The organism is Winogradskyella sp. (assembly GCF_013213975.1).
Lineage (GTDB): Bacteria > Bacteroidota > Bacteroidia > Flavobacteriales > Flavobacteriaceae > Winogradskyella.
Genome location: NZ_JABSST010000012.1, coordinates 1 through 49299 on the forward strand (window position 1 = coordinate 1; position 49299 = coordinate 49299).

Annotated in this window: 44 protein-coding genes, 1 tRNA gene and 1 pseudogene; 24 read left to right on the forward strand and 22 right to left on the reverse strand. The window is 35.1% G+C overall.

The genetic code is table 11. The features are described 5' to 3' along the window. From HRU49_RS02660 to HRU49_RS02710, 11 genes and pseudogenes are all read left to right on the forward strand, one after another. Nucleotides 1-1109 (forward strand): annotated as a pseudogene (locus HRU49_RS02660) (hypothetical protein); the annotation flags it as partial. After that, nucleotides 1109-2113 carry a VWA domain-containing protein gene (locus HRU49_RS02665; RefSeq protein ID WP_296353884.1) on the forward strand — a complete coding sequence of 335 codons (1005 nt, stop codon included), beginning with the start codon at nucleotides 1109-1111 and terminating at the stop codon, nucleotides 2111-2113. The pseudogene HRU49_RS02660 and the gene HRU49_RS02665, both read left to right, overlap by 1 nt. Continuing rightward, nucleotides 2106-3143, forward strand: a complete 1038-nt coding sequence (locus HRU49_RS02670) for a VWA domain-containing protein (RefSeq protein WP_296353886.1) — start codon at nucleotides 2106-2108, stop codon at nucleotides 3141-3143. Before HRU49_RS02665 ends, HRU49_RS02670 begins: the two co-directional genes overlap by 8 nt. A 46-nt stretch (nucleotides 3144-3189) precedes the next feature. Then, nucleotides 3190-3588 (forward strand): hypothetical protein, encoded by a 399-nt coding sequence (locus HRU49_RS02675; RefSeq protein WP_296353888.1) that lies wholly within the window; start codon nucleotides 3190-3192, stop codon nucleotides 3586-3588. Nucleotides 3589-3688: 100 nt separating this feature from the next. Further along, nucleotides 3689-4528: an aerotolerance regulator BatC gene (locus tag HRU49_RS02680; RefSeq protein WP_363146179.1), complete on the forward strand. Its 840-nt coding sequence runs from the start codon at nucleotides 3689-3691 to the stop codon at nucleotides 4526-4528. Nucleotides 4529-4570: 42 nt separating this feature from the next. Beyond that, the gene (locus HRU49_RS02685; protein ID WP_296353890.1) at nucleotides 4571-5377 is read left to right on the forward strand and encodes a BatD family protein; all 807 of its coding nucleotides are present in this window, start codon (nucleotides 4571-4573) and stop codon (nucleotides 5375-5377) included. A gap of 1 nt (nucleotide 5378) precedes the next feature. Beyond that, on the forward strand, nucleotides 5379-7148 hold the full coding sequence (locus HRU49_RS02690; protein WP_296353892.1) for a BatD family protein: 1770 nt from the start codon (nucleotides 5379-5381) through the stop codon (nucleotides 7146-7148). Nucleotide 7149: 1 nt separating this feature from the next. Beyond that, entirely contained in the window at nucleotides 7150-7911 is a 762-nt protein-coding gene (locus tag HRU49_RS02695) for a tetratricopeptide repeat protein (protein ID WP_296353894.1), read from the forward strand. A gap of 88 nt (nucleotides 7912-7999) precedes the next feature. Next, nucleotides 8000-8260, forward strand: coding sequence for a hypothetical protein (locus HRU49_RS02700; protein ID WP_296353896.1), 261 nt, complete (start codon nucleotides 8000-8002; stop codon nucleotides 8258-8260). 85 nt (nucleotides 8261-8345) lie between these two features. Further along, nucleotides 8346-9911 (forward strand): SulP family inorganic anion transporter, encoded by a 1566-nt coding sequence (locus tag HRU49_RS02705; protein WP_296353898.1) that lies wholly within the window; start codon nucleotides 8346-8348, stop codon nucleotides 9909-9911. A gap of 38 nt (nucleotides 9912-9949) precedes the next feature. Beyond that, a complete protein-coding gene (locus tag HRU49_RS02710) occupies nucleotides 9950-10423 on the forward strand; it encodes a phosphoribosyl-AMP cyclohydrolase (protein WP_296353900.1) in 474 nt (157 codons plus the stop codon). A gap of 52 nt (nucleotides 10424-10475) precedes the next feature. Here the strand turns inward: HRU49_RS02710 and HRU49_RS02715 are convergent, their stop codons facing one another. Beyond that, nucleotides 10476-10973 carry a CvpA family protein gene (locus tag HRU49_RS02715; RefSeq protein ID WP_296353902.1) on the reverse strand — a complete coding sequence of 166 codons (498 nt, stop codon included), beginning with the start codon at nucleotides 10971-10973 and terminating at the stop codon, nucleotides 10476-10478. 116 nt (nucleotides 10974-11089) lie between these two features. Here HRU49_RS02715 and HRU49_RS02720 point away from each other — a divergent pair, with 116 nt between their 5' ends. The 3 genes from HRU49_RS02720 to HRU49_RS02730 all read left to right on the forward strand — a co-directional run bounded on the left by HRU49_RS02720 (nucleotide 11090) and on the right by HRU49_RS02730 (nucleotide 13347). Then, nucleotides 11090-11446, forward strand: a complete 357-nt coding sequence (locus HRU49_RS02720; protein WP_296353904.1) for a hypothetical protein — start codon at nucleotides 11090-11092, stop codon at nucleotides 11444-11446. 35 nt (nucleotides 11447-11481) lie between these two features. Next, the gene (gene pheS / locus HRU49_RS02725; protein ID WP_296353906.1) at nucleotides 11482-12501 is read left to right on the forward strand and encodes a phenylalanine--tRNA ligase subunit alpha; all 1020 of its coding nucleotides are present in this window, start codon (nucleotides 11482-11484) and stop codon (nucleotides 12499-12501) included. 450 nt (nucleotides 12502-12951) lie between these two features. Beyond that, entirely contained in the window at nucleotides 12952-13347 is a 396-nt protein-coding gene (locus HRU49_RS02730; protein WP_296353908.1) for a hypothetical protein, read from the forward strand. Nucleotides 13348-13634: 287 nt separating this feature from the next. Here the strand turns inward: HRU49_RS02730 and HRU49_RS02735 are convergent, their stop codons facing one another. Beyond that, nucleotides 13635-14636, reverse strand: a complete 1002-nt coding sequence (locus tag HRU49_RS02735; RefSeq protein WP_296353910.1) for an NAD(P)H-dependent glycerol-3-phosphate dehydrogenase — start codon at nucleotides 14634-14636, stop codon at nucleotides 13635-13637. Nucleotides 14637-14769: 133 nt separating this feature from the next. On the opposite strand from HRU49_RS02735, the gene HRU49_RS02740 reads away from it, so the two are divergent. Further along, complete coding sequence (locus HRU49_RS02740; RefSeq protein ID WP_296353912.1) at nucleotides 14770-15723, forward strand: nicotinic acid mononucleotide adenyltransferase; 954 nt, start codon at nucleotides 14770-14772, stop codon at nucleotides 15721-15723. A 145-nt stretch (nucleotides 15724-15868) separates the two neighbouring features. Here HRU49_RS02740 and HRU49_RS02745 read toward each other — a convergent pair whose 3' ends face one another. The 4 genes from HRU49_RS02745 to mfd are packed head-to-tail and all read right to left on the reverse strand — an operon-like array spanning nucleotide 15869 to nucleotide 22242. Further along, nucleotides 15869-16696 (reverse strand): hypothetical protein, encoded by an 828-nt coding sequence (locus tag HRU49_RS02745; RefSeq protein ID WP_296353914.1) that lies wholly within the window; start codon nucleotides 16694-16696, stop codon nucleotides 15869-15871. A gap of 10 nt (nucleotides 16697-16706) precedes the next feature. Next, the gene (locus HRU49_RS02750) at nucleotides 16707-18008 is read right to left on the reverse strand and encodes a TlpA disulfide reductase family protein (RefSeq protein WP_296353916.1); all 1302 of its coding nucleotides are present in this window, start codon (nucleotides 18006-18008) and stop codon (nucleotides 16707-16709) included. A 42-nt stretch (nucleotides 18009-18050) separates the two neighbouring features. Beyond that, complete coding sequence (locus HRU49_RS02755) at nucleotides 18051-18914, reverse strand: DMT family transporter (RefSeq protein WP_296353917.1); 864 nt, start codon at nucleotides 18912-18914, stop codon at nucleotides 18051-18053. Continuing rightward, on the reverse strand, nucleotides 18904-22242 hold the full coding sequence (gene mfd / locus HRU49_RS02760; RefSeq protein WP_296353919.1) for a transcription-repair coupling factor: 3339 nt from the start codon (nucleotides 22240-22242) through the stop codon (nucleotides 18904-18906). Before mfd ends, HRU49_RS02755 begins: the two co-directional genes overlap by 11 nt. 100 nt (nucleotides 22243-22342) lie before the next feature. Here mfd and HRU49_RS02765 point away from each other — a divergent pair, with 100 nt between their 5' ends. Then, nucleotides 22343-22774 (forward strand): TerB family tellurite resistance protein, encoded by a 432-nt coding sequence (locus tag HRU49_RS02765; protein WP_296353921.1) that lies wholly within the window; start codon nucleotides 22343-22345, stop codon nucleotides 22772-22774. 47 nt (nucleotides 22775-22821) lie between these two features. Here the strand turns inward: HRU49_RS02765 and fbp are convergent, their stop codons facing one another. Continuing rightward, the gene (fbp, locus tag HRU49_RS02770) at nucleotides 22822-23826 is read right to left on the reverse strand and encodes a class 1 fructose-bisphosphatase (protein WP_296353922.1); all 1005 of its coding nucleotides are present in this window, start codon (nucleotides 23824-23826) and stop codon (nucleotides 22822-22824) included. A 126-nt stretch (nucleotides 23827-23952) separates the two neighbouring features. Between fbp and HRU49_RS02775 the strand changes: the two genes are divergently transcribed. Genes HRU49_RS02775 through HRU49_RS02790 form a run of 4 tightly spaced genes read left to right on the forward strand, consistent with a single transcriptional unit; the run spans nucleotide 23953 to nucleotide 28528 of the window. Continuing rightward, the gene (locus HRU49_RS02775) at nucleotides 23953-24429 is read left to right on the forward strand and encodes a GNAT family N-acetyltransferase (protein ID WP_296353924.1); all 477 of its coding nucleotides are present in this window, start codon (nucleotides 23953-23955) and stop codon (nucleotides 24427-24429) included. Next, nucleotides 24429-25679 carry an aspartate kinase gene (locus HRU49_RS02780; RefSeq protein WP_296353926.1) on the forward strand — a complete coding sequence of 417 codons (1251 nt, stop codon included), beginning with the start codon at nucleotides 24429-24431 and terminating at the stop codon, nucleotides 25677-25679. Before HRU49_RS02775 ends, HRU49_RS02780 begins: the two co-directional genes overlap by 1 nt. 19 nt (nucleotides 25680-25698) lie before the next feature. Further along, nucleotides 25699-27528, forward strand: a complete 1830-nt coding sequence (locus HRU49_RS02785; RefSeq protein WP_296353928.1) for a lysophospholipid acyltransferase family protein — start codon at nucleotides 25699-25701, stop codon at nucleotides 27526-27528. Further along, nucleotides 27518-28528, forward strand: coding sequence for a carboxypeptidase-like regulatory domain-containing protein (locus tag HRU49_RS02790; RefSeq protein WP_296353930.1), 1011 nt, complete (start codon nucleotides 27518-27520; stop codon nucleotides 28526-28528). Before HRU49_RS02785 ends, HRU49_RS02790 begins: the two co-directional genes overlap by 11 nt. Before the next feature lie 53 nt (nucleotides 28529-28581). Here the strand turns inward: HRU49_RS02790 and HRU49_RS02795 are convergent, their stop codons facing one another. The 12 genes from HRU49_RS02795 to HRU49_RS02850 form a co-directional block, all read right to left on the reverse strand. After that, nucleotides 28582-29061 (reverse strand): YtxH domain-containing protein, encoded by a 480-nt coding sequence (locus HRU49_RS02795; protein ID WP_296353932.1) that lies wholly within the window; start codon nucleotides 29059-29061, stop codon nucleotides 28582-28584. Nucleotides 29062-29107: 46 nt separating this feature from the next. Beyond that, nucleotides 29108-29605: a hypothetical protein gene (locus HRU49_RS02800; RefSeq protein WP_296353934.1), complete on the reverse strand. Its 498-nt coding sequence runs from the start codon at nucleotides 29603-29605 to the stop codon at nucleotides 29108-29110. A 377-nt stretch (nucleotides 29606-29982) separates the two neighbouring features. Beyond that, the gene (locus HRU49_RS02805; protein ID WP_296353936.1) at nucleotides 29983-30924 is read right to left on the reverse strand and encodes a 2-hydroxyacid dehydrogenase; all 942 of its coding nucleotides are present in this window, start codon (nucleotides 30922-30924) and stop codon (nucleotides 29983-29985) included. Continuing rightward, nucleotides 30921-31286, reverse strand: a complete 366-nt coding sequence (locus HRU49_RS02810; RefSeq protein WP_296353938.1) for a cupin domain-containing protein — start codon at nucleotides 31284-31286, stop codon at nucleotides 30921-30923. The genes HRU49_RS02805 and HRU49_RS02810 overlap by 4 nt, the downstream gene beginning before the upstream one ends. 25 nt (nucleotides 31287-31311) lie before the next feature. Then, a complete protein-coding gene (gene mgtE / locus HRU49_RS02815) occupies nucleotides 31312-32685 on the reverse strand; it encodes a magnesium transporter (RefSeq protein WP_296353940.1) in 1374 nt (457 codons plus the stop codon). A 44-nt stretch (nucleotides 32686-32729) separates the two neighbouring features. Then, a complete protein-coding gene (gene rsmA, locus HRU49_RS02820) occupies nucleotides 32730-33518 on the reverse strand; it encodes a 16S rRNA (adenine(1518)-N(6)/adenine(1519)-N(6))-dimethyltransferase RsmA (RefSeq protein ID WP_296353943.1) in 789 nt (262 codons plus the stop codon). Between the two features lie 3 nt (nucleotides 33519-33521). After that, the gene (locus HRU49_RS02825) at nucleotides 33522-33713 is read right to left on the reverse strand and encodes a hypothetical protein (RefSeq protein ID WP_296353945.1); all 192 of its coding nucleotides are present in this window, start codon (nucleotides 33711-33713) and stop codon (nucleotides 33522-33524) included. A gap of 8 nt (nucleotides 33714-33721) precedes the next feature. After that, complete coding sequence (locus HRU49_RS02830; protein WP_296353946.1) at nucleotides 33722-34045, reverse strand: DUF4286 family protein; 324 nt, start codon at nucleotides 34043-34045, stop codon at nucleotides 33722-33724. A 40-nt stretch (nucleotides 34046-34085) separates the two neighbouring features. After that, the gene (locus HRU49_RS02835) at nucleotides 34086-35873 is read right to left on the reverse strand and encodes a hypothetical protein (RefSeq protein ID WP_296353948.1); all 1788 of its coding nucleotides are present in this window, start codon (nucleotides 35871-35873) and stop codon (nucleotides 34086-34088) included. Between the two features lie 393 nt (nucleotides 35874-36266). Further along, a complete protein-coding gene (gene serS, locus HRU49_RS02840) occupies nucleotides 36267-37538 on the reverse strand; it encodes a serine--tRNA ligase (protein WP_296353951.1) in 1272 nt (423 codons plus the stop codon). A gap of 77 nt (nucleotides 37539-37615) precedes the next feature. Beyond that, nucleotides 37616-38923, reverse strand: coding sequence for an HTTM domain-containing protein (locus HRU49_RS02845; RefSeq protein ID WP_296353953.1), 1308 nt, complete (start codon nucleotides 38921-38923; stop codon nucleotides 37616-37618). Continuing rightward, entirely contained in the window at nucleotides 38916-39824 is a 909-nt protein-coding gene (locus HRU49_RS02850; protein ID WP_296353955.1) for a bifunctional riboflavin kinase/FAD synthetase, read from the reverse strand. The genes HRU49_RS02845 and HRU49_RS02850 overlap by 8 nt, the downstream gene beginning before the upstream one ends. Before the next feature lie 103 nt (nucleotides 39825-39927). On the opposite strand from HRU49_RS02850, the gene HRU49_RS02855 reads away from it, so the two are divergent. Both HRU49_RS02855 and HRU49_RS02860 read left to right on the forward strand, forming a co-directional pair. Next, entirely contained in the window at nucleotides 39928-44871 is a 4944-nt protein-coding gene (locus HRU49_RS02855) for a thrombospondin type 3 repeat-containing protein (protein ID WP_296353957.1), read from the forward strand. A gap of 29 nt (nucleotides 44872-44900) precedes the next feature. Beyond that, nucleotides 44901-45803: a type IX secretion system membrane protein PorP/SprF gene (locus HRU49_RS02860; protein WP_296353959.1), complete on the forward strand. Its 903-nt coding sequence runs from the start codon at nucleotides 44901-44903 to the stop codon at nucleotides 45801-45803. Between the two features lie 51 nt (nucleotides 45804-45854). Here the strand turns inward: HRU49_RS02860 and pth are convergent, their stop codons facing one another. From pth to HRU49_RS02875, 3 genes are all read right to left on the reverse strand, one after another. Next, a complete protein-coding gene (gene pth, locus HRU49_RS02865) occupies nucleotides 45855-46421 on the reverse strand; it encodes an aminoacyl-tRNA hydrolase (protein ID WP_296353961.1) in 567 nt (188 codons plus the stop codon). Between the two features lie 132 nt (nucleotides 46422-46553). Further along, a complete protein-coding gene (locus tag HRU49_RS02870; RefSeq protein ID WP_296353963.1) occupies nucleotides 46554-47183 on the reverse strand; it encodes a 50S ribosomal protein L25/general stress protein Ctc in 630 nt (209 codons plus the stop codon). Between the two features lie 166 nt (nucleotides 47184-47349). Continuing rightward, nucleotides 47350-48291, reverse strand: a complete 942-nt coding sequence (locus HRU49_RS02875; RefSeq protein WP_296353965.1) for a ribose-phosphate pyrophosphokinase — start codon at nucleotides 48289-48291, stop codon at nucleotides 47350-47352. A gap of 142 nt (nucleotides 48292-48433) precedes the next feature. Between HRU49_RS02875 and HRU49_RS02880 the strand changes: the two genes are divergently transcribed. Both HRU49_RS02880 and HRU49_RS02885 read left to right on the forward strand, forming a co-directional pair. Then, nucleotides 48434-48515 (forward strand) — tRNA-Leu (locus tag HRU49_RS02880). Nucleotides 48516-48693: 178 nt separating this feature from the next. Beyond that, complete coding sequence (locus HRU49_RS02885; protein WP_296353967.1) at nucleotides 48694-49053, forward strand: hypothetical protein; 360 nt, start codon at nucleotides 48694-48696, stop codon at nucleotides 49051-49053. Nucleotides 49054-49299 lie beyond the last annotated feature (246 nt).

Below are 49299 nucleotides of genomic sequence, written 5' to 3' on the forward strand. Positions count from 1 at the left end.
CTTATGTCCGTGCTAAATTAGCATTAAAGAAGTTAGATGAGAGCCAGTATTTAATTCGTGACGAAATCAAGGAGTACTATTCTGAGTTAACCCTTGTAATTAGAAAATATTTGGATGAGAAGGTGTATGAGCGTTCTCTTGAAAGTACAACGGACGAACTTATGTCTAGACTTCAACTCTTAAAAGCGGGTAATCAATTTGCCTTTTCAAAAGAGACCTTAACCAATCTTGAAACAATCCTTAAGCGTGCCGATTTGGTAAAGTTTGCTAAGTCAGCACCAGAAACTGCACTTATCGAAATGGATAGAGCAACGATTGAAAAGGAGATTGAACAAGTCAAAGCCGTTCTGCCAGAACCTTCTGAAGAAGAAAAACTTTTAGATCAACAATACAAAGAAGCGCAAGAGCGAAAGAAAAAAAGAAATAAAATTATCCTTACAGTAGCCATTTCCGTGTTCTTGATTATTGCCACGTTTGTAGGCTTTGGTTTAAAATATGGTTTTGAGTATGTCAAGGATACAATAATAGGGCATGAAAGCAAAGCATTACTTGAAGGAGAATGGGTAGAGAGCGCTTATGGATTTCCACCAGTATGGATAGAAACTCCAAGAGTTCTTAAACGTATTAATCCACCAATTCCAGACGAGGTTAAAGACCAGTTAGAAATGACCACCTTTGTGTATGGAACTATGTTAGACGTGTTTAGTATTGGAGTTAATACAACAACATTAAAGGTGCCAACACAGCAAACTAAGTCCGACGAAAATTCTGAGAATCCAAATTTTGACTTATTGCAAGTGTCTGAGGAGAGTCTTAAAGGATTCGAGCAACAAGGTGCAACAGATATCACGGTCAAGAGAGATCAGTTTATAACACCAAATGCAGCAGAAGGCTTAAAAACCTATGGGACACTAAACATCAAGATTCCTAATACGTCTAAAGTTGTTAATGCAGAATATATGTTGCTTTCATTCAGTAATCAAAAAAATGTGTTGCAACAGATTATTTTAACATGGCCAGATAATGATGATTATGCAGATGAAATGGTTGAGCGCATCGTAGATTCCATTGAGTTAAATCCTGATGAACCTGAAGAAGACGAAGAATAATGTTTGAAAATATAGAGTTTTTTAATAAAGAATTATTTTGGTTTCTATTGCTTTTACCAATAGCGCTGCTTTGGTATGTCTTCCGGTATAACAGACAGACTGCAGAACTTAAAATGTCAAGTACCAAGGGTTTTAAAACGACGTCTTCGTTTTGGGCAAAGTTTAGACATCTTCTCGTTGCTTTACGCTTGATTGCTTTGGGATTATTAATTACTGCATTAGCAAGACCGAGAACTGTTGATGTTTCAACGAAGACCAAAACAACAAGAGGTATTGATATTGTAATGTCTATAGACGTATCTGCTAGTATGTTGGCTAAAGATCTTAAGCCAAACCGATTAGAGGCATTAAAGGAGGTGGCTTCAGATTTTATTGATGGAAGACCAAACGACAGAATAGGATTGGTCGAATATGCTGGTGAAGCCTATACAAAGACACCAATAACGAGCGACAAGTCCATTGTTCAACGTTCATTAAGAGACATAAAGTATAATACCATTATTGAAGGTGGTACAGCTATTGGTATGGGATTGGCGACTTCTGTCAATCGATTAAAGGACAGTCGGGCAAAATCAAAGGTTATTATTCTTCTTACAGACGGTGTTAATAATTCTGGATTCATTGATCCCAAAATAGCGAGTGAGTTGGCTGTAGAGTACGGTATTAAAGTCTATACCATTGGTTTAGGGACCAACGGAATGGCATTGTCTCCAGTGTCAATTAATCCAAATGGAACATTTAGGTATGGTAGACAGCAGGTCGAAATTGATGAGGAGCTTCTTGAAGAGATTGCCGAGGTAACGAGCGGGAAATATTTTAGAGCAACAAACAACAAAAAACTTGCTGAGATTTATAAGGAGATTAACAAACTCGAAAAAACAGAAATCGAAGAGAAGAAGTATTATAACTACGAAGAAAAATACAGACCATTGGTATTATTGGCAGGATTTCTTTTGTTAATAGAATTACTTCTCAGAAATACAATTTTTAGAAGCTTTGTTTAGATTAGACGAAAAAATATGGTTTTGGACGTTACTGGCTATTCCAGTAATTATACTCTTGTTTGTATTCTTACAATTTTGGAGACGTTCTGCGCAAAAAAAATTTGCGGACAGCAACTTGTTAAAAAGGTTGAGTCCAAACCAATCGGTATTTAAAGGGGTGTTAAAAACGCTCGTGCTTTGTGCAGCATTCGCATGTTTGTCCTTAGCTCTAGTGAATCCTAAAATTGGAACAAAACTAGAAACCGTACGCAGTCAGGGTGTAGATATTGTTTTTGCGGTAGATGTTTCAAAAAGTATGTTAGCTGAGGATATTGCGCCAAATCGATTGGAAAAATCCAAACAATTAGTAAGAGAGATCATAAATAGTTTGGCCAGTGATAGGGTGGGTATAATTGCCTATGCAGGCAAAGCCTTCCCACAATTGCCAATAACGACAGACTACGCTTCTGCAAAAATGTTTTTACAAAACATGAATACAGATATGTTATCCTCACAAGGAACAGCAATTCATGAAGCTATTCAGTTAGCTAAGACCTATTATGACGATGAAGAGCAAACCAATAGAATTTTAATCATTATTTCAGATGGTGAAGACCATGGTGGTGAAGCTGTAGATATTGCCGAGGAAGCAATGGAAGAAGGTATTAGAATTATAACGGTTGGCGTTGGAGATGCTAAGGGTGGTCCAATTCCAATAAAACGAAATGGAATTGTACTCAATTATAAAAAAGACAATAAAGGAGAAACGGTTATCACACGTTTAGATGAAACCACATTAAACGAAATTGCGAAAGAGACTAATGGAGTCTATGTCAATGGCAGTAACACTGGAGAAGTGGTTGATACCATAAAAGAAGTTTTAGACCAAATGGACAAAAAGGAGTTTGAATCCAAGCAAATTGCCGATTTTAAGGATCAATTTCAGTGGTTTTTAGGACTCGGAATATTACTCTTGTTCCTAGATATTTTATTTTTAGAGCGTAAAACAGCATGGTTAAAGCGATTGAATTTATTTAATGAGAATTTTTAAAACTTCTTTAACTATAAGTAAAACAGTCGTTTCCTAAATTTAAAGTATGATAAGAATAGCAGCAGTTGTGATTTTATTTGTATTGATACCCATTGTAGCTTGGGGTCAAGAGCCTAAGTTACAAGGCTTCGATAATCTTATACATAAGACTAGGACTGCAGAAGGTGAATGTCCTGATAGTTCACTGTTTAGGCAAGGAGTCGCATTGAGTTATGGTCCTAATAAAACTATAGTTATAGCTAATTCAAAAGGTTTTACCAACAAAGATCAGACGCAATATGGCAATGGCAATCATGCAATAAGACCCGATAACGGAGTAAAAAGCAAGGGTGAATACTGGGAATTTGATATTTTTGGTGGATTTATAACTGGTGATGTAGTAGTTAGTGAAAAGGATATACATGGTCAATGTATCTCTGGTGACAATATATTTACCGACGATTGATAACATATTAATGATACTACCTATAAGTATGCAGTTGGAAGTTATAAAGATGGTCAATGGGAGGTAATCTATCTCGAGACTGAATTTAAAAAATTAGAAAATGAGTAAGATGAAATTTTACATATTGCTATTAGCTGGAATTTTAGGATTTTCTGGTTTTGCCCAAGAAGATGATAAAGCCCAACTTAAAGCCGAAAGAAAAGCAACAGATTTGGTATATGATGCCAATACCTTACTTGGTGAAGAAAATTATGTTGAGGCAGAAATGGAATACCGTAAAGCCATTTCAAAAGCTCCAAATAAAGCAGTAGGATCTTATAATTTAGCGCATTCTTATTATAAAAAAGGCAGTTTAAAAGAGGCCTTATATCGAAGTGAAGAAGCCGCTAAAAACGCAATTACAAAAGATGAAAAACACAGAGCCTATCATAACATAGGTAATATTCTCATGAAGAATGAATTGTGTAAAGAGGCCGTAGAAGCCTTTAAAAATGCCTTACGAAATAATCCTAATGATGACGAAACACGCTATAATTATGCCTTAGCAAAGGAATGCGCAGAGCAGCAAAAAGACGGTGGAGGAGAAGATAATAAAGAAGACGAAAATAAGGAGGAAGAAAAGGATAAGGAAAAGGACGAAAAAAAGGAGAACGACAAAAACGAGGATCAAGATAAAAAGGACGAAGGCGACAAGGATAAAAAAGATGGAGATAAAGAGGAAGATGAAAATGGCAAACCTAAGGATGATCAAAAAGATGGCAAAGGAGATAAAGATGAAAAGGATAAAAACCAAAAGCCAAAGCCTAAACCAGGTCAAATGTCTCCGCAACAGATAAAGAATATTCTGGAGGCGATGCAAAACCAAGAACAAAAGGTGCAACAAAAGATAAACGCTGAAAAACAGAAAGGTGCCAAAGTAAAAACGGAAAAAGACTGGTAAAGCCACATAACTCCTGTATGGTATTTAATAACCTATTTTAAAATGAACGCAATAAAACAGATATCACTTTTAGTTTTTTTAATGGGCACTGTTGTTACTACCGCACAGGTGGTATTTAATGCAGATGCTAGTAAAACAGAAATAGGCTTAAATGAAAAGGTACAAGTTTCCTTTACAATGAATAAAGATAATGGTGAATTTACGCCTCCAGACTTTACGAATTTTGAAGTTGTCAGTGGCCCTTTAACTTCAACCAATACATCGTTTAAGGATGGTAGACCTAGTTATGAAAAATCCATTGCTTTTACTTTAAAGCCAAAGAAAAGAGGTACATTAATTATAGAAGGGGGCACCTTAGAAATTAGCGGTAACACTTACAGCTCTAATAGCGTTAGCATAGAGGTGGTACGAAAAAGAAAAAAGAACTACCTCATTGATAAAGATTCTTTAGCGAACAAAATATTTTTAAAATTGGAGTATCCAAAAGGGACATTATTTGTAAGAGATTCTATAGTCGTACAATATAAGTTATACGTTGCACAAGATATTTCTGTTAATAGTTGGAAATTACTCGAAGACAGTAAAATTAAAAACGCAGAGGTAATTGATATGTCTCCAAAGGAAATTAGTGTGGTACAGGAGGATGTAGATGGCACCATATACAGATCCGTTATTTTAAAATCATTACGACTTAAACCAAGTAAACAAGGTAAGCTGATTATTTCACCATTAGAACTAGAGGTGTCAGTAGGTATACCGTCAGGTAGAAGGTCATTTAATGTTAAGAATATTCAAGACCCAAAGGTCATTGTTGTATCGTCAGAAAAGGTAAAAGTTGAGGTGAACTAAAATGAGATTGATTAAAAATATATCTATTTTGATGCTTTTGTTCACTCTAACAAGTGTTTCAGCTCAGGTAAAATTTGAAGCCAAAGTGAGCAAAAAGAAACTTGGAGTTAATGAACGCTTACGCATAGACTTTGAAATGAACAAGGATGGGGACAATTTTGTACCACCTAACTTTAAGGATTTTACTGTAGTTGGTGGTCCTAACACCTCGGTTAGTAATTCCTGGGTAAACGGTAAACGCACCTACTCTAAAACTTATAGCTATTTTTTAGCACCTAAAAAACGAGGAACATTTACCATAAAGCAAGCCACAATAGAAATAGAAGGTGAAATCTATAAAACCTTCCCCGTTACTATTAATGTTACTGCTGCAGTAAATAGGCCAAATGCACCACCTGAAGCCTCAGATATAGCCGCTGAGAATATACATTTAGTTGCCGAAGTATCTAAAACGAATCCTTATTTAAATGAAGGCTTCACGGTTGTATATAAATTATACGTGTCTCCTGAAACTGGTGTGAGTAATTGGAGGGAGAAAGACAACCCCAGATATAATGATTTTTGGAGTCAGAATATTGAAATAAAAGGCCTCAATATTCAAAAAGGACTATACAAAGGTGAGGAATACCGCTATGTTGTTTTAAGAAAAACAGTTCTATATCCGCAAAAAACAGGAAAACTTAAAATAGAACCACTAGTATTAGATATAACTGTTGAGGTCCCTACTGGTCGTACTGATATTTTTGGAAGGCAAATCATGACCAAAGTCCCAAAAATAGTAACTGCAGGAAGTCGAACTATAAATGTGAAAGCACTTCCAGAACAAGATAAACCAGCTGACTTTAAGGGTGCTGTTGGGGATTTTACTTTTAAACTCACAACGAGTAAAACACAATTAAATGCAACCGAGTCTTTACAGGCAAAAATTGAAGTTTCCGGAAAAGGAAATTTGAAATTGTTTGAATTACCAAAACTTAATACACCAAGTTCCCTGGAGGTTTACGAACCAGAACATAAAGAAAGTGTCAGAACCAATTTAACTGGTATGCAAGGTAGTATCTCTGACATCTATACCATAGTACCGCAATTTAGAGGAAAGTATCCAATACCGTCAGTATCGTTCTCCTATTTTGATCTGGCTACTGAGTCCTATAAACGTATTACAACAGACGAAGTGGTTATTGACGTTCTTGAAGGACCTACAGCCGTAACAGCAACCACAGAAAATAATACACCTAGTACAAAACAAGCGGTAAGACCAAATCCCAATTCCTTTGCATTTATTAAAACCAATTCAAATTGGATAAGTATTAAAAGTGAGCCATTTTTTAAGTCTTCAGGATTTTGGGCATTGTTATTATTGCCTTTTTTAGCTATTCCGTTAGCTATTGCGGTGAGAAATCAAAGAGACAAACGCATTGCAGATATTCAAGGAAATCGCATTAGGAAAGCAGACAGGCTGGCTAAAAAATATCTGAGTGAGGCTAAGAAAAATCTTGATCAAAAGGAGACATTTTATGAGTCTTTAGAGCGAGCACTTCATAATTATCTAAAGGCCAAGCTGAATATTGAAACGATTGATTTTAATAAAGAACGCATAGATGCTTTATTAAGTGAAAGCAAGGTTCAACAACCAGTTATTTCGGATTTTATCTCCATTCTAGAAAATTGCGAGTTGGCAAGGTATACGCCAATCACTCAACTTACTATGGAAAATGATTACGAGAAAGCGGCAAAGACCATTTCATTAATTGATAAACAGATGCGATAGTATGAAACGAACATTAAAACTAATTTTCTGCTGTATTAGTCTTCTAGGATTATCTCAAAATGATATTGTTTTCGAAGAGGCCAATGTGCTTTATAATGATGGTAAATTCGCTGAGGCAATTGATAAGTATGAGTCTATTTTAGAAAGAGGGGAACACTCTGCTGAATTGTATTATAATCTTGGAAATGCAAATTACAAGCTCAATAATATTGCCCCGAGCATCTATTATTATGAAAAAGCTTTGCTCTTAAATCCAACAGATGAAGATATTAAAAATAATCTAAAGGGATATGCTGAAAACATGACTATAGATGCCATAGATGAGGTGCCTCAAGTAGGGTTTTCGAGGATTATTAATAATCTAGTCAATACCTATTCCGCAGATACTTGGTCCAAGCTGGCAATTGGTGGAGTTTTACTGTTTGTCATTTTATTTTTGGTGTATCACTTCTCTTACGCGAGTACTCGAAAACGTATAGCCTTTATTTTTAGTACACTTGGATTGCTATTGGCTTGTTTTTCAGTGGCTATGGCTTTTCAAAAACAGCACTTAGATGAAAAGGATAATCCAGCGATTGTATTTGCTCAAGAAGCTAGAGCAAGATCAGAGGCTAATAGATCCTCTGAAGAAGTTTTTAGATTACATGAGGGGACTAAGGTTCAAGTATTGGAAAATTATGAGGATTGGTACAAAATTCAAATAACTGATAATTCTACTGGCTGGATACCTAACTCAGACGTAAAACTATTAAAGACCTTTTAGTTTATATTTAACAAAATCGTATAATGTTAATGTTATCTTTGCTATTGTGTAACTTATGATTTTGAAAAGAAACTTAGCACTTTTTTTCATGATGTTTTTCATCTTTATAATTAGTGCACCAACCATTATTGTATCAATGGATAAGTCATTTGATACTGAAATCTTCTTTGATGTTAACGAAGAAGAAGAAAAAGGTGGTTTGAAGTTACTTTTTGAAATCACCTCTCAGGATATTGAGTCTTTTGATCTAGATGTTTTAAATGCTGATAGAGATGAATACAACTTTAAAAAGTATTCAAACCCCCATATTAACTTAATTTTCCCTCCACCGGATTCTACGCTTACTTAAATAAGATCCTAAATCTAGACCAACCATTGGTCAAATTAATAATTCAATGAAGAGTGATACACTCTTACCCTATATAAATTACATTATGATTAAATATTTAAAAAATGATTTACCGGCAAGTATTGTCGTATTCTTTGTAGCCTTACCACTCTGTTTAGGTATAGCTGTTGCCAGTGATGCACCACCTTTTGCTGGATTAATTGCAGGTATCATCGGTGGTATTGTTGTTGGATTGATTTCTGGCTCTCAGGTTGGTGTTAGTGGCCCTGCAGCAGGACTAGCAGCAATTGTTTTGGCTGCTATTGCTTCTCTTGGTTATGAAGCTTTTCTTGTAGCCGTAGTTCTTGGTGGAGTGATCCAAATTTTATTTGGAGTCTTAAAGCTTGGAATAATTGGATACTATTTTCCGTCCTCTGTTATAAAAGGAATGCTAACTGGAATTGGAATCATCATTATCTTAAAACAGATTCCGCATTTCTTCGGAATTGATAAAGATCCAGAAGGTAATTTTGTTTTGTTTGGTGGTGATAACAACGTATTTATGGATATTATTAGTATTCCACAAAATCTTGGATTAGGGTCTACGATTATCGCTGTTGTAGCTATGGGAATTTTAATTCTTTGGTCACAGGTGCTTACAAATAAACATAACATATTTAAGCTTGTTCAAGGGCCACTTGTCGCAGTTGTTGCAGGTGTTATCTTCTTTATTTTGGCCAAGGATTCATCATTAGATATTGCCCAAAGTCATTTAGTACAAGTTCCTGTACCAGACGGAATAGATAGTTTTCTTGGACAATTTACACTTCCAGATTTCAGTGTTATAGGTTCAACAGAAGTTTGGGTAACCGCTTTTACCATAGCTCTGGTAGCGAGTTTAGAAACGCTTTTATGTGTTGAGGCTACGGATAAATTAGATCCTCAAAAACGAGTTACTCCAACAAATCGTGAGCTTTTAGCGCAAGGCTCGGGTAATATTCTTTCAGGTTTAATAGGTGGTATTCCAATTACACAGGTAATTGTTCGTAGTTCTGCTAATATTCAATCGGGTAACAAAACCAAAGCGAGTGCTATAATCCATGGTTTCTTTTTATTAATTTCTGTGATCATAATACCTAATGTGCTTAATATGATTCCATTATCGGTATTAGCAGCGGTATTATTCATTGTAGGATATAAACTTGCAAAACCAGCAACATTTAAAGCGATGTGGAAGTCTGGATGGAAACAGTTCTTGCCATTCATCGTAACAGTTTTAATTATTGTTTTCAAAGATTTACTTTGGGGAATTGGAATAGGTTTAGCCATTGGAATTATGGTTACCCTATGGCACAGTTATAAAAATTCTCATTTCTTGCACATTGAAGGCGAAGATGTTGATGATGGAAAAGTTAAGATGACTTTAGCTGAAGAAGTGACCTTTTTTAATAAGGCGGCGATTTTAAAAGAATTAGATAGTATTCCGGAAAATTCAAAATTAGAACTCGATGTTAGAAAAACGCGATTCTTGGATAATGATATTATTGAAATTTTAGAAGATTTTGCGTTCAAAGCAAAAGAACGAAATATTGATATCAAACTTTATTCAGAACGCGGAATTGTTGAGAATCCAGATAGTTTTATAGAATTTTTTAAATTAGAAAAATTGTAATAATTGAAACGAATTAAACATTAATAAATAAAAATCAGATGATAACAGAACAAGAAATTTTAGACGCACAGAAAGCTTGGGGAGAAGGCATAGTGAAAATTGGTAAAGTATTCCTAGATAATGGAGATTATATTGATACTGCTAGAAAGCATATCGAAGAATTTTATAATTACGCAGAAGGTGAAGTATTGTTTAAGCCTACTTTAGCCTCTGAGAAACAATTTCGAACTGATTTTGAAGGGGCATTGTCTTACTTCGTTGGTAGTAATGATAACTATCCAGAAGATCATGGATTTGCAATTAAACCTTGGTCTCATGTACGTTGGGAAAGCATAGGAACCAAAATTATTGGTAATATGGCAATAGCTATGGGTAATTATTACTTCACAATGGTAGATGGTGGTGATGTAGTAAAAGTAGAGTATTCATTCTCCTATACTAAGAATAATGATGGTGAACTTAAGATTATTCTCCATGGCTCCCATATGCCTTATAATCCTTTAGCATCATAATACAAGCTTTAATAAATTAAAAGCCGCTATAATTAGCGGCTTTTTTTTATACTTAATCATCATCTATCTCACTCTTTATAAGTGTAGGAAAGATCATAGGAGCTAAAGATTTTACAGGTTCATATAGTACACTTTCTTTCAAATCTTCTTTTTCCATAAAAGGTAGTGTGTTATTTAACGTGTTAAATACAATTAATAAAATACTAAGAATAAGTCCAATTTTTAATCCGCCAAAGACACCTCCAGCAAGTTTATTAATAATGCCTAGTGAAGCAAAATCTGCTAATTTGGTAAGTGCTTTACCCGCTATACTTATAGCTAATACAATAATAACGAATGTAACGGCAAAGGCTACAATATTGATGGTCTTTGTTGTCCAATCGACTTTAGATTCCAATAAGTCAGCAGCGAAGTAACTAAAGTGAATGGCTCCATATACTCCTAGGACTAAGGCAACAAGAGATGCGATTTCTACAAAAAGTCCTTTAAAAAGCCCTCTAATAAATCCAAATAGTAATAGAGCAGCTAATACAATATCGATTATATTCATAGTTAGTAGCGGTTTAGACAAAAATAATTTAATTTCTATCATTTAGAACTTATAACGTAAATCAAGACCGTTTAGTTTACTAACTTTGAAACTTGAATTAAGAATTACAATTCATAATGGCTAGAGACGAACAGTTAAAAGAACGATGGGGTTTGGTGGTAGAAAAATTGTCTAAGCAATTTGCAGATGGTGATACCTTAGATTTAGATTCTATTATTTATTTGATTGGAGTGCAGGAACTGGGTCAGATACACCGTGACTATAAAAAGGACCACAAGCTCGATTTAATGCATATCGCTATTTGTAAACTGCTAGAACCTTATGGGTTCTACGAGTTTGATTATGTCGATGAGGATGGTTGGCCGCATTACAAGGTTAAAGAACAGTTGCCATTTTTAAAAGCAGGTGAGCAAAGTGTCTTAATGAAGGAAGCTATAGTCAACTATTTTGTTGAAACTGAGTATATCGACTAAGATTTTTTAAATTTGCGGTCTGAAAAAATGATATCATGATAGATAAGCTAAAAGAACTTATTGAAGAAGCCGAAGCGTTTACAGCACAATCTAAGGATGAAGTTGAAGCATTCAGAATTAAATACCTTGGCTCTAAAGGGTTATTGAAGCAATACTTTGCCGAATTTAAAAACGTTGCTAACGAGCAAAAAAAGGAATTTGGGCAAACGATTAATCAGCTTAAGAAAACAGCAGAGGATAAGGTTAATGCCTTAAAGGAAGCACTTGAAAGTCAAGAAGAGGATAAAGGCATTTATGGTGATTTATCGCGTCCTGGCGAACCTATTACTATTGGTGCACGTCATCCAATTTCAATTGTAAAAAATCAGATTATTGATATCTTTTCTCGTATTGGTTTTAATGTAAGTGAAGGCCCAGAGATTGAAGACGACTGGCATAACTTTACAGCATTAAACTTACCAGAATATCATCCAGCAAGAGACATGCAGGATACCTTCTTTATTCAGACTAACCCAGATATCTTGTTACGCACGCATACGAGTTCTGTGCAAGTGCGTTATATGGAAAGTAATAAGCCACCAATTCGTACTATTTCACCAGGTCGCGTATATCGTAATGAAGCCATTTCAGCGCGTTCGCATTGCTTTTTTCACCAGGTAGAGGGCTTATACATTGATAAAGATGTGAGTTTCGCAGATTTAAAACAAACCCTTCAGTATTTCACTACCGAAATGTTTGGGAAGTCTAAGATTAGATTACGTCCATCGTACTTCCCATTTACAGAACCTAGCGCTGAGGTAGATGTGTATTGGGGCCTTGAGACCGAAACGGATTATAAAATTACTAAAGGCACTGGTTGGTTAGAAATTATGGGTTGCGGAATGGTAGATCCTAACGTTCTAGAAAACTGTGGTATAGATTCTAAGGAGTACTCAGGTTTTGCCTTTGGAATGGGAATTGACCGTATTGCCATGTTGCTCAACCAAATTAGTGATATTCGCTTATTAAGTGAGAACGATGTGCGATTCTTAGAGCAGTTTAAATCGGCATTGTAACATTTATTCGAGGTGTTTAGCACTTCACACAGCAAAAACAGATTTTCTAAATTCGGCAGGCGTTTTCTTATTTAAGAGTTTTAAACCAACACTTGCTTTTATGAGTTCAGTAAAGTACGTTTCTCTATCATCAAATAGCTCTTGATTAGCAAAGGTGTAATGAAGACCATATGAAATGGCTTTTTCTCGTGGTTTTTCCAGTTATTTTGAAAGTCATAGAACGGTTCATCTGCACTATCACTTGAAATTTTAATCGTTTTAATGCTTGTTGTTTTTTCATGGGATTGGTTGTAACTAAATGCAGTAAGATTTTGAGTGAGGACGAGGATTATTAGTCTTATGACGAATTGTATTTATGAGGCATTCGAAGAGTATAAAATCCCCTTTTTAATATCTTTACATTTAAATTATAATTAACATTACAAGGAGGCTATATTTGTCTGACACATTATGAAAAAAGATATTGAAATCCCTAAAGTTAAGGGCGTGCATATAGCTGTTGTTCAAGAAGAGCATTTAGAATATAAAACGCTCGATTGGAATGCCTATATCATTAATAACAGCGATACAGATTTAGATACAGTGCTTATTGTGTCTCAAGGCAAATCAGAAACAAAAATGACACCTCCAATGCGTCATACCATTGCAAAACTTCCGGCGCGAAGTTATGCGAAGATTGAGTATATGCAAGAACAGGTTTTAGCACTAAACAATACTTTTAAGGTTACCTTTTTTGAGGGTAATCAAATGTTTGATAAAACATATCTTTTTAGAAAAAACACCATTAATGCAAAGGCCTTGCAACCTTTACCCTTAATGCAATTAAAAGGAATTCTGGTAAAGTAAATTGCCATGGAAGATTAAAACAAGAATTTCAAAAATTATCTGAGGACATAAGCTTAAAGAAACAGAAAATTAGTGTTGTACTTTATAAGAACACTAATAGCCATTGCTATCCTATATTTTTATAGGATTACGATTGGATCAATTGGGTAATTTACATTTATATTCCAATTAATTTAATATCCCTTATTTCCATTTTTGGATGGAATATATCCTTGAATGAGGGCATTACAACTACGCAGCAAAAATTAGATGATCTTATTGCCAATATGGATGAAGAGGAATAGAAATTAATCTAACTTCTCAGTCAACTTCTTAAATACCTTTTTCGGATTCTTATTTTCATAAAGAATGCTATACACCGCATTAATAATAGGCAATCGGGTTTTCTTTACATTCTTTTCATTTAATAAATAGGCATTTTTGGTGGCATAATAACCTTCTGCAATCATGTTCATTTCCATTTGGGCAGATTTTACAGTATATCCTTTGCCAATCATATTACCAAACATTCTATTTCTAGAAAATACAGAATAACCGGTTACTAATAAATCACCCAAATAGGCCGAATTATTAATGTTACGTTTCATTTTGTGCATCTTTTTAATAAAACGCTTCATTTCACGGATGGCATTGCTCATTAATACACTTTGAAAGTTATCACCATAACCCAAACCATGTGCCATTCCTGCAGCGATGGCATAAATGTTTTTAAGCATGACCGCATATTCAACACCAATGATATCATCACTGATTTTAGTTTTAATATAATTACTAGATAAATTATCAGCAATGCTCTGTGCTTTTTCTTGATCGGCGCAAGAAATGGTGAGGTAAGATAAACGTTCTAAGGCTACCTCCTCAGCGTGGCAAGGTCCAGCGATAACCGCAATATTTTCGAACGGAATTTTGTAAACATCATGAAAATGCTCACCTACCAACAAACCAGATTCTGGGATAATGCCTTTTACAGCCGAAACCACCACTTTTTCACTAATATCGCCTTTGAGTTTTTCCAACTCAGCATGCATAAAAGCCGATGGAATAACAAAAACAAGCACGTCTGCCCAGTCTGCTATTTCATTAATATCATTACTTAGTTTTAATTGCTCTAAATGGAATTCAACCGAACTTAAGTAACTCGGGTTATGCTGCTCTTTTATTATGTGTTCTTTAGTGTAAGCACTGCGCATGTACCAACCCACTTCATCAAGATTTTCACATAGCATTTTTACAATGGCAGTTGCCCAACTACCTCCGCCAAATACAGCATATTTTTTATGGTCACTCATACAATAGCATCTGTTTTGATATCCAAAAATACATAAAATAAAAATGCCTCAAACAGCTAGTGAAGACGTAGGTTTTTCAATTTGGCATGAGATTTGAAATTATAATTATAGCAACCTTAAAAACCGTTGAATTATGAAGACATTGAAATTACTATTCGGATTTGCATTAAGTGCCACGCTTTTAACGTCGTGTTACACAGAAGAAATTAATATTAACGATAATGGTCCAACCATTTCACTAAATCAGTTATTACAATCTTATGATTTGTGGTATGTTGATATTAATAGCACACAAGGTTTCGGTGAAACCCCATTTTTACAAATTGCATTTACCCTAACGTTCGATAATGGTCGTATGTATGCTAATAATAACTTGGTTGGCTTTGGTTCTCAAGGTGGAGGTTTTGGTGTACAAATAGGAACTTATGATGCTTATAATATGATTTTAGATGTCAATCATGTTATCGATGGATTTGATAGTTTTGATGTCTATCAAATCGATAATAATACCATAGAGTTGTATAATCCGTTTAATGATACCTCTTACTTTTTAGATGGCTATCAAAGAGCAAATTTTGATTACGACTTTATATTCTATGATAATATCCATTATTTCTTGCAGGAGTATGATGCTTGGGAAAAGGTATATACGAGTGAGTTTGGAGCTTTAAATGAGTTTGATAATGTAAATTACTTACAGTTTTTGTCTGGAGGCAATGACTCAACATTTAGAAGCTCTCAGGATGTTAATGTAAGTAACACAAACAATATATTCTGGGATTATACAGGGGTCTATGGAGTAGGCAATGTTACAGGAAATATGTACCTAAAAACTTTAACGTTAGATTATGATTTCTTCGACAATGAATTCTTTGAATTGAGCGTTATTAATGATGCAACGATAGAGTTATTACACCCAAGTTCGGGTACTGTATATGAGTTTGAAGGACGAGGATATATTCCTTACTATAGAAATTCTGATACAGAAGGAAAGGTGACAAAACACGAAAATACGCCTAAGAAACGTAAGCAAAAATCACTTAAGGTAGATAATCCTAGAGAGAATACAAGAAACACTCAAGCTTAAACTTGAAGGTTTCTATTCTATACAAATTTGAGTGTTCCGTGTGACCTCAAAAGAAATTAGAACACACACGAAACTAAATTTTGGTTGGTTATTTAGTTTCAAAGCGCTCGGTCGATGCTAGTTGACTGGGCGCTTTTCTATGGTCCTAAAACTCAAAATGCCAAGAATGTGATTTTTTATCAAATTCAATTGAAATGTGTTGAATATAACTAACCGGAGTATTGGTTTTTATATGCTTTTTTATTCTCCATTTTTTTATTTCGGATAATAATCGAATAGCATCTTTTTCAAATTCACTTAAAGCAGTTTTATTTGTATTCTCAACTTCTCTTGTCAGACCATTCGTTTTATCCTTTATCTGCTTTAGATTATTAGGATGAATAATATCTATTAAATTTCCTTCTGAGTCAATCAATAGTTTGAGCCATGCGAATGATTTTTTATAATCCTTTACATTTTCTACTTTAATAATTGAATCCAAATTTATTATAGTTTCAGTGAAACTAAAATTAAGCTCATTAGAATAAATATAGTTTTCCAATTTGAATTGGTTAGCTTTTTTTAATGTTTCCTTATCCCAATCTGAAAGAGGCCTTTTATCCAATAGTCTTGAATTTGAGCATATGCCGCTAAATGTCAAATTACCTGAATCATCTTTTTTAGCAAAGACTAACCAAGTTTGATCTTTATGTACTGACCAATCACATGAAGTCCATGTTCCAGTATATACACTTTCTGATTTGAGTTTAAAACTTATTTTTTTTGGATTACTGACATTTTCTTTGAAATGTTCTAATATTTTGAACGTTACTTCATAAGTCAAAGAGTCTTTTGCATATTTTTTTGAACCGACAAATCCCTTAAACACATATTCGGACTCATAAAATTCTAGAGTAGTATTCGATGTAAAACAAGTACATGCATAGATTTTAAATGAAAATAAAATTATGGCATAGAAATTAATAGCTCGCATAAATTAACTATTACAAGTCCTTTAATACCACTTCCAAATCCTTATAGGCATAAGGCTTTGCCATAATAATCTTTGAGTCGCTTAATAAAAAGTACATTGGTGTTGCAGTGACACCATAAGTTTTTACAATAGGATTATCCCATTTCCCTAAACCAATATTATGTATAAAATTAGGATATTTTTTTATTTCTTCAGTCCATTTGCTTGGATCATTTTCTAAGCCAAATGCCACCACTTGAAGATTCTTTTTATCGGCAACCAATTCCTTAACTTTTGGTAATTCGTTTAAACAATGGCCACAACCACTGCTCCAAAATATGATTAAGTAATATGGTGAGCCTTCCAAATCATATAAACTCGTTGTACGATCACTTGAAACAATTTCAAAGTTTGGTGCCTTTGTACCAATCGATGTGTTTTTGTAAGAAGTCAGCATTTCAGCCAACACCTTGTTATCAGATCTGTTAGCTAATTCTAATAAATAAGTATCCGTGATGTAATTAGCGAGCTCATGGTTTTCTAATGTCACAAAGCGTTGCCATAATATTTCTAATAAATTAGTCTTTATTTCAAGGTTCTTATCGCTTATGGCTTTAGCAACTCCGTCCACTTGTTTTTTATAAGAAGAATCGCTTGGATTTGCTATCATATCAAACACATAACCTGTTACACGATCCACTAAAAACGATGAGCTCTGTAGCAAGTAATTACTAAAATCTACTTGAGATAAAAAGCTGTTATTTAAATTATTGGAATAGGTCTTAAGATCTTCGTATTCTTTTGGAATATAAGGTCTGTTGGCCGTTATAAATCCTGAAACAAGTTTACCATTTGCTGAGGTCTCGTAAGCCAATTGTGTGTCTTTTGCCACCTTAAAAATAGAATTAAAACCTGTTTTATCTGTGCCTCCCTTTGAGTAATAATTATTAATGGTTTGGTTAACCATCTCCATACTGTTGAGGTAAGAACTCCAAAGTTTATTTTCTTCAGATTCTGTAAACTCGACTCCTTTTTCATAACTAAAATTAAAGGCTACAGTCTCCTTACCATCATAGATAAAATCAAAGTTGTTTTCTTCTGGTGGAATGGCATAAACAATCTTATAAATTCCAGGAGCTACTGTAGAATCTAATGGAATTTCAAAGTTGCCTTCATTGTCTAGTTGTCCACGATTTATATAGTTAGCACCTTCTGGAGTGGCTTGATACAAAAAGGCATATGAAAAATCTTCGGCCGGAGAAAAAGTACCCTTAACACTTTGTCCAAAAGCCATTAGTGGTAGGAGTAATAAAAGGAGAATGAGTCGTTTCATCTTTAAGTTTTTAACGCAGTAGTCGCTTCAATAATCAAGCCATTATTTGTTTTTTGATCTAATACTTTCAATCACCACAGTAGAGAGTATTAAAGCTCCTCCAGCAAATGTATGTATAGTTGGTATTTCGTTCAAGAAAAAATAGGCAATAATAATCCCAAAAATAGGTTGACTGCTTCCAATGATACTTGCGGTACTTGCCTTGAAATATTTCAAACTATTTATAAATAAAGTGTGTCCAATAGCTGTAGTTAATAAGGCTAATAACAGCACATAAGGATATTGTGTTTTAATATTTTCAGTGTCCATCAGGAATAATGCTGGCACTAGAAGTATGGTTAGTATCACAACCTGATAAAACATAAGCATGGTACCATTGTATTTTACCACCTTATTTTTGAGAATTAAAATTCGCAGTGCATAACAGAGAGCGGATAATAATCCTAAAAGTATGCCTTGCAATTGACTACTTTGTAAATCAAAATCAGGTGCCAGGATATATATTCCAATGAGTACAATAATGCCAAGTACAATATGAATTGGATCAAATTTCACCTTAGTAAATAAAGGTTCTAACAAAGCAATAAGAACTGGAAATGTAAATAAGGATAACATGCCTAAGGCCACATTAGATAATTTAAGTGCATAGAAATAGGTGATCCAATGTGCTCCCATAAAAATAGAAGCCAATACAAAAGTCCAGCAATCTTTGTTGTTTTCTATTTTAAGATTGATGCCTTTGTAATAGCAAAAAAGCAGCAAGAAGACAGCAGCTAATGTAGAACGCCACCAAATTATAACAGGTGTTGGCATGTCTATATATCTCCCTAGAGCTCCAGAGGTGCTGATAAAAATGGTGGCCACCGTAAGCCACAATAAATGATTAAGATGACTCTTATTGCTCATTGACTTTAGAAAGTGCTTTGAGTGCCTGTTTCGTAGAGGTCATGTGTTCAAAAGTGATAAGAAGACGTAAGCCATTTCGCGTCTGCTTTTCTTTCATTTTACATTTATCAGAATTCCGTTGTACAAATTGCAATACCTTGGTAAATGCAGGACTTTGGTAAAATTTGCTTTGCTGATCTTGAATAAAGTAACCAATGAGTTTCCCTTTCTTCATGATGATTTTTTCGATACCCATTTCTATGGCTATCCATTTTAATCTCACACTGTCAAAAAGATCAATAACCTGAGTTGGTAATTCTCCAAAGCGATCAACAATTTCAGACTCAAATTTATCGAGTTCTTCTTCGGTCTTTATACCATTTAATTTGGTATAAAGATTAAGACGTTCGGTAATGTTATTGACATAGTCATCAGGGAAAAGCAATTCAAAATCAGTGTCTATGGTAATATCTTTGACATACTGTTTTGGTTTACCATCGTCTTTGTACAAGTCGGCAAATTCTGCCTCTTTAAGTTCTTCAATAGCTTCATTTAAGATTTTCTGGTAAGTATCAAAACCAATGTCATTAATAAATCCACTTTGTTCTCCTCCTAATAAATCTCCAGCACCACGAATTTCTAAATCCTTCATGGCAATATTAAAACCACTTCCTAGCTCGGTAAATTGCTCTAAAGCTTGAATACGTTTTCTGGCATCTGTGGTCATAGCAGAATACTCTGGTGTAATAAAATAACAGAAGGCTTTTTTGTTGCTACGACCAACACGACCGCGCATTTGGTGTAAATCACTAAGTCCAAAATTATTGGCATTATTAATAAAAATGGTGTTGGCATTCGGCACATCCAAACCACTTTCAATAATGGTTGTACTCACTAAGACATCAAATTCACCATTCATGAAAGCGAGCATTAACTGTTCTAGTTTTTTACCATCGAGTTGCCCATGACCAATGGCAATTTTAGCATCTGGCACCAAACGTTGAATCATACCAGCCACTTCCTTAATATTTTCAATACGGTTATGAACAAAAAAGACTTGTCCACCACGTTCAATTTCATAGCTAACGGCATCTCTAATCGTAGTTTCACTAAAACGAATCACATGACTCTCTATTGGATATCGGTTTGGTGGAGGAGTATTAATGACGGATAAATCTCTTGCGGCCATTAAACTAAATTGCAATGTTCTGGGTATTGGAGTTGCAGTTAAGGTTAATACATCAACATTTTCCTTAATGGTTTTTAGTTTCTCTTTGACGGCCACACCAAATTTTTGTTCCTCATCAACAATGAGTAAGCCTAAATCTTTAAACTTTATATTTTTATTTGCTAATTGATGAGTTCCAATGATGATATCTACACTGCCTTTTTCTAAACCTTCTAGTGTTAGCCGCTTCTCTTTAGCCGTTCTAAAACGGTTGACATAATCAATAGTAACCGGAAAGTCCTTTAAGCGCTTTTGAAAGGTGCGATAGTGTTGATAGGCCAAGATGGTAGTTGGTACTAACACTGCAACTTGCTTCCCGTTGTCTACAGCTTTAAATGCCGCTCTAATGGCCACTTCTGTTTTACCAAATCCTACATCACCACAAACCAAACGATCCATTGGCCGCTCACTTTCCATATCAGCCTTAATATCGGCTGTGGATGCCATCTGATCTGGCGTATCTTCATAAATAAAAGAGGCTTCAAGCTCGTGTTGCATGTAGCTGTCTGGTGCGTATTGAAAGCCCTTTTTTAATTTACGCTTGGCATATAGCTTTATAAGGTTAAACGCTATTTCTTTGACACGAGATTTTGTCTTTTGCTTTAGCGTTTTCCAGGCTTTGCTTCCTAATTTGTAGATTTTTGGAGGCTTACCATCCTTACCATTAAACTTGGTAATCTTATGTAAAGCGTGAATGCTTAGATACAGCACATCGCGTTCTCCATAGACCAATTTTATGGCTTCCTGCTTTTTACCTTCGACATCAATTTTTTGCAGTCCTCCAAACTTACCGATTCCATGATCGATGTGAGTAACATAATCTCCAATTTCTAGATTGGTGAGTTCTTTAAGTGTTATGGCTTGCTTTTTAGCATAGCCATTCTTTAAATGAAATTTATGATAACGATCAAATATTTGATGGTCTGTGTAAACGGCAATGTTATGTTCTGCATCAATAAACCCTTGGTATAGAGAAAGTACAACGGTTTTATAGTTTACAGTAGCCTCATGGTCTTCAAAAATATCATGAAAACGTTTGGCTTGTTGCTCACTGACACAAGCAATATAGTTGCTAATGCCATTGCTATGATTTTCATTAAGGTCCTCGATGAGCAAGTTGAATTGCTTATTAAAGGAAGGCTGCGGTTTGGTATTATAGTCAATGCTGTTTTGACTTAAAACTGCTGTTGATCCGAATTCTACTAGATTGTATTCTAAAAACTGACGCTTGAGTAATTCTGAATTACAAAACAACGCGTTTGGAGACTCGTGTTTCAATTCTGTAGAAAGATTTTTAAATGCCGCTTCTGCTTTGATGAAAAATTCATCAATCTTTGAAAATATGAGCGAAGCATTTTTACTAAAAACCACGGTTTTATTAGAGATATACTTTAAAAAACTCTCACGCTTTTCGGCTATGGTTTTATTGGCCACATTAGGAATAATACTCACCTTCTTTATACGCTCTGTAGATAATTGTGTTTCTACATCAAAGGTTCTAATACTATCTACGTCATCACCAAAAAATTCAATACGATAAGGCTCATCATGTGAGAATGAAAAGACATCAATAATTCCACCTCTCACAGAGAATTCGCCTGGTTCTGTAACAAAATCAACACGTTTAAACTTGTACTCAAATAAGACCTCATTCACAAAGTCGATACTTAGCTCGTTACCAACAGAGATTTTTAAAGTATTACGTTCCAGTTCGCGTTTAGTCACCACTTTTTCAAATAGTGCATCTGGATAAGTGACTATTACAGCTGGTTTTTTACGAGAGTTAATTCTATTTAAAACCTCTGCTCTAAGTAGAACATTCGCGTTATTGGTTTCCTCTATTTGATAAGGTCTTCTATAGCTTCCAGGGTAGAATAAAACGTCCTTATCATTAATGAGTTGTTCTAAATCATTCAGGTAATAAGCCGCTTCTTCTTTATCATCAAATACAAGAAGAAATGGTTTTTCTGCTGTTTTAAATGCTTCGGCAACAACGATTGAAAATGACGACCCTACAAGACCTTTGAGATGGGTTTTAGTTTCGGTTTTGGCAATAGCAATCTGCAGATTTTGCAGTTGCAAAGTCTGTGAAAATGACTGAGAGATGGATGCTTTACTCAAGTTCCAATATTTTGAGGTGCAAATATATAATTTTGAATGTTTAATTGTTGAAATAAGTATTAATAGAATTATATTTGCAGCACTTAAAAAAACAATATTTATGTCAACTTCAGATTTTTTTGAAAGCGGATTTTTAAAACGTAATAGAGGTCATTTTGCATCGATAGTAAGAGTGGCTATGAGTGATGGGGTTATTAATGATGATGAGCAAGCATTCTTAGATCGTTTAGCAACAAAATTGGATATAGATGCAGCCGAATATAAAGCAATTCTTAAAGACTATACGAGCCATGCGATTAATCCTCCAACCTCTTACGATGCGCGTTTAGAACGTCTTTACGATTTAGCAAGAATGGTAAGAGCTGATGATATTGAAGGCCCAAATCAAGTGTCCCTTGTAGAAAAACTATGTGTAGGTCTTGGCTTTAATCATGAAAATGTAAAATACATTGCCGATAAAGCATTAAGTTTAGTCTATTATGGAGCTGATGAAGATGAGTTTATAGAAAAGATGAAAAAAATGAATCAATAATACGATTCGTATTAATAGAGAAAAGCGAACTTTATTGTTCGCTTTTTTTATGCTTTTAGCATAAAATCTTCTGCTTTTTCCACCATATTTTTGCTTCCACAAATAAAAGGCACGCGTTGATGTAGTTCAGTTGGTTCTATATCCATTATACGATTAAACCCATCACTGGCTTTACCATTGGCCTGTTCTGCAAGATATGCCATGGGATTACATTCGTATAACAATCGTAATTTTCCATTACTGGCTTTAGAACTTTTGGGGTACATATAGATGCCACCTTTTATCATATTTCTATGAAAATCAGATACTAAAGAGCCAATATACCTTGAGGTGTACGGACGGTCGCCCTCTTCTTTCTGGCAATACTTAATGTAGTTTTTTATGCCTTGAGGAAAATGAATATAATTCCCTTCATTTACAGAATAGATTCTACCATCTTCTGGGAATTGCATGTTTGGATGCGATAAGTAGAAGGTGCCAATTGCAGGGTTTAAGGTAAAACCGTTAACTCCATCACCTGTGGTATACACCAACATGGTAGAAGTACCATAAATTATGTAACCAGCAGCGACTTGTTGATTACCTTTTTGTAAAAAATCTTCGAGCTGTACTGGTGTTCCTACTGGGGTAACTCGTCTGTAAACTGAAAAGATTGTTCCAACAGAAACATTGACATCGATATTAGAAGAGCCATCTAGGGGATCAATTAAGACCACATACTTGTTTTGATGATTTTCATCTTGACTGTTAATGGTAATAAAATCATCCTCTTCCTCACTCGCAATACCACAAACAATATTTCTGTTGGTCATGGTTTGGATAAACTTATCATTAGCATAAACATCTAACTTCTGTTGATCCTCACCTTGGATATTGGTGTCACCTGCTGCACCAATAATATCCACAAGTCCAGCTTTATTTACTTCGTGATTAACAACTTTAGCTGCTAATCGAATCGAATTAATAAGTCTTGAAAGTTCGCCAGAAGTATATTTAAATGATGATTGGTTTTCAATGATAAACTCACCAAGAGTTTGATTGCGTTGCGACATGAAGTTTTATATTGTTTAGATGCGACAAATATCGCATTTTTTAACAAACTATAACGTTTTCGTAGTGTAAATAAATTGTTTTGTCAATTGAGTTTGGAGTATATTTGAGTTCTTTTTTTAAATCATATGTACCAGCCAAGATTAGCCACTATAAAAGATATGCCAAGAGTATTAGAACTCATCAATGAATTGGCCATTTTTGAAAAGGAGCCAGATGCTGTTGAGGTGACTTTAGAACTCTTAGAATCTGACGGTTTTGGTGAGCATCCAAAATTCACTTGTTTCGTGATCGAGGTTAATGGTAAAGTGGAAGGTATGGCATTAGTATACCCAAGATATTCTACTTGGAAGGGCACTGTTTTACATCTAGAAGATCTTATTGTTAGTGAGGTATGTAGAGGATTAGGTCTAGGAACTAAACTATTGGATGCTGTTGTGCGTTATGGTAAAGGTCTAGGTGTGAAGCGCATTAGCTGGGAAGTATTGGATTGGAATGAACCTGCTATTAAGTTTTATGAAAGCAAAGGCGCCAATGTTATGCGCGACTGGGATGTGGTTCAACTGGATGAAAATGGAATTAAAAATTATTTAAAAAACATATAATGCGCGTTTTTAAATTTGGAGGTGCATCGGTTAAGGATGCTAATGGAGTAAAGAATTTGGCTTCGGTTTTAAAAGCCATAGGCCATGAAAACACATTGGTTGTAATCTCTGCAATGGGTAAAACAACAAATGCTATGGAACTTGTTATTAAGAATTATTTTGAACATAAAGACGAATTACAAAGTTCTATTCACGAAGTCATTAAGTATCATAATGAGATTCTTTTAGACTTATTTGAGAACGAACGTCATTTAGTTTTTGAGGCAGTTAAAACCCTGTTTGATGAGATGTCACTGTTCTTTAAAAGTAACAAGTCTCCTGATTACAATTACGTGTATGATCAGACCATTGGTTTTGGTGAGTTGATTTCTACCACTATTATGAGTCATTACTTAAATGAAATTGGATTAGAAAATCGTTGGTTGGATGTAAGAGAGTTTATTAAAACAGATAATTATTACAGACGCGCCAATGTCGATTGGGAACAAACTCAGGAAAATATTGTTTCTAAGGTAAACACTTCAGTTTTAAATATAACACAAGGATTTCTTGGTAGTGATGCTAATAATTTCACAACCACGTTAGGAAGAGAGGGTAGTGATTATACTGCTGCAATTTTTGCTTATTGCCTAAATGCCAATAGTGTTACCATTTGGAAAGATGTACCTGGCGTATTAAATGCAGATCCACGTTATTTTGAAAATGCTCAATTACTGCACCAAATATCTTATAGAGAAGCTATAGAACTTGCTTTTTATGGTGCTTCTGTTATTCACCCAAAAACACTTCAGCCACTGCAGCAAAAAGAGATACCACTGTTTGTAAAGTCATTTCTTAATCCAAAAGCAGATGGTACTTGCGTAAGTAAAGGAAAGGCTATAGAACCACATGTGCCATGTTTTATTGTTAAGAAGAATCAGATTTTAATTTCTTTATCATCACTTGATTTTTCTTATATCGTTGAAGAAAATATAAGTGAAATATTTAGTCTGCTGCATTTGTATAAAATGAAGGTAGATGTTATACAAAACTCAGCAATTAGTTTTTCTGTATGTGTTGATAATATATATGACAATCGCGATAAGTTACTTCAGCATTTAAAGGCAAAGTTTAATGTAACATGCCACGATAATGTGAGTCTATATACCATTAGACATTATAATGATATTGCTATCAAGGAACTAGAAAAAGATAAAACTGTTTTATTAAAGCAATTAACGCAAGGAACAGTTCAAATTGTAACTAAATAACATTTATTACATTTGTTTCATGGGTAAATCGTCTGATACTGGATTGGTCACAGCTAGGGAAGTTGCAAAAGTAATTCATGCAGATAAATATGGATTTCTTGGAACGTTTTGTGGTTGGGTCTTGATGAAGGTTTTAAAGATTTCAACCATTAATAAAATCTACAAGCGCAATAAGCATTTATCTGAACTTCATTTTTTAAATGCTCTATTGGATGATTTTCAAATCAAGTTCGAAATTCCAGAGGAAGACTTAAAGCGTTTACCTAAAGATGGAGCTTATATAACAATCTCAAATCATCCACTCGGCGGTATTGATGGGATTCTGCTTTTAAAGTTAATGTTAGAGCAACGCGAAGACTTTAAAATCATTGCAAACTTCTTGTTACACAGAATAGAACCATTGAAACCTTATATTATGCCAGTAAATCCTTTTGAAGACCGAAAGGATGTAAAAAGTAGTATAACAGGGTTTAAAAATGCTATTATGCATTTAAGAGATGGCCATCCGCTTGGAGTATTTCCGGCTGGAGAAGTATCAACTTATAGAGATGGAAAATTAGTGGTTGATAAGCCTTGGGAAGAAGCTGCAATGAAGCTTATCAAGAAGGCCGAGGTTCCTGTTGTGCCTATTTATTTCCATGCAAAAAATAGCCGATTGTTTTACAGGCTATCTAAGTTAAGCGACACTTTAAGAACGGCCAAATTACCATCTGAATTACTAACGCAGAAACGCAGAATTATTAAAGTAAGAATTGGTAAGCCAATTTCTGTAAAAGACCAAAAAGAGCATGAAACGCTTCCTGATTTTTCAGATTTCTTGAGACGAAAAACTTATATGTTGTCTAAAACTTTTGAGGACAAGCCAAAGATATTGGACAATATTCAATCGCAATTAAAAGTTCCAAAGCCACCAAAACGCATCGTTACACCAATCGACACGGAGGTGATGGTGAAAGAAGTTGAAAATCTAAGACAAAAGGACTGTCGTTTACTCATAAGTAAAAATTACGAGGTATTTTTGGTCTTAGCCGAGGACATGCCTAATATATTGAGGGAAGTTGGGCGCCTGAGAGAAATTACATTTAGAGAAGTAGGTGAGGGAACTAATGAAGCAATTGATTTAGATACCTTCGACACCTATTACCACCACATGTTTCTTTGGGATAATGAAAAACAAGTTGTTGCTGGTGCCTACAGAATGGGCTTAGGGTCCCAGATTTTTGAGCGTTTTGGTATCGACGGTTTTTATTTACAAGATCTATTTCGTTTTGAGACTGAGCTTTATAAAATGATGAGTGAGTCTATTGAAATGGGACGTGCCTTCATTATTAAAGAATACCAACAAAAACCAATGCCATTATTCCTTTTGTGGAAAGGCATTGTACACACAACTTTACGCCATCCTGAGCATAAATATTTGATTGGTGGTGTGAGTATAAGTAATCAATTTTCAAACTTTTCTAAGAGTTTAATGATTGAGTTTATGAAGTCTCATTACTACGATCCTTATGTAGCACAATACGTGCATCCGAAAAAAGAATTCAAGGTAAAACTTAAGGATGCCGATAAAGACTTTGTTTTTGATGCCACTGAGGCCGATTTAAATAAATTTGATAAAATTATTGATGAGGTAGAACCAGGAGCTTTACGCTTACCTGTGCTCCTTAAAAAGTACATTAAACAAAATGCCAAATTGGTCGCATTTAATGTAGATCCATTATTTAATAATGCAGTCGACGGTTTAATGTATATTAAAATTGCCGATCTTCCAGAAAGCACAGTTAGGCCAGTTATGGAAGAATTCCAGGCAGAATTAGAACGCAAATTCATGGATAACCATGATAAATAGGATTTGTATTCTAGCATTTCTTCTTCCTTTTTTCTGTTTGTCTCAAACGCTCACTGGAAAAATTATTGATAAGGAGACTCAACAGCCTTTAGAGACCGTTTCCGTGTATTTTGATAATACAACAGTAGGAACAACAACTAATAGCAATGGTGATTTTTCAATAGATTATACAGATGCTATTCGATCACCATTAGTCATTTCTTATCTAGGTTATGATCGTGTAATTATAACTGATTACAGAAGTAAAAAAAATATCACTGTTGCGTTAGAACCTGTATCGGTTTTGCTTGATGCTGTACATGTTGATAATGCTGATGGTTTAAGTCGCAGACAGAAATTAAATTTATTCAGAAGGGAATTTTTGGGGACCTCAAAATTTGGCAAATCCTGTAAAATATTAAATGAAGATGCTCTTATCCTTAAATATGATCGGCAAAGTAAAAGCTTATATGCAAGTGCATCTGTACCAATTGTCGTTGAAAATAATGACTTACAATATCAGATCTCTTATGACATCATAGATTTTGAGATTAACTTTAGCTATGTAAATATTAGAACTAGAGAATTTCTAACCAATACGGCAACCTATATAGGTACTTCCTTTTATAAAAACCTAAAGAAATCTCATCGCAAATTTGCTATTAAGAATCGTGAGAAGGCTTACAAAGGGTCGGTGCAACATTTTATGCGTTCACTTTTTGATAAACGCTTGGACCAAGAAGGCTATTGGGTGTTTAAGAAAGGATTTAGAATTAATGCCTATGAGGCATTTACAGTTCTAGACTTAAAAGATAATCAAGATTTTAAAAGTGTAAAACTAAATACAAAGGTGTCTATTCTATTTGACAATAATGCGCAGTCTGAAATGTTTATTGATGTTAAAGAATTTTATGTAGACCGTTATGGAAACTACACGCCAATAAAAGGAATATTCTTCAGTGGGGCCATGGGAAATCAAAGGGTTGGTGATGCTTTGCCATTGGATTATGGATTAGAATAAACTAAAAAACCCAGAAAACGAGTTCTGGGTTAATCATTTTAAAATGAGATGTTTTAAAGTCCTTTAAACCAATCTTGGAATTGATTACCAAGTAAGAATACTGGTTTTTTCTTACCACTTAAAGCACCAATTAAACTCATAATCCACATGACAACTGGCAAAATCCAGGCGATTAAATTAATAACTGGTATTAAACCACAGACAACACCAACTAAGACAATACCTAGCATTTGTCTAATATAAAAAGAACCTAGTTCTGTTTTATTGCTACCATTCATAATTACGGCAATAATCCAACCAATGATAGTAATATGAGCAATAATTGCTACATTTTTTCCTTCACTTAAAACCTCTTTAGCGTCATCTGCGAATTCCGAGGCCTTTTCTTTGGCATCTCTAGCAAACTCTTTAGCTTCATCGGCTAATTCACCTGTTTTTTGACTTATTTTTTCACCAGCTCTTTTAGCGCTATCCTTAGCATCGCCGATCATATCGTCTAAGTCTTCTCCTAAACTTTTTTTATCGTCAGACATATTTTATTTGATTTTTAGTTAGAACATAAAGTTAATAAAAATGCAATTATGTCTTACCAAAAAATTTATTCAATAATCCTTTGGTATTTTCCTTGGCTTTTGATAGTGATTCCTTTGCATCTTCAGCAAATACATCTAATTTATTTTCTGCAGTATCGGCAAATTCACTTAATTTTTCACTAGCCTCATTAGCAAATTCTTTCGCTTTTATCTTAGCGTCCTCATACGTTTCTTTGGCAACCTCTTTTACCTCATCAAGTTTCTCACTGGCTTCACCAGAAAGCTCCCTGACGTTTTGCTTAGCATTGGCGTACATTTCTTTGGCGTCCTCATTAATAAATTCTGTGGTCTTTTCTTTTACATTATCAAACACTTCCTTGGCTTCGTTTGCCAATTCATTAGCTTTTATTTTGGCAGCTTCCATTGCTTCTGAAGCGTTGTTTTTAAGTGCTTCCGCTTTGTCTGTAATACTATCTGCTTGCTCTTTAGATTGCTCTAAAGTTTGGTTTAGATCCTCTTCAGAGTTTTTGTTTTCTTCCATCATAGTGTTGCATTAAAGTTCTATTTATATGTAGAAGAAACTTAAAATAAGTTACAGTGTTATTTAAAGGATTGACCTACATACTGGCAAAGTTCAGTTTTGTTGCTGTCATTCTCTCATATCCAAACAAACTGTCTGTAATTTCTTTATGAGATAAGCCTTCTGAAATCTTTGCCAAACTTCATACTCACAATTACTTATGTCTAACCCTTTTTTATTGATATAAATACCAACAAAGAAAAATACGATAGCGATGCTATTATGGTAACCATCAACTCACCTTTTAAATCACCAGAAATAACAGTGTATTTATAAAATTGAACTAACAGAAGTAATGCAAGGATGCGCAATCCAAAAACGAGAATAGTTTTCTTAATAACTTAAATTGGACAAAATTTTGCCTTGATTTTATCCACAATAGTTTGGGCTAATTTTTCTTTACTCTCAACAGTCCAACCGGCTACATGCGGAGTCAACAAAACATTATTTGCATTGGTAAGGTATTCGAAGGCTTCAGGTAAGCCAGAATTAAAAAGCGATTCAAATGATGCTTTTTCATATTCTAATACATCGAGGCCAGCACCTAAAATCTTACCAGACTTTAAGGCACTCACTAAGTCCTCAGTCACAACGCTTTTACCTCGTGCCGTATTGATAAGCCAAAATGGTTTTCTAAAGTTATTTATGAATTCTGAGTTTACCATGTTTATGGTTAAATCTGTTTGTGGTGTGTGTAAGCTTAAAACATCTGACTTGTCTTGGAGTACTTCCAAAGATACTTGCTTACAGTTTTCATTTCCGACATGAGCTTTAATATCATAACACAATACTTCAACCTCAAATCCTCGTAGTTTTTTTGCAAAGGCCTTTCCCATATTTCCATAACCGATGAGACCAACAGTTTTACCGTCCAGTTCTAAGCCGCGATTGGCCTCGCGTAGCCATTTTCCTTGGCGTACCTCATTGTCTGCTTTGTTGAGTTTGTTGAATAGTGATAGTAGCATACCTAAGCTATGCTCGCCAACAGCATTGCGGTTACCTTCTGGAGCTGAAATTAAATACACTCCTTTTTTTTCAGCATAATCACAATCAATATTCTCTAATCCTGCACCAACACGACCAATAAATTTTAGCTGTTTTGCAGCGTCCAAAAACTGTGGATCAATAGCAAATCGACTTCTTATAATGATTCCATCATAATCTGAAATCTTGGTTTCAATCTCTTGTTTGGAAGCTGTATAATCTTGGTGATTAGTAAAGCCTAAATCATTGAGTTGATTTAATAAGAGCTTATGATTACTATCTATGTGTAGTATTTTCATATCCAAGGATATTCGGATTGCGTACGTTCATGTTTAACATCTCCGGTGTGTGCGGTATCCAGTTTTTCGAACAGTAAAAGATGCACTTCTTCATCATTTTTAGTGCATGGATTGTGTTCTACACCTTTTGGCACCACAATTAACTCACCTTCTTTAACGATTTCTGTACGGTCTCTAAACTGCATGTATAAGGTGCCTTTTATCACTTGAAAAAGTTCGTCTTCATCTTCATGACTATGCCACACAAATTCGCCTTTTATTTTTGCAAGTATCACTTGCATATCATCTACTGTGGCAATACGATGTGGATGCCATTGTTTGGAGAATAAGGAGTGCTTATCCTTAATATTGATTGCTTTCATGCACTAAAGTTACAAAAGCAATTAATTAAATCCCGAGAATTAGTTTAGCGATGAGTAAATAAATGACTATACCAAAAATATCATTACTTGTAGTAATAAATGGACCAGTGGCAATGGCAGGATCAATACCGCGTTTGTCTAAAAAAAGCGGGATAAACGTACCTACGAGACCAGCTACAATAATTACGGCAATGAGTGATACAGAGATGGCCAATGATAATTCAAATTTTTCGGTCCAAAGCCACAAAAACAAGAATAAGAATATTGCTAGTATCACACCATTAAGTGTGGCTAAAAGCATTTCTTTAATAAGTCTATTATTAATACTGCCCTTAACATCGTCATTAGCTAAACCTTGCACAATAATAGCACTAGATTGCACACCGACATTTCCTGCCATAGCAGCAATTAATGGCGCGAATAAGAAAAGTACTTTAAATTCTTCAGGCAGACCATTTTCAAAATTCTCAATGATAATGTAAGCTCCAACACCCCCAAGGAGACCTAAGAATAACCAAGGTAAGCGCGCCCTTGTGAGTTCAATTATACTATCGTCAGAATCTACATCTTGAGTAATACCTGCAGCTAATTGATAATCTTTATCGGCCTCTTCTTTCAATACATCAACAATGTCATCAATGGTGATTCTACCAAGGAGGGTTTGGTCTTCATCAACTACAGGGATGGCTTCCAAATCGTATTTTGCCATGACTTTAGCCACATCTTCCGCATCATCTTTAACATTGACATAGTCAACATTTTCTTTCGCGATATCTGCTATTTTTTGATCACTTTTGGAAATGATTAAATCTTTAAGTGATAAACGACCTATGAGTTTTTCTTGCTTGTCAACGACATAAATAGAATGTACTCGCGTAACATCTTTGGCTTGCCCTCTTATACGTCTTAAGCATCCAGCAACAGTCCATGTAGCATAAACCTTAACCAATTCTTTTGCCATCAAACCACCAGCTGTATCTTCGTCATAAGTCAGTAGCTCTTTAATTTCGGCTTTATGCTCTTCATCTTCAATTTGGGAGATAACCGCCTCTTGACGCTCTTCTGGTAATTCTGCAATGATATCTGCAGCATCATCCGTATCTAATTCCTCAACCTCTTCAGCAATTTCTTTAACCGATAAGTTCTGAAGTACCTTTTCACGATTATCTTCATCGAGCTCCATTAAGATGTCCGATGTGGTCTCAGAATCTAATAGTTTAATAACGTAAATGGCATCGTCTAGGTCTAGTTCATCAAGAATATCGGCAATATCCGCGTAATGATACTCATTTAAAAGGTCTTTAAGTTCGTTGTCGTTTTGGTCTTCGACAAGGACTTCAACCTTTTCAATTAGCTTATCGGTTAACTGAAATTGTATATTATCTTGAAGTTCTTCCACGCGACGGTTGTTTGATGTATAGCAACCAAAGGTGTTAACAAAATTTATTTTTTGTCTTGTTCCATTAAGCTTGTTAATTCAATAAATTGAGTTACAGTTAATTGCTCTGGTCGCTGCCCAAAGATAGTATTTGCTTTTAAATTATTAGATAGATTAAAAGTTTTTAAACTATTACGGAGCGTTTTTCGTCGCTGCTGAAACGCTGTTTTAACCACCTTAAAGAATAACACTTCATCACATGCTAAGCTATAGTTGGGTTTTCTTTTAAGTAGTAATACACCCGAATCTACTTTTGGTGGTGGATTAAATACCGATGGCGGTACTGTAAATAGATAGTTTGCATCGTAAAAGGCTTGAGTTAGTACAGATAGAATACCATACACTTTAGAACCTTCTTTAGAACAAATACGTTGCGCAACTTCCTTTTGAAACATCCCAGAAAATTCAGGAATTTGATCTCTCATTTCTAAAGTTTTAAAAACGATTTGTGACGATATGTTATACGGGAAATTACCAATTATAGCAAAAGGCTTTGTTTTAAAAATCTCAATGAGATCATATTTTAAAAAATCCTTTTCATAAATTCTACTAGCTAAATTAAGGTAATTGTTTTTGAGGTATTCAACCGATTCTGTATCAATTTCAATAACATGCGTGGTGATTTCTTTTTTTAGTAAGTATTTAGTCAACACTCCCATGCCTGGGCCAATTTCTAAGACATCTTTATAGCCGTCAAGAGACAGGGTGTCTGCAATTTTTTGAGCAATATTTTCGTCTCTCAGGAAGTGTTGTCCTAAGTGTTTTTTGGCTCTAACTTGGTTCTGATTTGACACGCTTTAATTAGATTTTTTTATTGCAACACTAATTAATAGTACGCTTAAGCCAAGACCACAGAGAAACCCTCCAATGGTTTCTTGCGGTTCTATGCCATAATAGAAATACGCTAATATAATACCACTTAGAAGTAATAATAAGCCTATGCTTCTAATCTTAATGCGATGTTTATAAATACGGTTATTATGCTCCATGCTTATTCCTAATTAAAATTAACAGCATACTCATCAATGACTTCCAATTCTGTTCTAAAAGCCAGCATTTTATCGGCAAAGCGTTTTAATCCATCACCTCTTAGACGTTCGGCATCTTCTGCATAATACGCGTCTAAAGCTTCTCTGGAGTGCGCTTTGTATTGTATTGAGTAGGTAGTACCACCCATCTCTTCCTTAACTAAAACTTTAGTAAGCTTGGCATCAACGAATTTTCCTGTGGCTAAGACTTGTGGGATGTGATTTTTAATCCATGTAAGCCATTCATCATGAACAGAATCGTCTATATTGACCGTAACGTTATAAATGATCATTGTAAATTAATTTCAATGATGCAAAAATACATATTAGCTACTAGTTAATACTATCACCCCTTAACATTCGGAACTTTTTACGTGCCTCTATAAAATAAATACTGTCTTCAAACTCAAAAATGATTTTTTCATAGAGATGTTTAGCCTCTTCAGGTTTTGCTAAATGGGTGTTGTACAATTCTGCCAAATGATAGTGCGCATCGTCTGCAAGAATATCCTCCTTCCAATCCGAAATAATTTTTAGGTAATTAGCTTCTGCCTTGTTGTATAATTTTTTTCTTTCAAACAGTTTCGCTTGCTGAAACAAGGCTTGATCGGTAATGCTTTCTCCTTTGTGTTCGTCTAATATTTTATCTAGTAAGGTAATAGCACTATCAGTTTTATTTTGAAAAGCAAGCAAATCCGCTTTAGCATAATACGTAAGTGCTGTTTGTAAGCTATCCTCAAATTTGTTGTCTGAAATCAACAATTTTAAATCCAGTGCATCATTGGCAATGAGCTGTGAGGTCGATGATTTTAAAATTTTAAGCTGTGATTCTGCCCAGTCAAAATCTCCTTTGTAATAGCTGGTCTTTGCTACTTTATAACGTGCCTCTTGTGAAATAGTACTATTTTTTAGACTTAATTGAATTTGAGAATAAAAAATTAAAGCTTCATTAAAACGTTCTTGAAGCACTAATATATCGGCTAGTAATAATTTTACTTTAGCTTCTTGGAACTCAGAAATGTTAAGCCTCATACTTTGTCTTAAGAATGCAGTAGCACTGTCAGTATCCTTTTTATGGAAAGCCAAGAACTCACCATAAGACAATTGTAATGGTAAGGTGAGCTCTGATTTACCATAACTTTCAAACAAGTTCAGATAGGCGTTATTAATTCTGTTTAGTTCTTTTTCAGAATCCGAGTTTTTGGTGTCAATTTCAAGAATATATTGATGTGATGTTAATGCCGTACTTGCATCTTGAGTGGTTTCTAAGATGTAATTAAAAATGGATTTAGACGTTTCATCATCGTTATCATTTAGAGCCGTTATGGCAAGCTCAATGATCCGGTCTAAACTTTCAGGATTTCTTTTGTAAAGTGCTTTTTCTTGAATGAAAGATTTGTTATAGGCTTTTTCTTGAACATACAGCCAACTTAACAAATCATACCAATATGCACTTGGTTCTTGCTGAATTTTAATTAATAATAAGCGCCTAAGATAGGTGTTGTTTTCGTTTGATTTATTTTCAGAAATAAAATCACTAACGGCACGCTTAATATTGTTGAGATAATTAGGTCTAAACGCCACATACTCGATATAATTTTCAAACATTTTCTCAATGTCTCCTTGATCTCCATAAATTCTTGCCAATTGAATATTATAATTTTTATCTGGAGTTAGAATTTTACCTTTATCATAAACACGAATGGCTTGATCTAGTAACGAATGGTCTTCAAACTTTTTGGCTATGCTATAAATGTAATTTGGCTGAGCATCCACATAGGCAATAGCTTCTTCATATAACAGCTCAGCCTGATTAATACTATCCTTTAATTGGTAGTTATAACCTAATTCAACCAGTAAGGTTGGATTTCGCCGTTGGGTTAAACGTTGAGTAAGAAGACGTTCAGCGTCATCAAATTGTTCAAGTTGTTGATGGGTTTCTACAAGTTTATAAATGTATTTATAACTATAAGGTTTTTCGCGATTTAGATTCTCGTAAATAACGAGTGCTTTTTTAAATTCTCCTTTTTTATAGTAGCTGTCGGCGAGGACTTCACTATTCTGAGCATACCCAGAATAGAATCCAATTAAAACCGAAGCTATGAGGAGAATTTTTTTCATACAAGCATTTTTGTAAAGATAACAAATGACAATTCTAGATAGTGTAAATGTTTTTATAAAAAAATGCCTAAACAAGGCGTTTAGGCATTTAGACCAGCAAAATAAATGTGCTATTAACCATTATTTGTCAAAAAAATATGATTCAATTACTTTGTCGTGGTTTCCTTACGTTTTTACGATTACTAGATCAAAACTAAAATAAAACCTTGCTTACCATAACAACCAATGTAATGAGTACTACAATGCGTTTTAAATTTTTCATAATTTAGTTAGTTCTATTTTGGGACGTTAAATTGCTTAAAAATAGAAAAAATAAACGAAGAAATACAATTAAAATCGATAAAAAACACGATTTTTTAACAAATAGGTCAGAATATACGAATGATACCTGACTTAAGAAATCATATCAAAACCTGTATATGGTACTAAAATTTCAGGTATTTTAATACCATTTTCGGTTTGGCAATTCTCTAATATTCCAGCGAGAACACGCGGTAGCGCTAATGAACTACCATTTAAAGTGTGACAAAGTTCATTTTTACCGTCACTATTTTTAAATCGTAATTTTAAACGATTGGCTTGGAAAGTTTCAAAATTAGAAACCGAAGAAATTTCTAGCCAACGATCTTGTGCTGTTGAGAATACTTCAAAATCATAAGTTAAAGCCGAGGCAAATGTAACGTCACCACCACAGAGTTTTAATATTCTGTAAGGCAATTTTAACTCATTAAGAATACCTTTGACGTGCGTAATCATGCTTTCAAAAGCTTCATAAGAATTATCTGGATGTTCAACTCTAATTATTTCAACTTTATCAAATTGATGTAATCGATTAAGGCCTCTAACATGGGCTCCATAACTTCCCGCTTCTCTTCTAAAACAAGGGGTATAACCAGTAACACCTATTGGAAGATCACTTTCATTTAGAAGTGTATTTCTGAACAAATTAGTACCAGGAACTTCTGCTGTTGGTATGAGATATAAGTTATCTGCAGTGACATGATACATCTGTCCTTCTTTATCTGGTAATTGGCCAGTTCCAATCCCAGAGGCTTCATTTACTAAATGTGGTAATTGATATTCTGTATATCCTGCAGCCGTATTTTTATCTAAAAAAAAGGCAATCAAGGCACGCTGTAATTTTGCACCTTTACCTTTATATACTGGAAAGCCTGCACCTGTAATTTTATTACCTAATTCAAAATCAATAATATCGTATTTCTTAGCTAATTCCCAATGTGGTAAAGCGCCGTTATGAAGTTTTGGGATTTCACCTTCTCGATAGATTTCTTGGTTATCCTCATCTGAATTTCCTTCAGGCACAGATTCATGAGGAACATTAGGAATTTTATATAAAAGTTCTGTCAACGCATCCGCCTTTTCATGTAGCGCTTGTTCCAAGTTCTTAACACCTTCTTTAAGCTGCGTAGTTTTTTCTTTAAGTAAATTGGCTTTTTGCGCTTCTCCAGATTTATATAAGTTACCTATGGCTTTGGATAAGGTATTGGATTCTGCTTTTAAAGAGTCTAGTTCTGTTTGAAGTGCTCTGCGTTCTTCATCTAGGGTAATGGCGTCATTAACCATTTGCTCAGCGTTAATGTTCCGCTTAGCAAGACCTTTAATTACGTCTTCTTTGTATTCTCTAATAAAAGCAACTTGTAACATATCTCTGTTTTTGAATTAACGCCTACAAACGTTAAAAAAGAAGCCACAAAAGTAAAAAGAATTTGAGCAGATAAAAACTATTTTGAAGGCAATATCCAATCGTGATGTTTAAAATGATGCCATTCTTCATGGGCAAGGTCAACTTTAGGATCAATAAGTTGTTTTGAGCGCTTACCATTTACGCTTACGTAAGCACGAACAAAAACTTGAATAGCCTTTCCTTTTTCTTCGAAATCTTGCTTCAGATGCTGAGCAAATTGCCAAATTACATCTGGTTTTGTACTGGCTCCACGTTGTTGTTTCTTGGTTAAATAATCGTCAAGTTTTATAGGAATGAGTTCATTGGTGGCTTGGTCAATTACACGATAGCTTACACGACCACTTTTGGCACGTAGCATCATGCGCCAAGACAAACGATGACCTTCTTCTGTCCATAGGACGTTATCTTTAATAAAATGATGACGTAAGGGCAAGGCAATGTGAATTAAAAAATATATTGAAAATAACCCTACGAAGAGGTTTTTGTAAGTCGGAATAATAATTTCATCCTGAGTGTAATATGTTTTTTGCTTTAGAAATAAATCTCTAATGGTTTTAGGCTCAAAAAAGAATAGGCTAAATGCTAAAGATAAATAAGGAAAAATACCAATTTGAAAGACTATAGAATTAAATAAATGAAAGAAAATAGAGGCAAAAAAGGCAATCTTTCGAGTTGGCTTAAATAGTAGTAAGGGAATAATTAAGCCATCAAAAATAATACCTCCATAGGCAATGAAATAGTGAATAGACTTGTGCTGCAATAGTTCTCCAATTAAAGGGTAGTTGGCTTTACCTTTCATAAGAAGCGCAACAACAGAGGTATCTAACCAATCGGGATAAAGCTTCGCAATAGAAGCATAAGTGTAGAGTATAAAAAGTTGAATAACGAATACCCACTTACACCAGCTCGGCATGGAAATTTGTTTTAAAGATGGATTTCGTTTTACATCTACAGAAGCATAGCGATTAGCAGGTAAAAATACCATTAGATAGCTCAGAATAAATAAGAGGTAATAATGGTTATTGTAAGATGATTTCTGCATTAAATAAGTGGCTGTCCACATGGAAGCAAACATGAACATGCTAAAACGGTATTTATAACCAACCATTATGAGTAATCCAAAGATTCCCATGACGATATAATACACATACATCCAATCGCCAGGTAAGGGTTGAAGCCATTCAAATCCAATAAATGTAAAAGTAAATTCTGGTTCAATCAAAGTGCGTCGTACCCAACCCGTAAATACGGCACCAACAGATTCTAAAAAACATAACAGCCCGAAGATTATTCTGAAAACAATAAGACCTGAATTGTCAATATGTTTAAATAAGAAGTTAGTCATTAAGTGCTTCAATATAGTCGAGGGCTGCAGTCCTATCGTTTTTAAGTTGAGCCTTAAGTGCATCGACACTGTCAAATTTTTGCTCACTTCTAAGTCGATTTAAAAACGCTATTCTAATGGTTTTGCCATACAAATCCTCATTAAAATCAAAAAAATGCACTTCTACAGATCTTGATTTACCATCAACCGTTGGGTTAGTTCCAATATTCATCATTCCGTAAACAAGCTCGTTATTATACGTTGAGCTCACCACATAAACGCCATCCCTTGGAATTAATTTGTAAGTTTCTTTAATATGTATGTTTGCTGTTGGAAATGCGATTGTTCTTCCAAGGCCTTTTCCCTTAATTACTGTCCCAGAAATGAAGAAATTATAACCCAGATATGAATTAGCTAATTCAACATTTCCATCATGTAATGCAGTTCTTATTTTAGTGGAACTTACAGTAACATCTTTAATGTCTTGTGCAGAAATCTCTTCGACTTTAAAATTAAATTCAGAAGCAAAATGTTTTAAATCGGTAATATTGGCTGTTCTGTTTTTACCAAAATGATGATCGTAACCAATGACAATGTGTGACAGATTAAGCTCATCAACCAATACTGATTTAACATAATCTCTGGCAGATAAATTCGCAAACTCTTGTGTAAATTCTTTAACAATAACTTCTTCTATACCTTGGTTTTTTAGAAGCTCAACACGTTCTTCTATAGTATTTAGAAGTTTGACATCATGGTCCTTTCCTAGGACCATTCTTGGGTGTGGAAATAAGGTGAGAACCGATGGGATACATTTATTATCTTGGGCAATTTTTACAACCTTACCCAGGATTTTCTGATGTCCAAAATGGACGCCGTCAAAGGTTCCTATGGTGATAATTTTTGATAAATTCTTAGTCAAGCATTAAATTTTAAGGAAATTCTTGAATTTTTTAGTAATTCTATTACGCTTTGTTAAAAAAATCTTAAATTCGGGGAATTTTAATTTTCTACACAAAATACTTATGAAAACAAAGCTACATTTTGTTTTGTCATTATCCATGTTTTTATCTGTGTTTTCTGTCTTTGCTCAACAGGGTTACTGGCAGAAATCGGATAAATCTACCTTAAATGGCAATAGCGAAAAGACACTTAATGAAAAATTTTATCAAACGTATCAATTAGATTTAGATGCGTTTAAAGCACAACTTGTAAACGCTCCTATGCGTTCTGCAACAATAACTAACTCTAATACGAACGTTTTCCTTCCTAATATCAAAGGAGAATTAGAGCAGTTTAGAGTAGTAGAAGCACCGGTTCTTTCTCAAGAATTATCAGAACTATACCCAGAAATTAAAACCTATCTAGGTTTTAGTACTGATCAACCAGGGGTAAGAGCACGATTTAGCGTCACTCCGCAAGGATTACAAACCATGGTGACGTATCCTGATGGTCCAATGAATTTTACGGTGCCATTAAGTAAAACAGACAACACCTCTTATATTGTATATACGAGAGAAGCGCGATCTGAAGTTGAAAAGACATTCGACTGTTCGGTAGAAGATGAGTTCTTGCGTATCGATACAAATGATCTGGGTAATAGAGATGCTGATGATCAGATTTTAAGAACATTCCGAATAGCTATTTCAACTAATGGAGAATATACAGAGTTCTGGGATGATGGAGATAACACCAACGGCGATGCACAAGCGGATGCTTTAGCGCAAGTGGTTTCTACTTTAAACCGAAGTAATGAAGTATTTGAAGTGGATATGGCCGTAACCTTTACATTGGTTACAGGAACCGAAATAATTTATCCAGATCCAGCTTCAGATCCATATACGGGTGGATTTAATGCGCAGTTACAAGCTACACTAACATCAGTAGTTGGTGAATCCAATTACGATATTGGCCATTTATTTGCTTATGGTGGTAACAATGGAAATGCGGGATGCATTGGATGTGTATGTGTTGATGGACAAAAAGGTAGTGGATTTTCGTCGCATTCGTTCTTAGATAATGATGGTGGTCCATACATGTCAGACTTCTTTGATATTGATTATGTACCACATGAAATTGGGCACCAGATGGGTGGTAATCACACTTGGTCATTTGGAAGTGAAGGCACAGGCGTAAATGCAGAGCCTGGCAGTGGTACCACTATTATGGGTTATGCAGGTATTACCGGTGCAGATGATGTACAAGATCACTCGGACCCTTATTTCCACTACTATAGTATTTTACAAATACTTACTAATTTAGAAACAAGAACATGTTGGGATGGCACGGCCATCACAAATAACCCACCAGTTGCTGATGCAGGATCTGATTATACAATTCCGACTGGCACAGCATTTGTTCTTAGAGGTACCTCCACAGATGCCGATGGTGGTGATATCCATACTTATACTTGGGAACAAATTGACGATGGGGTTACGGGCTCAGGTAACTTTGGTCCAAATAAAGTAACTGGTCCAGTTTGGAGATCGAGACCTCCGAGTACCTCTCCGGATCGTTACATGCCAATAATAGAGCGTGTTGTGGCAGGACAATTATCAGAATCTAATCCAGTAGAAACGGTTGATAATTCGTCCTGGGAAACTGTTTCTGATGTTGGAAGAGCTTTAAACTTTGCCTTAACTGTAAGAGACCGTAGTGAAGCTAATGGTGTTGGACAAACTCCTCAAAGCGATTACGATACCATGACCGTTAATGTGGAAGGTTCGGCAGGACCATTTGTAGTGACGTCACAAACAACGAATGTTACCTGGGATGCAGGGTCAACGCAAACTGTAACTTGGGATGTTGCAGGTACAGATGGCGGAGCTGTAAATACACCTACCGTAAACATCTTACTCTCAATAGATGGTGGATTTACATATCCTTTTGTAATGGCAACAGATGTGCCTAATGATGGGTCGCACAATGTCACAGTGCCAATTACAGGAGGGGATTCTACCACTGCAAGGGTTAAAGTTGAAGGGAATAACAATATTTTCTATGCGATTAATTCAACAAACTTTTCACTTCAAGAGTCAGAGTTTGTTTTAAATGTTGCTGATACTTCTATTGATGTATGTACGCCAGATGATGTTGTTTACAATTTTACTTATAATACATTTTTAGGATTTACAGATGTCACTAATTTTAGTGCAACAGGTTTACCAGCAGGAACTACGGCTACCTTCTCCCCAACTTCAGCTTCGGCAGATGGTACAGATGTAACAGTTACAGTTTCTGGAACAGGAAGTTTGGCAGTTGGTAACTACCCATTTACCTTGGTAGGAACATCAGGTGCTTTAACACAGACCGTTGATGTAGATTTTAACGTCTATGATACAAATCTGGCAACCCTAAATTTGGTGTTTCCTGCGGATGGGGCTGTTGATGTAGATGCCACTTCAATAACATTTACTTGGGATGCCGATTCTAATGCAACGGCATATGAAATAGATATCGCAACAGATTCTGGTTTTACAGCTATTGTTGCAGGCGCTGTGGTTAACGATCCTAGTTTTACAACAGCTAGTTTAGATGTTGTAACAGAATATTTCTGGAGAGTTAGAGGTGTCAATGATTGTGGTTCGGGTGCTTATTCAGAGGCAAGCTTTACTACAGCCAACATTATTTGTGGTAATTATGATTCAACAGATGGACCTATAGATATTCCAGATGCGAATACCTTTGGAATTAATTCCGTTATCAATGTGCCAACAACGGCCATTATAACAGATATTAATGTTACAGTTAATATAACACATCCTTGGACTGAAGATGTTACTATAAAACTTATTGCTCCTGATGGAACAGAGCTATTATTATCGGCTGGGAACGGTGCAGATGGTGACAACTATACAGATACAGTCTTTGATAGTGATGCCGGTACTCCAATCGGTGCAGGAACTGCTCCGTTTACTGGAAGTTTCCAACCAGAAGAAGACCTTGGCGCACTTAATGGAAGTTTTTCGGGAGGTGACTGGACGCTTAACGTTTCAGATACCTTAGCATTTATTACGGGTACCTTAGATAGTTGGTCTATGGAAATCTGTGGCGTTCCACAATTGGATAATGATAATGATGGTATTCCAAACGATTCAGACAACTGCCCTGATATCGCTAATTTTGATCAAGAAGATTTAGACGGTGATAATATTGGTGACGTTTGTGATGACGATATGGATGGGGATGGTATTCCAAATGATACAGATAACTGTCCAATGATTGCAAATGCTGATCAAGCGGATTCCAATGGAAATGGTATTGGTGACGTTTGTGATACCTTATGTGATACATTTAGTGCAGCTGATACTCCTGTTAGTATTCCTGATAATACTGCTGCTGGTATAGATTCTAATATTGATTTTTCAAGTGCTTTCTTAATTACAGATGTCAATGTTACAGTTAATATTACTCACACGTTTGATGGTGATTTAACGCTCACCTTAACAAGTCCATCAGGAACATCCATAGTCTTATCCGACCAAAACGGTGGTGGAGGTAATAACTATACAGGCACCTTATTCGATGACGATGCAGATAACGCTATTCAAGGAGGAGCACCACCATTTACAGGTGCATTTATTCCAGAGCAACCATTGTCTACCTTCAATGGTGAGCTTTCAGGTGGTGTATGGACACTTAATGTTGCCGATAGTGCAGGTGCAGATGTTGGAACTATAGACAGTTGGACTATTGAAGTCTGTGGATTCGAACAAGAAGATTTAGATGATGATGGTATTCCAAATGACGAGGATAACTGTCCTAATATTGCCAATACAGATCAAGCTGATTTAGATGGTGACGGAATCGGTGATGTTTGTGACGACGATATTGATGGTGATGGTATTCCTAATGCTGATGATAATTGTCCTGAAAATGCTAATCCAGATCAAACGGATTTTGATGGAGATGGTATAGGCGATGAGTGTGATGAAGAATGTACTAACGAAACGTCTTTAGATACACCAATAGTAATTGCAGATTCTGGTGCCAACGCTGATTATTTTGCAACGATAGAAATTGTTGAGAGCTTAATTATTAGCGATGTTAATGTGTCGGTTAACATAGAACACGATTGGGATTCGGATTTAAATATTTCTATTACTAGTCCAGATGGTGTTACTGTTGATTTATCATCTGGTAACGGTGGTAGTGGCGATGACTATATTGATACTATTTTTGATGACGATGCAACCTCGCCGATTACAGGAGGTGCACCTCCATTTACAGGATCGTTTCAACCAGAAGGTGACCTGAATGATTTTAATGGGGATCTCTCTAATGGAACTTGGGTCATAACCGTATCAGATACATTTGGTGCCTTAGACGGAGGTATAATTAATGCATTATCAATAGAGGTCTGTGGAACTAGAGATCCTAATGATTTTGATGGAGATACCATTTTTAATGATGAAGACAACTGCCCTGTAAATGCTAATACAGATCAGTCGGATATTGATGGAGATGGTATTGGTGATGTTTGTGATGACGATATGGATGGTGATGGAATCTTAAACGTCAATGATAACTGTCCAACAATTGCTAATGCAGATCAAGCTGATAATGATCTTGACGGTATTGGTGATGTTTGTGATGACGATGACGACGATGATGGAGTGCTAGATGTAGACGATAACTGTCCATTAGAACCAAACTCAGATCAATCCGATTTAGATGGTGACGGTCAAGGTGATGTTTGTGATGATATGATTGCCAATGATGTTTTAACACCAAATGGCGATGGTATTAACGATACATGGATTATTATTAATGCAGAGCGTTTCCCAAGCGCAAACATAAAGGTTTACAATAGATGGGGTAAAGAGGTATTTAGTACTAAGGGCTATAACAATGATTGGAATGGGTCTTACAATGGCGATACTTTACCAACGGGATCGTATTATTATAGTATTGATCAAAACGGTGATGGTACGGTTGTACTAACAGGATGGCTATACTTAACCCTTTAATTGCATATAACTTAAATAAAATGAAAACAATGAATTTTTATAAAAACACCGTATTAATAGTTGCGATTCTTTTGTTTGGGTCTGTATATGCTCAACAAGAACCAAATTATTCATTATATCGCTATATGATGAATGTAATTAATCCAGCATATGCTGGAGCCGATGGTAATACTAGCTTGACGTCTAATTTTAGAAGTCAGTGGCTTAGTATCCAAGGAGCTCCTGAAACACAGAGTTTTTTCTATACACAGCCTATTGGAGATAAAATAGGCATTGGAATTTCTTTAGTCAGTGACCAAGTCTTTATTGAAAACCAAACAAGTATCAATATTGATTTTTCATATAGATTACAAATCTCTGAAGCTACCAATCTATATTTAGGATTAAAAGCTGGTGGAGGTACCTATGATATTGAACGCAATAATCTGGCAAACTTAGGATTTCAGTCAGATCCAGCTTTGAATAATCTCGATACTGGATTTAGACCAAATTTTGGTGCAGGAGCTTACTTAAAGCATGATAAATATTTTCTGTCCTTATCCGTACCAAGTATTCTTTCTAGCGAGCGAATTGATGAGTCCGAAGGGCGTGTTACTCAAGCTACAGAGGAGGCTCATGTTTATTTATCTGGTGGTTATAACTTTGCAATTAGCGAAAATACAGCGTTTAGACCGTCGGCTATGCTAAGGTATGTCAGCGGCTCCCCTTTATCTGCCGATATCACGGCAGCATTTAGATTCTACGATAGATTTGAATTTGGTGCAGCTTACAGAACAGATGAAGCTTTTGCTGGTTTAATGATGATAAATTTGGCCGATTGGATGGATGTAGGTTATGCTTATGAAAGCTCAACAAGAGATGAAATCTCAAATTTGAGTAATGGTACTCATGAAGTATTTATTAAGTTTAATTTTAAGAAAAAGTCTAATTAATAGACCTCACCCCCTGGATAACAAAAAAAAGGACTGCTTTTGCAGTCCTTTTTATTTTCCATTATATTGATTCATGGTATTATTAACTCCTGCAAAAGCAAAGGACTTTATGAGTTCTGAAGATACTTTTAAACGTTCATCTAATAAAGCCGATTCCTCTTCATTCCATTTACCGAGCACATAATCTACTTGTCGACCTTTGCTAAAAGCGTTACTGATTCCAAATCTAAAGCGATTGTATTTAGTGGTTTGTAGTTTGTCTTGGATATCCTTTAATCCATTATGACCTCCATCACTACCTTTTGTTTTTAAACGTAGGGTGCCAAATGGTAAATTGAGATCATCTGTAATTACGAGTAAGTTGGTTAGTGGAATCTTCTCCTTATCTAACCAATATTTTACGGCTTTTCCACTAAGATTCATAAAGGTACTCGGCTTTAATAATAACAGTGAGCGACCTTTAACGTTCATAGTGGTTAATGCGCCGAGTTTTGCAGATTTAAAACTTATGGCTTCTTGCTCAGCGATATAATCGAGTACTTTAAACCCAATATTATGTCGGGTGTCACTATATTCTGTACCTATATTTCCAAGTCCTACAATTAAGAATTTTTTCATTCTGTCGTCTTCATTAAGATAGGGTTTATTACTAATACCCAGCCAAGTTGTTATACGCCTAAACATTCTAATGTAAAAATAAAAAAAGCATTCTGGTTAAGAATGCTTTTAATTATCTCAATTAAAATTGATTTATTCTTGAGCTGCTTCAGCCGCTGGTGCAGCATCTGCTGTTGTTTCGTCATCCTCATCTTCATCATCTTCAACAGACATTGATGCTCTAGATCGTCTAACCTGACATACTACTGTATTATCTGGATGTAAGAATTGGTAATCTTCATTTTCTAACTCAGTAATGTAAAGCTTGTTTCCAATTTTTAACGGAGTAATATCTACTTCAATAAAATCTGGTAATTTAGAAGGAATAGCTTTAACTTTAAGTTTACGGTAAGGTCTTCTTAAAACACCACCGTTTAATACACCTTTAGACGTTCCTACGATTTGCACAGGAATCTCCATAGTGATTTCTTTGTTTTCGAAAGTTTGATAGAAATCGACGTGTAAGATTCTATCGGTTACTGGATGAAACTGAATGTCTTGCATGATTGCATTGTAAGTTTCACCATTATCTAAGGCAATCACAACTGTATGCGCGTTTGGTGTGTATACAAGTTTAGAGAATGCCAACTCTGGTGCAGAGAAATGTAATGGCTTGTCTCCTCCGTATATAACGCAAGGAACCTGACCAGCATTACGTAAGGCTTTCGTTGCCGACTTACCTACGCTTTCTCTTTGAGATCCATTGATTGTAATTGATTTCATTTTAGAAATTGTTTAATTTAAATTTAATTACCTCATTTTGAGGGCTGCAAATGTAAACATATAATAGAGAAATACTAGTGTTTTTCTTGGATTTTTTAACGCTGAACGTTTTGATAGCATCTCAAGCCATCATTAATGACAACACAGTAGGCTTTAAACCCTGCAATTAGATTACAAATTTGCTACTGATCGATTGGTTGTGGTGTACATTGTACATCACTTCAGCAAACAAATCGGCACAACTCAAGACTTTCAGTTTTTTGCTCTTTTGCTTTAAAGGGATAGAGTTGGTAACAATTAACTCCTCAAGTTTAGAATTTTCAAGGCGTTCATAAGCACTACCTGATAATACAGGATGCGTACAAATAGCTCTAACACTCTTAGCACCGCGTTCCATCATTAGGTCTGCTGCTTTTGTTAATGTACCTGCTGTGTCTACCATATCATCCACCAAAACAACATTTTTGCCTGTAACATCACCAATAAGTTCCATATGTGAAATTACATTGGCTTTAGCCCGTTGCTTGTAACAAATGACAACGTCACTTTTTAAAGCTTTAGAATACGCATACGCACGCTTAGAACCTCCCATGTCAGGAGAAGCGATGGTGAGATTATCTAAATTAAGACTTCTCAGATATGGCAAAAAGATGGTTGACGCAAATAAATGATCTACGGGTTTTTCAAAGAACCCTTGAATCTGGTCAGCATGAAGATCCATAGTAATGATACGCGTTGCACCAGCCGCTTCCAGCATTTTTGCGATCAGTTTCGCAGCAATCGGCACTCTTGGTTTATCCTTTCTATCCTGTCTAGCCCAACCAAAATATGGCATAACGGCAGTGATATGTCTTGCAGATGCGCGCTTTGCTGCATCTATCATTAAGAGCATTTCCATGAGGTTACGCGGCTCAGGATGGGTAGAACCAATAATAAAAATACGAGTTCCCCTTATAGATTCCTCGTAAGACGGCTGAAATTCTCCGTCGCTATACGTTGAGGTGATAACATTGCCTAATTTTACGCCATAAGCAGCGGCAATTTCTTCTGCTAATTCTGTGCTTTGTGTACAAGTAAAAACCTTAGCTTCTGTAATATTGTTAGGCATCGGAGTAAGTAATTAATAAGGGTTGTTAGTTACGTTTTTAGATGGTGTCAAATTTAGAAAATAATTTAGTCTCAATAGTATAAAAGGGACGTATTTTTAGTTGATGAGCTAAAATAATTTTCTATTTTTGCTGTCCATTATTGCTCAAGTGGCGGAATTGGTAGACGCGCTGGATTCAAAATCCAGTTTCCTCGGAAGTGTGGGTTCGATTCCCACCTTGAGTACGAATAAATCAAAAAGCAAGCAAAACCATAAAGCTTGCTTTTTTGTTTTTGTGTAGTCTAGATATAGTTTTATTGGTGTTTTAGATTTTAATACGACAAATCGTTTCATAATATAGTCTATGTGGCTGCCATAAATGCTAATGATGAAAGGAAATAAAATTAATTTTACTTACTCATAATGAAAATTGTCAAAAAATATTTCCCTTTAATAATCGCTGGCGTAGCATTAGTCATTTATTTTAGTTTGAGAACAAAAAAAGACTCCGATTTAGATAATTATTCCATTAAATCTGTGGCAAAGGTTTATAAACTACTCAGAGATACTTATGTGTATTCCCAATATAGATATGAGTTTTTTTATAAAGGAAAAAGATACACTGCTCAGAGAGGTTTAGGTGAGTTCGATGCTAAAACTGTTATTAATAACTTTTATGAAGTTGAATTTTTGCCAGAAAACCCGGAAACTATTAGAATTAATTTAAACCTTAGGGTAAATGATTCGCAAAGGATATTAAATGCTGGTTTTAAAAAAGAATAAAATAGACGCAATATTTAGTTTCTATTTTTATGACCTACTTTTAATTAATATTATTTTTTGGTAACTGTTAGTTTTACAGATCCTTGGTATATTTTTTGTGGCATTTTAGAGGTTAATACACTACAAATCAATGCTATTATGACTCAAAAATTTTTTTTCATTGGCTGCTTTTTTTTATTAGGTATAGCCCAGGGTAATTCTCAAGCAAATCTAGATTGTAAAACTAAATTGTCCTTATTTCATCCC

Bases quoted from the DNA above. Each gene is read 5' to 3' on its own strand.
- HRU49_RS02775 (WP_296353924.1), top strand. From the start codon at position 23,953: ATGTACCAGCCAAGATTAGCCACTATAAAAGATATGCCAAGAGTATTA.
- HRU49_RS02695 (WP_296353894.1), top strand. From the start codon at position 7,150: ATGAAACGAACATTAAAACTAATTTTCTGCTGTATTAGTCTTCTAGGA.
- pheS (WP_296353906.1), top strand. From the start codon at position 11,482: ATGATAGATAAGCTAAAAGAACTTATTGAAGAAGCCGAAGCGTTTACA.
- HRU49_RS02790 (WP_296353930.1), top strand. From the start codon at position 27,518: ATGATAAATAGGATTTGTATTCTAGCATTTCTTCTTCCTTTTTTCTGT.
- HRU49_RS02700 (WP_296353896.1), top strand. From the start codon at position 8,000: ATGATGTTTTTCATCTTTATAATTAGTGCACCAACCATTATTGTATCA.
- HRU49_RS02665 (WP_296353884.1), top strand. From the start codon at position 1,109: ATGTTTGAAAATATAGAGTTTTTTAATAAAGAATTATTTTGGTTTCTA.
- HRU49_RS02680 (WP_363146179.1), top strand. From the start codon at position 3,689: ATGAGTAAGATGAAATTTTACATATTGCTATTAGCTGGAATTTTAGGA.
- HRU49_RS02730 (WP_296353908.1), top strand. From the start codon at position 12,952: ATGAAAAAAGATATTGAAATCCCTAAAGTTAAGGGCGTGCATATAGCT.
- HRU49_RS02705 (WP_296353898.1), top strand. From the start codon at position 8,346: ATGATTAAATATTTAAAAAATGATTTACCGGCAAGTATTGTCGTATTC.
- HRU49_RS02825 (WP_296353945.1), bottom strand. From the start codon at position 33,713: ATGGAGCATAATAACCGTATTTATAAACATCGCATTAAGATTAGAAGC.
- HRU49_RS02750 (WP_296353916.1), bottom strand. From the start codon at position 18,008: ATGAAACGACTCATTCTCCTTTTATTACTCCTACCACTAATGGCTTTT.
- HRU49_RS02795 (WP_296353932.1), bottom strand. From the start codon at position 29,061: ATGTCTGACGATAAAAAAAGTTTAGGAGAAGACTTAGACGATATGATC.
- HRU49_RS02675 (WP_296353888.1), top strand. From the start codon at position 3,190: ATGATAAGAATAGCAGCAGTTGTGATTTTATTTGTATTGATACCCATT.
- HRU49_RS02785 (WP_296353928.1), top strand. From the start codon at position 25,699: ATGGGTAAATCGTCTGATACTGGATTGGTCACAGCTAGGGAAGTTGCA.
- HRU49_RS02715 (WP_296353902.1), bottom strand. From the start codon at position 10,973: ATGAATATAATCGATATTGTATTAGCTGCTCTATTACTATTTGGATTT.
- HRU49_RS02870 (WP_296353963.1), bottom strand. From the start codon at position 47,183: ATGAAATCAATTACAATCAATGGATCTCAAAGAGAAAGCGTAGGTAAG.
- HRU49_RS02735 (WP_296353910.1), bottom strand. From the start codon at position 14,636: ATGAGTGACCATAAAAAATATGCTGTATTTGGCGGAGGTAGTTGGGCA.
- HRU49_RS02845 (WP_296353953.1), bottom strand. From the start codon at position 38,923: ATGACTAACTTCTTATTTAAACATATTGACAATTCAGGTCTTATTGTT.
- HRU49_RS02800 (WP_296353934.1), bottom strand. From the start codon at position 29,605: ATGATGGAAGAAAACAAAAACTCTGAAGAGGATCTAAACCAAACTTTA.
- HRU49_RS02875 (WP_296353965.1), bottom strand. From the start codon at position 48,291: ATGCCTAACAATATTACAGAAGCTAAGGTTTTTACTTGTACACAAAGC.
- HRU49_RS02860 (WP_296353959.1), top strand. From the start codon at position 44,901: ATGAATTTTTATAAAAACACCGTATTAATAGTTGCGATTCTTTTGTTT.
- HRU49_RS02720 (WP_296353904.1), top strand. From the start codon at position 11,090: ATGGCTAGAGACGAACAGTTAAAAGAACGATGGGGTTTGGTGGTAGAA.
- HRU49_RS02780 (WP_296353926.1), top strand. From the start codon at position 24,429: ATGCGCGTTTTTAAATTTGGAGGTGCATCGGTTAAGGATGCTAATGGA.
- HRU49_RS02835 (WP_296353948.1), bottom strand. From the start codon at position 35,873: ATGAAAAAAATTCTCCTCATAGCTTCGGTTTTAATTGGATTCTATTCT.
- HRU49_RS02685 (WP_296353890.1), top strand. From the start codon at position 4,571: ATGAACGCAATAAAACAGATATCACTTTTAGTTTTTTTAATGGGCACT.
- HRU49_RS02745 (WP_296353914.1), bottom strand. From the start codon at position 16,696: ATGCGAGCTATTAATTTCTATGCCATAATTTTATTTTCATTTAAAATC.
- HRU49_RS02740 (WP_296353912.1), top strand. From the start codon at position 14,770: ATGAAGACATTGAAATTACTATTCGGATTTGCATTAAGTGCCACGCTT.
- serS (WP_296353951.1), bottom strand. From the start codon at position 37,538: ATGTTACAAGTTGCTTTTATTAGAGAATACAAAGAAGACGTAATTAAA.
- HRU49_RS02830 (WP_296353946.1), bottom strand. From the start codon at position 34,045: ATGATCATTTATAACGTTACGGTCAATATAGACGATTCTGTTCATGAT.
- HRU49_RS02755 (WP_296353917.1), bottom strand. From the start codon at position 18,914: ATGAGCAATAAGAGTCATCTTAATCATTTATTGTGGCTTACGGTGGCC.
- HRU49_RS02810 (WP_296353938.1), bottom strand. From the start codon at position 31,286: ATGAAAGCAATCAATATTAAGGATAAGCACTCCTTATTCTCCAAACAA.
- pth (WP_296353961.1), bottom strand. From the start codon at position 46,421: ATGAAAAAATTCTTAATTGTAGGACTTGGAAATATAGGTACAGAATAT.
- HRU49_RS02885 (WP_296353967.1), top strand. From the start codon at position 48,694: ATGAAAATTGTCAAAAAATATTTCCCTTTAATAATCGCTGGCGTAGCA.
- HRU49_RS02690 (WP_296353892.1), top strand. From the start codon at position 5,379: ATGAGATTGATTAAAAATATATCTATTTTGATGCTTTTGTTCACTCTA.
- HRU49_RS02855 (WP_296353957.1), top strand. From the start codon at position 39,928: ATGAAAACAAAGCTACATTTTGTTTTGTCATTATCCATGTTTTTATCT.
- HRU49_RS02765 (WP_296353921.1), top strand. From the start codon at position 22,343: ATGTCAACTTCAGATTTTTTTGAAAGCGGATTTTTAAAACGTAATAGA.
- fbp (WP_296353922.1), bottom strand. From the start codon at position 23,826: ATGTCGCAACGCAATCAAACTCTTGGTGAGTTTATCATTGAAAACCAA.
- HRU49_RS02805 (WP_296353936.1), bottom strand. From the start codon at position 30,924: ATGAAAATACTACACATAGATAGTAATCATAAGCTCTTATTAAATCAA.
- HRU49_RS02710 (WP_296353900.1), top strand. From the start codon at position 9,950: ATGATAACAGAACAAGAAATTTTAGACGCACAGAAAGCTTGGGGAGAA.